The sequence below is a fragment of the Clostridium sp. DJ247 genome, from assembly GCF_014231265.1.
Window position 1 is genome coordinate 1 of sequence record NZ_JABAIW010000006.1, and the last position, 57,671, is coordinate 57,671.

A 57,671-nucleotide genomic window follows, 5' to 3' on the forward strand; every position below is an offset into this window, starting at 1 on the left:
CAAAGCTCCTAAGATTTTCTAAAAACACTTCACTAAGACTGATAAAAAAGTTTTTAAATGTGCCTTCAGTTTTGGCATCATATTCCTACGTATAAGTTAAATTTAAGCTATGGGTATCTATACAGAAATCCTCAATAGAAACTAAGCACGGAAGGGAGAATTACTAATGGTTTATGAGCTAGATAATATGAAGCTAAGTGAATTATTTGAAAAATACCCTTACATAGAAGAGTTTTTTTCTTCCTATGGAGTAAATCTAAATAAGATGAAAGATTTAAACCTTGATGAGTTTATTAATTCATTAGATGAAGATATTTTTCTAAATTTAGGTATAGAAAAAGAGGCTCTGTTACCTCATCTAGAAGATATAATTTGTAACATGGAAAAAATGAAAGAAAGTTTATCTCATAAAATTCAGAGTATTACCATAATAGGGGGACATACCAAAAATGGCATACCTGAAGATATAAATATAACTTTTAAACCCGGAGATATTATTTGTATAGTAGGTCCTACTGGTTCTGGAAAAAGCCGACTTCTTGGAGATATTGAATGGATAGCACAAAAAGATACTCCTACTGGTAGACAAATACTTATCAATAATGAAGTTCCTGATGAATCAATGAGATTCTCTATGGAAAATAAGTTAGTAGCTCAACTTTCACAAAATATGAATTTTATTTTGGACATGACTGTGGAAGAGTTTATAACCATGCATGCAGAAAGTAGAATGATCTCCAATATAAAAGATACTGTAAATTTAATTATTGAACAAGCCAATGAGTTATCTGGTGAAAAATTTGTTAAAGCTACACCAGTTACTGCTCTTAGTGGTGGTCAATCTAGAGCTTTAATGATTGCAGATACTGCTTATTTAAGTTCTTCACCAATTGTGCTAATTGATGAAATTGAAAATGCAGGTATTGATCGTAAGAAAGCATTGGATCTTCTAATTAAGAAAGAAAAAATAGTACTTATGTCCACACATGATCCAATTTTAGCACTAATGGGTAATACACGATTAGTTTTAAAAAATGGTGGCATTAGTAATGTGCTTAATACAACTGATTTAGAGAAAGAAAACCTACGAATTATTCAGCATTTTGATGAAAAGTTTCTTCAACTAAGAGACTTTTTACGTCATGGTAAATCAATAGATTTTGATTTAGATAAATTTTTTACAGATAATTTCTAATAATATCATTTATTATGATAACACTTTATAGGTTAACTTTTACCTTAATTAGCAATTATAAAATTTTCATTAAATATAAAATGAGAACTGTTAGTTCTCATTTTACATTTATTAACTATTTCAATATTCCTAGCCGGTATCCCATAATACCTACTGCATAGCACGGCTGTCTGAAAATAAAATTAATTTCAGTACAAATCCTATTTTTATATGAATTATTACAAGTCTTTTATAAATTTTGATTTTTGAGACATCCTTTTTACTTTTTAAGTTTTAATGAGCTACAAGTATTTTCTCTTCTTTAATAACAACTTGATCATTTCTTAGAATTTGCTTAGTTCTATTTCCAGTACTTAAAGAATCTAAATATACTATTTCATCTGGGTGGATTTTTATTACTTTTATTTTATCCTTCTCCTGAATCATGATGTTTTTGTCTGGACAGTATTCTTTTGCCTCATCAAATAGTGAAGAATTTTCTACACTTGTTGACGCCTTCCCAAAAACTTGCACTCCTTTTATTTGTCTATAGCTTATATACTCGGTATTTACTAATAGACATACATTAGGATTTTCTTTTATGGCATCAAATTTGTCTCCACCAGCAGATATAATGTATATATCCAAATTATTTCCCATGAAATATTGCACCGGACTGCTACGTGGAATACCTTTAATACAAGTAGCAAGTGAGCCACTTTTATACTCCTTTAAAAATTCCACGATATGACGCTTTAATTCAGAAGGTACCATCTTTGTATTCATTCAATTCATCTCCCTATTAATTTTAAAATTTCATAATTAGTATTTTAAATTTTTAGGGATACTATTCATGACTAATTAAGTCATCCTATTGTACCTTTACTATAAGATTTATATCTTTACTTTCTGGTAAGTTTATTTCGTTGATCTTTGCTTTTAATATAATTTGAGATGTATTAATATTAAAGTTACTAAAGCTCGTTTTTACATTTTGTAACGTTGTTTTCGGAGGAATTTTAGATATATCTGTGGAGTTATCTAAATTTACTTTAGTATATTCACCTTTATCATTAACTAAATAAGTACTTTCTTTATTTTTTATTTCAAAGGTCTTACTTGTGCTATTCTCAATAGAACAATATGTGCTTATATTATTCCCCTTAACCTCAATATATTGGAGGGTAACTTTAAAGTTTCCGCTATATATTCCGCACATAGCAAATGGATTTAGTTTATAAGCCACATCCTGCACAACATTGCTTTCTTTTGAATCTTCTTTGTCATCATCTTTATCATCATGCTTGCCATCGTGTTTGCTATTCCCCTTGTTTTTTCCGTTTCCCTTAGTTTTACTTTTATCATTATTATTGTAATTTCCTGATAGTAATATTGGTGAATTTTTATTTAAAATTCCTTCTACAATTATTGCCTTATCCTCAGCTTCATTTTTTAAAATTGTTCCATTCTTATTGATTTCATCACTATTTTTATCTTTATTTACGTTATTTTTTTCACTATCACTGCTTGTATTATTATTTTTACTAGCATTATTCTCAGTGTTAACATTATTACTTACAGGCTGTTCTTTCTTATCATACCCCGTAAAAATATAAGCTGTAATTGCAACAAATAGCATTAGAACTGCCACATATATTAATTTCTTGCTTAAAATTTTTTTATGTTTTTTTTCCTTTAAAGAATCCTTTTTTAATATGTTCTCTTTAATATTACTATTATCAGTTTTATTTATGTTAAACTTAGTCTCAGTCCCACTATCCTCATTGGTTAAGTTATCTATACCTTTTGTACCCGTTAAATCATTCTTAACTGAATTATATAAAGTCTTAGTAGCTCCATTATCTTTTTTACTTTTTAAATTTCTGCTTATGTAATCTATAGAAACTGACTTAAACACATTGGTATTTTCGTTACTATTTATTATTAAAGTTTCTTCCCAATTTTTATTGCTATCTTTATCAGTAACTGTATTAGTATGATTATGAAAAACTTGTTGTAAATTTTGTTGCAGCTGTATTATAGAACTATACCTGTCACTTACATCAATTTGCATACATCTCTGTACTATATTCTTTAAGCTGTTGTCCACACTATATTCATAGCCGTCATCCTTCAAAGGATCTAATAAACTTTTGGGAGCTTTTTTAGTAATCATATAATAAATAACTGCACCTAATCCATATATATCTGTTTGTATACAAGTCTGTCCTCTTCCATACTGTTCTGGTGCAGCATAACCTTTTGATCCCATATAAATAGTATCGCTGTCCTTATTTTGCTTGTATACTCTAGATATACCAAAATCTATTAATACAACTTTACCTAATGGAGTTATCATAATATTAGAAGGCTTCAAATCTCTATATATAATTGGAGGATTAAAACTATGCAAATATGAAACTATATCACAAATATTTAATGCAATGCTGCAAATTTCATCAGGCTCTATAACATCTTTTCTCTTTATAAAATCTTCTAGAGTTTCTCCTTCTATATAATCTTCTACCATATATAAATTATAATTTTCATGAAAAATATCTACTACTCTTGGAATTCCAGTGTGACTCAAATTTTTCAATATATTTGGCTCTGCTAAAAAGTTAATACTATCTTGTACTTCTTTTTTAACTTCCTTTATTGCCCAAAGGTTTTCTAATCTTAAATTTTTGCATAAGTATACAGCACTCATGCCTCCTTGTCCAAGAGTTTTAATTACTTCATACTTTCCATCTAGAATATGTCCACTTTTTAACATCAGTCCACCTCTTATATTACTCCTACTATATTTTATCCGATGACTACCATCTCTGATACTCCTATCTGATTCAAGTTTCACTTTATCTATAAAAAAACACATAAAAAATGTGTTACTATTATATATACGTACCATAATTAATGAGTAAGGGGGTACGATAAGATAGCTTTGAAAATAATAATCCACATATGAATATTTACACTGAATAACATATGTGGATTATTATATAGTTATGTTTACTTTTTATTTCTTATTATATCAACTAGCTCATCTATATATACATTATCAAAATTAATACCCTCTAACTCTAATCTTTCCTCTATAGCTTTCTTTATAACTTGAGATCCTTTAATACTGCCAATTATTACAGCTCCATTAATCTTATTATCTTTTATAAAGATTTTCTTATAGGAATTATTTTCACCGTCATCCTCAACTATTACATTGGATGCATCACTATCCTGAACATTTCCCATAGAAAATAAGGATATATTAAATGCATTCATGGTTGTAACAGGGGTAATAGACTTGTATATACTTTCTTTACCTACTATATTATATCCTGCTGTGTTTCCTTGACTTATTGCTATGTTCCATAAACCATAAACTCTATTTTCATATTCAACTATATCTCCTGCTGCATAAATATCCTTTACACTAGTTTCCATTTTTTCATTTACTAGTATTCCCTTATTAGCTGCTATACTTGTTTCTCTTATTATATCAATATTAGGTTTGATTCCTATGGAATATGTAATCATATCACAGGGAGTAAAATCTCCATTACCATTTAGTATTCCCTCTATTTTATTTTCTGCAGCACATATTCCTTTAATTTCGTTGTTTAATATAATGTCTACACCTTGAGCTTCCACTGACTTTTTTAGTATGCTAGAAGCTCTTTCATCTAACTGTTTTGGCATAAGTCTAGGTAATATTTCTGATATAATTACCTTCTTACCTAATTGACATAAAACCCATGCTAACTCTAATGATAGAATACCTCCTCCAATACTTAGTATGGTATTACCATGTTTAGCTGTATCTACCATTTTTCTTGCATCTTCTAAAGTTCTTAAAGTAAGCATACTTTTTCTATTATCATTATCTATAGGTGGAGCTATGTTGCTAGATCCGTTAGCTAATAATAATTTTGAATAATTTTCTTTATGTCCATTTAAAAATGTTACTTCTTTTTCTTCTGTATTAATAGATATGGCTTTTGCATTTAGATTAATATCTATGTTATTTTCTTCATACCATTGTTTTTTTTGAAGCAGCATTTTATCCTCTTCTAAGGAACCTAAAAGTCCTTTAGATAACTTTAATCTGCTATATGGATAAAACTTTTCTTCTCCAAAAACTTTTATTTCAATTTCTTTGTCCACTTCTCTAATGGCTTTTATAGCACTTATAGCTGCTATTCCGTTTCCTATGATTACAATTTTTTCTCTCATTTTCCCATCTCCTATCAAATAAAAATTGAATGTGGAAGCTTTTTTAGATATCCTCGCCCGAAATTTAAGTTATACGTAGGGATATATTACCAATGTTGAAGTCACATTTAAATATTTTTTTTATTAGTCTTAGTGAAAATTTGAGAAAAAATCTTAGAGCTTTAGATATGTTTGAGCATAGCGAGTTTATCAAAGTTCTTAGATTTTTCTCAAGTTTGAACTTTAGACTAATTAAAAATATTTAACGTGACGAAACATGGTAATATATCCTGGAGTATAACTTAAATTTCAGGCATGGTTATCTATAAAACTAAGTTTATTTTAATAATTATAATACTACTTTACTTTTATTTCCATTATTTTTTATAAAATATAGTTAATTCCTCTTTACACAAGCTCCCACAACCTAAAATAGTTTAAGGATTAAACATGTTACTTACTTGTTCTAGAATAAGAAAATTTGTTAAATCATAGTGTAGTGGAGTTAAAGTTACATATCCTCTCTTTACATAATATATATCTGTATCTTCACAGTCCTGATCTTCTAGTTCAGCTTCTAGCTTAAATCTTTTTTTCCCTATATCTTCACTGTTTTCAATCTTTTCAATAAAACTATTTTTATATACTCTACTTCCAATCTTACAAACTTTAATTCCCTTAATTTCTTCTTGTGGAATTAAGGGTACATTCACATTAAGTACAACATCATCCCCTATCTCTTTATTCTTAACTATTCGCAATACTTCAGCTGCATATTTTGCTGCTGTTTCATATTTCTCTTCCTCTTTTTTAATTTCTACTGATATAGCTAAAGATGGAATTTTGTAAATGGCTGACTCAATAGCTGCTGAAACCGTTCCTGAGTAAATAACATCTGTTCCCAAATTAAATCCACTGTTAATACCCGATACTACCATATCAATTTTCTCTTCTGATAGCTTATCTAGAGCTATTCTCACACAGTCAGCTGGTGTTCCATTTATACTGTAAGCTTTACCATTTATACCTTGAAGTTTTACTTCTTCAACCTCTATAGGTGTTGTAAGAGTTATAGAATGCCCACATGCGCTCCTTTGAGAACATGGAGCTGCTATAATTATATTATGCTCTTTTTCAAGTTCCTTTGCTAATTCATATAATCCTTTAGCATTAATTCCATCATCATTAGTCAATAATAACCTCATATCTTGCCCTCCATATTTCTTATAAATTTTTTATTTATTATTAATCTGGATTAAAAGGTATCTATATATAATTATATTAGCTTTAATTATAATATTTGTAATAATCCTCATAGAATACAAAAATAATTAATGCAAACTATATTTATAGATACCAATACTATAAATATTTTTTTATAACAGAGGAGGTATTCATATTGAGCAGCAAACAAGGTCCAATAATTCCACAAAGCCAAGATAATCTTAGCAAGCTTAAGGAAGAAGTATCTACTGAGCTTGGAGTGGAAGTTCCTCATGCTTCTGGCAATAAGCTCTGGGGATATGTTCCTGCATCAAGATGTGGTACTGTTGGTGGTAATATGGTAAAAAAGATGATTGAAAGCTTTGAAAAAAATCTTATAAAGTAATTTAAACATGCCCGAAATTTAACTTATACTCCGGGGGATATTACCATGTTTCGTCACGTTAAATATTTTTAATTAGTCTAAAGCTCAAACTTAAGCAGAGAGCCAAAATCTGTGATTTTGTGCGAATCGCTTACTCCTCTGACTATAAGGAAGAGGAGTTTCATAAAAATCTAAGAACTTTGATAAACTCGCTACGCTCAAACATATCTAAAGTTCTAAGATTTTTTATCAAGTTTTCGCTAAGACTAATAAAAAAAATATTTAAATGTGACTTCAACATTGGTAATCTCCCCCTACGCATAAGTTAAATTTAAGTTATGCTTATCTAAATAACTATTAAAATTGACTTTTTATATACTTATAAGGAAGGGTGGTAAAAATACATTATGGGAAATAAAGAGATATATACTAATTATGAAAGTAAACTTAAGAATGCAAAAACTAAAACAGAATTGGCTAAAGAATTAGGTATTGATACCCCTAAAGATGGATATTGGGGCAATATGTCTTCTAGAGTATGTGGTACTGTTGGCGGGGCTATAGGTGGAAATTTTGTAAAAGCCGCTGTAGAAAGTTTTGAAAGAGAACTTGCTAATAAATCAAAGTGATATAAAGTTATATCCTACTCTAATTATTTACTAAAATATTTTTCTTTAAATTATAATTTTTATATATAATTTTAATCACACAAAACTATATTTTTCATATACTAAATATATAAGATATTAGTTTATAAACATCTCAAAACTAATATGCATTATAATAACTTTGAATTCTTCAATATAATATAGATTAAATTTACCCCCATTTAACTTTTACAAACTTTCCCTATCACCTCCAAACTTTAAGTACCATTTATGGTTGCTTAAAAAACATTTAAGCAATCTAGCCTGCAGTTCCTTAAGGAGCTACAGGCTAGATTACTTTTTTACTCAGAAACCTTTTCTTGAATTTCTTTCCATATTTCTTCATCTGATTTATCTTTCAGTACTTTATATCTGTTATCCTTCATGGAAGTATCAAACTGACAAATAGATGAATATATGCAGTATTCACATGAATCCTTATTCTTTTTCTTAGAAGGTCTTATATCTATATTACCTTCCAACATTTCCTCACACAATTTTTCCACGGTATCTCTTACATATTTTCTAAGAAGCTGAAATTGTTCTAAGGTTGCCACAGAAGACTGTGCCTCTGACAATGTTCCATCTTTTTTCATGGTTGCAGGAATAATATCAGAACTTTTCTCTATCTCACTATCCATTTCCTTTATTATACTAGGATCATTTAACAGAAGACCATTCATCCTAAGACTTTTTGTTATCCTTTCTTCTATTTCCTTATCAGACATTTCTCCTTTTCCTTTTATAATAGGGTCATCTAATTTAAAATAAAGAATTCCAGCGGGTAAAGCCTCAATATCTATTCTTCCTTCCAATTCATAAAGCATTGCATCTAAGTATATTAATAGCTGTATTTGAAAACCATAGTATACATCTGACAACTTAAATTCTTTAGTTCCTGATTTATAATCTACTATTCTTAAGTAGGAAGTACTTTCTTCATTCAGTCTGTCTACTCTATCTACTCTTCCTATTAAGCTTACATTTTCACCAGAGTGGAGCTGTATTGATATTGGAGGAAAATCCCCTGAATTACCAAAGCTTAATTCATAACCAGATGGATTAAACCCTCCTCTTTTTATATGTTCGGTAATAAGCCAAACAGATCTTGTAAGAACCCTTTTTAAATTTGTGGTAACGTGACCATATTTCTTAGAACTATTAAGTATAGAGCCTGGTACTTTTTCTAAGGTTTTATCAACTATATCTGATACATTTTTCTCACACCATTCTTTATCTATATCTCTCCAACTCAAATTTTTTTCTTTAATACTCATAGAAAAATCCTGTAATATATTATGCATAAAACTTCCTAAATCTGGTGCACTTAAATTATAAATCTTTCTATCTTTAGCCTTAAGACCATATTGAACAAAATATGCAAAAGGACATTCTACAAACTTTTCAAGTCTAGATACACTCATATACATATGTCTTCCGTAAAGCTCTCTAACTTTTTTTGTATCCATAATTTCAGCCTTATTAGTATAATTAAAAGCCCTTAATACAGTATCTAACTTGTCATTCCAGTTTTCATCATTCTTATACCACCTATATACATCAAGCCATAGATCATTTATGCACTGATCTTCTTTATTTCTCTTTATATTGCTAATAAACTCATTAAAGGTGGCTTTAGGTCTAGAAATATCCTCTATATTTTCTTCATATCCATTATTTATAACATTACTTTTTTCAATTATTTCTGGGAAAATCTTTTTAATTCTAGATATTATGATAGATGGTCTTTTAGCTTTTCCTTCTTCATCAGCCATTGGATAACTTATTCTCAAATATTTACTCACAATAGTTAGGGTAGTATACACTAAAAATTGTTCCTCAAAGGCCCTACTTCTTGTATCCTTTGCTATTTCTAGACCTCTTTCTTTCAAGCTTTCTCTATCTCCATCTGTTAAAATTCCTTCTGGTGGAATTACTGCTGGAAAAACACCATCGTTAGCTCCAATGATATATAGTGCACTTACATCATGGCTCTTTAATCTTGTAACGCTGCCTACAAGCACTTGATCTAGAGCTGGAGGAATTACCCCAATTTCATATTCTCCAAAACCTGTAGATAATATCTTAGCAAAGGTATCCATACTTAAATTTTCATTACCTATAGTTTCTACTATTTGATCTAAAGTTTCTACTACAATATCCCATATCTGAGTGTATTCATTAGCTTTGTCAAGTTCACCTGAGGCTTTAAACTTATCTAATAAGCTTTGAATTTTTTCAGGTATTTTTACTTCGCAAAGAAACTTATATAATTCTTCGCACATTTGTAATGCATTTTTTCTTCCTTTAGTAGCTATAGACAAATTTAAAAGGGGCTCCTTTATTTTTTGTCTTACCTGATCTATTCTATCTAAAATACTTTGCTCATCTTCTAATATTTCATCTTCATTGAATTCATAATTTATTCTAAAATTCCACTTTTTATCTTCAATCCACTTTTTGCCTCTTATACCGTTAGCTAACACATAATTTTCTATTATATCTATTTCTTCTCTATGTAAATCTAAAAGCCCAGTCTTTAGATATCTAAACATACACTCATAAGACCAATTCTTAGATAATATTTCTACCGCAGAAACTATTAAAGTTATTATAGGGTTATCTGTTATTTTTCTTTTTTTGTCAATAAAATATGGTATGTCATACTCTGCAAAAACCGCTCTGATTAAATTCTCATAACCCTCTAAATCCCCACTTACTACTGCAATATCTCTAAATCTGAATTCCTTATCTCTGCATATTGTAACTATATCTCTAGCTGTTTGCTCTATTTCCTCATATTTATTAAGTGCTTTAAAAATATGTAAATTATCTATACTTTCCCTATAAGCTTTATATGGATATGCAAATAAATAATGTTGAAGATGCTGCAATTCTTTACTGTCCTTAAATCTATAGCAAGGATCACACTTTAGCCCAATAGGTTTATCATATCCTATGTTATTTGCTTCCATGATTTCTAAAAGTTTTTTTTCTGTATTCTTAACTGGTAAAAATATATCAGTGTTATCTGTGTCGCATTCCCCACTTAAGCAATCTGTGCATAAAGTTACATTTACCTTCTTAGCTTTTTTCATAAGCTTTTCTAAAACTACATATTGTTGAGGAGTGAAATTTGAAAACTCATCCACCCAAATCTCTGCTTCATCAAATACATGACATTTGTCAATTTTCTCAGACAGTATAGCTAAATCATCTTCGGTATCTATATAATTATTATGAAGCTTTTTTTCAAACTCTGAAAAAATTAAAATCACATCTTCAATTTTATTTTTTAAATTTTCATTTTCTATTCTATCCAAAGTACTTTTAAGTGTTTCCACTGTAACATTATAACGCTTTAACTCTGTTATAATATTAGACACTGTGCTTACAAATCCATTCTTTTTCGCTGCTTTTCCAAAAACCTTAAACTTATCTTTATTTTCATCCATTATTTTATAGATAAGCATGCTTCTTCCTGCGTCATTTAAATGAGGTCTTGTAATCCCTCCAACTTCATTACAAACAGTATATGCCATTCTTCTAAAGCTAAAAACCTTAGCCCTAAGCATACTTTCCTCTCCTACAACTTTTATAAGATTCTTTTCAGCCTGGAAAGAAAACTGCTCCGGAACTAATAATATTAAGGGATTGCTGCAATCCTCATCTATTCTCTTTTTTATTGCATTTAAACAATAGTGACTCTTGCCACTACCTGCTCTTCCAAATATAAATCTTAAACTCATAGTTTTCATACCTTCTTTGCAAGTATCTTTATATGTTATAAATGCACACTTGAAATTTAAGTTATACTCCGGAATATGCTGCCAAACTTCGGCGCGTTAAAAACTTTTAATCAGTCTAAAGTTTTTAAATGTGCCATCAGTTTTGGCAGCATATTCCTACGTATAGCTTAAATTTCAAGTGTGGACCCATATATAAAATCAAATCGCGAACTTTACATAATTACTCTATATTCATTTTACAAGTTTCCAACTCTATTTAATATTATAACACTAATAAAACAAAAAGCAGAACACTGTTATCAATGTTCTACTTACTATATATTTTGACTCAAAACTCTATTTATACAAAGGGACATGTCATTATAACTAAAAGTATATTCAAAATTATTTAACGCGCTAAATCAATGAAAATGTACTTCTAAATATATGCCAAGTTTCAGGCTCAAAATTTAACTTATACGTAGTGATATGTTATCCATACTGAAGTCAAATTTAAATACTTTTCTAATGAGTCTTGGTGAGGTATTTGAGAAAAATCTTAGAACTTTAGATATGTTTGAGCATAGCGAGTTTATCAAAGTTCTTAGATTTTTCTCAAATCCGAACCTTAGACTCATTAAAAAGTATTTAACCTGATGAAGTATGGATAACATATCACGGAGTATAAGTTGAATTTTCACCTAAACCCTCTAGTCTTCAACAGTTATAGCTTCAATTCTCTTTAACAAGTCGTCTGTAAGTTTTTTTAAATCATCGGAATCTCTAGATTCTGCATAAACTCTGCAAAGAGGTTCATCTGCATCTGGTAAAACTAGAGCCCATCCATCATTGAAATTTAACTTAACCCCTTCAATTAAATCTACTGATTTAGAGTCATTCTCTTCAATGAGATTTCTCATAACTTTACCCTTCATATTCCATGGGCATTTTATTTCTGTCTTTGTAACATAGTATCTTGGAATTTGAGCCATTATATTTGAAAGCGGCAAGTTACTTGTTGCCATAAGATTAAGAGTTAAAGCACATACACTTACCGCATCTATAGTCATTAGATAAGCGCTAACCATATCTCTCCTACAAAGTGCAGTTTCATTTTTTAAATATGCATCTAAAATAGCATTTTGTGAAGTTTTAGTTCTTATAAATTTAGAACCACACATTTCAGCTATCTTTTCCATTGTGGAAGATGCAGTTACTGGCACAACTAGAGTTTTTATGTTATTCGATTTTAACATAACAAGAGCATTTAAAGCATCATATAATTCATCTTTAATTGCATTTCCTTTTTCATCTATAAATATTGCACCTTCGCACTCATCATCAATTCTAATACCTAAATTTGCGCTATTTTCTATTACTTCCTTTTTCATACCTTGTATATCATTGAACTCATGGTGAATTTTAACACTTATTTTAAGCTCGTGGAACAAAGTCTCTACAATTTTTAATACCATTGGGTTTTTTGCACTTAACACTACTTTATACTTCTGACTTCTTATATTATGAACACCTAGTTCATTTAATAGCTGTCTCACATTATATTCGATACATTTATCCATATGTTCTATCTTTTTAAAGGTATCAGTTTTAACCCTTCTAAAGTCTTCCCTTATGAAACTATTTTCAATTTTACGCTCTAAATTCTTGTCTATGTCAAGTCCATTTTCATCCATAAACAATATGTTAACTTTTTCTGGAATATCTTCATCTATAGATACATGAATACTTCCATGTACTCCAAAGAATAGAGTGGATTGTCTTGCATAAGCTCTTGGTAGTCTTCCCAAATCTAAAACATTTACTCCCATAGATAAAAGCCCTGTAGCAAGAGAATACTTAAACATCTGAGCGGCCCCATTATCGGAACAACTGATAGCAACCTTTGAATCTGGTTTCAAAATCGATCCATATGCTGATCCTAATCTAGAAACAAACTCTGGAGTTATATCTACATTCACTTCTCCTCTTATACCTTTTTTACCAAACAAAGATTTAGAGAATTTTCCCTTCCATATCATGTTTGTTTTTACTACAGAACTAGCATCTATAATTTTACTCGGCCATATTTTAATACCTGGCTTAATTATAGCTCTTTCTCTTACTAGTGTATCGTCACCTACGGCTGCTTCTTCAAATACAGATGCTTTTGATTCTAGCTGCACTTTTTTACACAAAACTGCTCCTCTAACAGCTGCATTATCTCCTATATAGCAGTTATTGAAAAGAACACTTCTTTTTATAGTAGCACCATTAGATATTATGTTATTTCTTCCAAGAACAGAATATGGTCCAATTTCTGCATCATCATATATCTTAGTTCCGCTACCTATATAAACTGGAGCTGCTATATATGCATTTTCACTTATTTCACAATCTTTTCCTACCCATATACCGTCTTTATATTTATCGCCTTTAATATTTACCTTTACTAAGCTTTTCAATATATCAAAATGACATCTTATATATTGTTCAATATTACCAATATCGCACCAGTAGCCCTCTGCTACATAGCCAAACATAGGTTTTTTATCATGTAGGAGCATAGGAAATAAATCATTACTAAAATCAAACTTTTGATTTTTTTCGTAATAGGAGAATATTTCTGGTTCTAACAAATATATTCCTGTATTAACTTTATCACTAAATACTTCGCTCCAACTCGGTTTTTCCAAGAATCCAGAAACTCTTCCATCATTATCTGTTACAACAACTCCAAATTCTAAAGGTACAGGTACTTCCTTTAAAACTAATGTTGCTATAGACTGCTTCTTCTTATGATATGCAATAGCTTTTGATAAATCTATATCTGTTAAAGCATCTCCACTTATAACTATAAAACTGTCATCTAAAAAACCTTCTGCATTTTTCACGCTGCCTGCAGTTCCTAACGGAGATTCTTCTATAAAATATCTTATATTAACCCCAAAATCTTTTCCATCCCCAAAGTAATTTATTATTTCATCTGGTAAGTATTGTAGTGTAACCCCTATATCAGTTATTCCATTCTCTTTTAATAGTTCCACTGCATATTCCATAACCGGTTTATCCATTATGGGCATCATTGGTTTTGGTATATTACATGTTAATGGTCTTAATCTTGTTCCTTCTCCCCCAGCCATTATTATAGCTTTCATAAATTCCATCCCCTTTTCTAAAATTTACTTAATTTTTTTAGCGGTTACTCTTTTTCTTCTTCCTGGCTTTACTTCAATTTTTCCAGTAACATTTATACTAGCACTACCCGCTTCTATAGCTAGAGATTTTACCTTGCTTTTATGTTCTTCATGTACATCTTCCTTTGCGTCTAATACACTGCTATCAGTTTTATCCCCATCTGTAACATTGCACTCTTTTTCATCATTTGTTATTTCTTTAGATTCAATTTCATCACTTGTTATTTCTCTAGATTCAGTTAAAAGTTCAATTTTTACATTTTTTTCTATATCATCTGTTATCAGTTCTTTGTTTTCTAAAATATAATCAGAAGTTTCTATGGTTTTAGCTGCAATATTGTCTACAGTACATTTGTTAACATCTATCTTAGACTTAAATTCTTTAGTTAAATCCTGAATTACTTTATCATTAAGTTCAATTCGCAAATCTTCCTCTACCTTAGATTTCAATTTATCTGCTAACTCGCTTTGAACTTTATCTGTTAATTTTTCCTCTAACTCTTTTTCAACACTATACTTAAGCTCTGATCTGAGATTTTCTATTACTTGCTCTTCAAGTTCATTTCTTAGCTGATTTTTCATCTCTTCTCTAATTTGTCTATGCTCCTTAATCTCCCACTCAGTGCCTTTCGCTTCCGTCTTAACTAGTTCATACATATTGCTGGTGATTTCTGCTACCTTCTCCCAAGTATATTTAGCATAAATGGTATTTATTGCATTTTCTTTTACAGTTCTAGCAAGGTTATCATTAAACAACAATTCGCTTACATTATCTATAATACTTTCAGTAGATCCTGCTACAGCCTTTAAGCCATTGCCTCTATGTTCAATTATTTCATTAAATCCACCTGTGTTAGATACCACTACTGGACACCCTGCTGCCATTGCTTCTAAGGCCACTATGCCAAATGGTTCATACAATGATGGAAACACTGCTACATTAGCTACTCTATATAATTTATCCCTGGTTTCATCATTCATATATCCAGTGAATAAAAACTTAGATTCTAAACTTCTTTCTCTTACTTTGTTCTTCAATTCCTCAGTCATTGGTCCTGTTCCTGCTATAACAAACTTAGTATCATTATATCTATTTACTATTTCCTGTGACGCATCCACAAGAACATGAATTCCCTTTTCAAATACATGTCTTCCGATATAGAAAACAATTTTTTCATTGTCCTTCGCAAAATTTCTTCTAAAGTTTATCCAATCAAATCCAAAAGTAAACTTTTCTGGATCTACTCCATTAGGTATAACCCAAATCTTTTCCCAAGGAGATTCAAATAACTCGTTAACCTGTTGTCTCATATAATTACTGCATGCTACAACTTTCCAAGCCTCATAAGTTAGTACCCATTCTGTTGAGGAAATATATCTTTGTATATCGGTTTTTATACCACGGTTTCTTCCGTGCTCTGTAGCATGTATAGTTGCTACCATAGGAATTTTGAAAGACCACTTTAAACTTTTTGCTGCAAAAGCGGAAAGCCAATCATGGGCATGTATTAGATCAAACTTTTCACTATTTGTAATGATTCTTGTTGCTTCTTCTATCATAGAAAAATTTAGATGCATAACCCATTTTGTAAAGTCATCAGTGTATACTTTATAAGGTGTTACTCTATGTACAATAACCCCGTAATTATTTTCTTCTATCGGTGCTGCACCTTCTTCACACGTAACAACATGTACTTCATGTCCCATCCTACTTAAAGCACGGGACAGATAAAAAACGTGATTTGATAACCCCCCTATATTTTTAGGCGGGTATTCCCATGAAAGCATTAGTATCCTCATTTTTACCTCTCCTTTTATTCCTACTAAGAGTTAGTTAGTATAGGAACTGAAACATACTGAAAAGCTTAGTTTCAATTCCTAACTCTTAATACATGATAAATTTATTAAAATTTAGTAATTATTTAACACCTATTTATATAACTTTTCATAGTATTCTTTTACCATTCTATCAGCAGAATATCTTTCTATAATTCCATTTATAGAAGCAACCATCATCTCATTCCATTTTTTCTTATTATCATAATAGGTTTTTAATACTTTATTAAAGAGAACATCATAAAGACTATCTGCATCATGTCTATCCTGTACTTGTATGTTATCTGTTACAAAGCCTCCTCCTATTTGCCAGCCTGTTACTTCATCCCAACATGCTTCTGGCCACCATCCATCTAATGTACTTAAGTTTAAAACTCCATTTATAGCAGCCTTCATCCCAGAGGTTCCGCAAGCTTCTTTTGTAACTCTTGGATTATTCAACCAAACATCTACTCCTCTTGTAAGAAGTTTGGCTTTTTCCATGTTGTAGTTATCTAAAAACACTACAGATTTCGGGTACTTCTCTTGTATGCTTAATATATGCTTTATTATTTCTTTTCCTGTAAAATCTAAAGGATGGGCCTTTGTAGAGATTATAATTTGAATATCTCCTCTTTCTAAAAATGATCGAATCTTATATTCATCTGTAAATATCAAGTTTCCTCTTTTATATGGAGCAGCTCTTCTGGCAAATCCAATCAGAAGTTTATCTTTATCTAACTTAACATCATTTTGCTCATAAATATAATCTATAAGTTCTTGTTTATTTTTCTCATGAAGCTGCCATAAATCTTGGCCATTTTTATAAGCTTCTATTATACTTTTATCTCCCCAAGTATTTATATGAACTCCATTTGTTATACTTATTATTTCACTTCTTCTATCAATATTTTTCCACATATCGTTAGCGATTTTTCCATGAAGTACAGAAACTGCATTAGATTTTCTTGATAACCTAAGTCCTGCAGCAGTCATATTAAAAGGATCCCCACCTATTTCTCTAATTAAGTTTTTATCTAAATCATTAAAAGCTCCCATGTACTCTAAAATATTTAATCCATGAAACTCATTTCCTTCAAGCACAGGAGTATGAGTAGTAAATACAATTTGGTTTCTAGTTTCGTCCCAGGCATGGTGAAGATTATATCCCCTATATTTCTTTTCTCTTATAAGTTCAAGTCCGGCAAATACCGCATGTCCTTCATTAAAATGGTATACATCTACATTCTTATTTAGAGCTCTTATAGCCCTAATCCCTCCAATGCCGAGTATCATTTCTTGAGCTATTCTTTCTTCTTCAAACCATCCATATAGCTGTCCAGTTATCCATCTATCAGCATTTTCTGGTAAGTCAGTATCTAGAAGGTAGAGGTCAGAATTATTAAAGCAATCGGCTTTCCACACTTTACAAAATACATCTCTACCCCTAATTTTAACACTTACCTTTACACCTGTATCTTGTAGGAAATCGTACTCATTATTATAAAACGAATCTACGATTCTACCCTTTTCATCAATTTGTTGCTCTACATATCCTTGTTTCCATTTGATTCCTATGCCTATAACTGGTAAATTGTTATCTTTAGCAGCCTTTAGAAAATCTCCTGCCAGTATTCCCAGCCCTCCAGCATAAGTTTTAAAGCTTGAATCTAGCCCAAATTCCATACTAAAATATGCAACCTTAGGTTCATTATTCTGCATATTTACAACCTCTCCTTCTCCTACTAAAAAGCATTAATCTTTACCATTTTTTTCTAGCCCCATAAACTATTATAATTAATATATTTATAAAATCAACCTTTTTTACGATAATTTTATTAAAATTTATTAAATTTAATTGTTACACTAAAATAAGCTTATATTATGCTGTATATCTCTATTTTTCTCTAAATTCCTTCGCATAATATTCCATTTTATTTAAAATTAATTATTCTAAGTTATTTTATTTTGTTATTTCTGGTCGTATATTAATATTTTTTGACATGTATATTTTATAAATTAAATTGTATGTCATTTTTTTTAATTATTTTCATTCATTTTTCAGAACAATTACTATTAATTAAAAATTTATATTTTATCTTAAAATTATTATTTATTTTCCTTTAGTTTACCTTACTAGTTAGCATTGCTTTAATTATATGCTCATAATTAAGGTTATATTCCTTAGTATTATACTTATTAAAGTTTTTATTGATATTAGAATTTTATAATCAGTAAAAATAAAGGGCAGAAAACCCATATAGAGGATTTTCTGCCCTGAAAACTAAAAATATTTGTAACATAATAAAATATATTCAAAAATAAATTTTACTTGGATCCTTTAAGCATTTCTGCTACCGCTGCAATGCTTCCCAATGATGATAAAGTTTCATTTGGAAGTATAAGTTTATTAGCTGGATTTTTAGCCATTTCTTGTAGAGCTTCTACTTGTTTTAATGCTATGACAGTCTCATTAGTACCAGATTCTATTATAGCCTTGTTAACTTTATCTATAGCTCTTGCTTGAGCTTCTGCAATAGCTTCGATGGCATTAGCTTTACCTTCAGCCTCAAGTAATTGTGATTGTTTTAACCCTTCTGCACGTCTTATATTTGCTTCTTTCTCAGCTTCAGCTTGTAATATTTTAGCTTGTCTTTCACCTTCAGCTCTTGCAATTTCACTTTGTTTTTGTCCTTCTGCTTGAAGAATAACTGCTCTCTTATCTCTTTCTGCTTTCATTTGTTTTTCCATAGCTTGTTGTATTTCTGCTGGTGGAATTATGTTTTTAATTTCAACAGAAAGAATTTTAAGTCCATAAGCATCAGTAATATCATCTACTAACTTTAAAAGTTCCCCGTTAATCTTGTCTCTGCCTGATAAAACTTCATCCAAAGTCATATTACCTACAATGTTTCTCATGTTAGTAATTGTAGAATAAATTATACCTGATTGATAACTTTCTATATTATAAATAGCATCCTTTGGATTCATAACTCTATAAAATATTACGTTATCTATGGATATTTTAACATTGTCACTGGTTATAACACTTTGAGGCTCTATGTCTAATATTTGTTGTTTTGTAGAAACCTTTTGTCTAACAAAATCAGCAAAAGGAATTAAGAAATGCCAACCTGGTTGCAATGTTCTATGAAACTGCCCTAACCTCTCCACTATGCTTACATACCCAGTATTAACTACCTTTATAGATGACATAACTCCAACTATTAAAATAACAAATATAAATAAAATTAAAATTGTACCAATCATAATATATTTCTCCTTCTAAACTTTTTTAATAATTATTTTGTTTCCCTTAATATTTATAATCCTAATTTTATCTCCTTTTTGTATCATAGGTCCTTCGTTTATTAACTTCCAATATACTCCATCAACTTTAATAGAATTTGTTTCTAAGATTTCTTCTGTTATTGTAAATTCCTTACCAATGTATGTTTTTTCTCTAGTTGGTATAGGGTTTACAGACTTTTTTATAGTTTTCTTTACTATAGGATATCCTAAAGCCATACATATTGCACTGATACCAATAAAACTTACAGTCTGTACTACAAAGGACATACCTAGTATTTCAGCAACTATAGCTCCTATAGCTCCTACAGTAAACCATACAAATAAAAATGAACTTGTAATAATATCGACAACTAATGCAATAACGCCTATAATCAACCATAAAATAAGAGAACTTGACATATACCCTCTCCCCCTCTCAAATAAATAATAATCCTATAATATTATTCATATGCTTAATAAAATACTCTGTGAAACCATGTTATAATAATACAGCATGTACTGAAATATATAAAGGTTGATTTTTGTTTATATACGGTATTTGATATCATTTTAAGCAATTCTAGATAACTCTAAAGGTGCTATCTAACCTTTTCTTTGTTTTTAACATTATTTCTAAATAATTTACTAAATGTATTGGTAATCTAATAAAAAAATTATCAAATACTTATTTGACAATTTTTTATTATACATCGATAATTATAAATAAAATAATAGCTTTATATAAATTTTTGATACAATATAATATATATTAAAAAATATTGTCTATTATCGAAGTTTTACTTTGTTTTATTAATGTATAGATACCCACAACTTAAATTTAACTTATACGTAGGAATATGATGCCAAAACTGATGGCACTTTTAAAAAGTTTTTAATGTGCCGAAGTTTGGCAGCATATTCGGTCGTATAAGTTAAATTTCGGGCATGGTTATCTATAAAGTTCAACTTATGCTTAATGAAGGGAATGGTAAAATGTCCAATAATAATTTTATTAGAGTATCAGCTGCCTGCCCTGTAACTAACGTAGCTGACATAGAATTTAACTTAAAAAATATAAAAGAATGCATCAATAAAGCTATAGAACAAGATTCAAAATTTGTAGTTTTTCCTGAACTCTGCATAACTTCATACACTTGTGGTGACCTTTTTGAACAGCAGCTTTTGCTTGAACGTTCTGAGGAAGCTCTGGAGAGTTTGTGTGAGTTTTCTAAGAATAAAGATATTCTTATAGCTGTAGGTTCACCACTTACATATAATTATTGCTTATATAACTGTGCATATATAATTTTTGATGGTAGCATTCTTGGAATAGTTCCAAAAAGCTACATTCCTAACTACACTGAGTTTTATGAAAAAAGATGGTTTACGGAAGGTATTGGAATAATAAATAAGAAGATAGATTTGTATTTTCAGAAGGAAATTCCCTTTGGAACTAACTTATTATTTACCAGTGGTGATTTTAGATTTGCTTTTGAAGTGTGCGAGGATCTTTGGACCGTAATACCTCCAAGCAGTTATTTGACATTGATGGGAGCTAATATTATAGGGAATCTATCTGCATCCAATGAAATTGTTAGTAAATCGGATTACAGAAAAAGTCTAGTTTCTACACAAAGTGCTAGATGTATATGTTCATATGTATATTCCTCCTGTGGAGTCTTTGAGTCATCAACAGATTTAGTATTTAGTGGTGATTTAATTATAGGAGAAAACGGTACTTTATTAAACTATAATAAGAGATTTCAAAGAGAGAATGAAGTCATAACCTCTGTTGTAGATGTTGGAAAATTAAATAATGAACGATTAAAAAATCTAAGCTTTAGAGATATGGTAAAACTTTTACCCTTTGAAGCTTATGAACTAAAGTTCCAATTTAAAGATTCTAGCTTAACTATCTTTGATAGATATGTAGATAAACATCCTTTTGTTCCTTCTGACGAAAATCAAAGAGAGCTTCGCTGCAAAGAAATCTTTAATATACAGACTGCTGCTCTTGCTAAAAGAATAACTCACACTGGTATAAAAAAGGCAGTGGTGGGTATATCCGGTGGATTAGATTCTACACTAGCTCTTTTAGTTATGATAAAAACTTTTCATATGCTTGGTATTTCTAGTAAAAATATAATTACTGTAACTATGCCTGGTTTCGGAACTACAGATAGGACCTATAATAATGCAGTTAACCTTTGTAAAAACCTAAATACAGATCTTAGAGAAATAGATATCGTTCCTGCTTGCCTTCAACATTTTAAGGATATAGGTCATGATGTAGAAAAACATGATGTGACTTATGAAAATGTTCAAGCAAGAGAAAGAACTCAAATTCTTATGGATATATCTAACAAAGAAGGCGGATTGTTAATTGGTACCGGTGATTTATCAGAATTAGCTTTAGGTTGGGCTACATATAATGGAGATCATATGTCTATGTATTCCGTTAACTGTTCTATTCCTAAAACTTTAGTAAGATATCTAGTAAAATATGTAGCACAAAAAGAGGTTGAAAATGAAATATCCAATATATTAATGGATATTCTTGATACTCCTGTAAGCCCTGAACTTTTACCAAAGGATAAAGAAGGAAACATTACACAAAAAACTGAGGATATAGTTGGACCATATGAACTACATGATTTCTTCTTATATAACTTTGTAAGAAATGGATCTAAACCTGAAAAAATATTATTTTTAGCAAAACATGCTTTTAAAGATGATTATGATGAGGAAACTATAAAAAAATGGCTTAATATATTTATAAAAAGATTTTTCTCTCAACAATTTAAGCGATCTGCTTTGCCTGACGGACCTAAAGTTGGTACTATAAGTCTTTCTCCTAGAGGTGACTGGAGAATGCCATCTGACGCTAGCTGGAATCTTTGGCAGGATATATAGTGCTTGGCCTAGAACTTCATCTACCCCCAAGGATATATTAGCATTTCTTCGGCACCATAAATACTTTTTTATGAGTCTAAAGCTCAGATTTTAGAAAAAACTAAGAACCTAGATAAACTCGCTCCGCTCAAACATATCTTGGTTCTAAGTTTTTTCTAAAATACTTCGCTAAGACTCATTAACAAAGTATTTAAATGTGCCTTCAGAACTGCTAATATATCCCTAGCTTTATACAAAGATAAGAGGTTGCAACCATGTAAGATTTCGCAGTAAAAATTTAACTTATACGCAGGAACATGCTGCCAAAACTGATGGCACATTTAAAAACCTTTTTATCAGTCTTAGTGAAGTGTTTTTTGAAAATCTTAGAAACTTTGATATGTTTGAGGTACGAGTTTATCAAAGATTCTTAGATTTTCAAAAACACGAACTTTAGACTGATTAAAATGTTTTTAACGTGCCGAAGTTTGGCAGCATATTCCGGAGTATAAGTTAAATTTTTACTGCAGGTATTTAAGTAAATAAAAAGCCTAGATTATCTCTAAGCTCTAAAATATTTTCATACTATTAAAAGGAAAAACTCTAACGATAGCATGACCTTTTAAATTTTTTACATCAATAGGTCCTAACATTCTACTATCTTTACTGTTAGTTCTGTTATCTCCTAGCACAAATACATGTCCTTTAGGAACCACATATTTATTTTTATTTGATAATGCTTCGGTAACAGTATTAGGTGCTAAATAAGTTTCTTCTAAGACATTGCCGTTTAAGTAAACGTGGCTATTCTTTATCTCTACTGTATCACCTTCTACACCTATAACTCTCTTTATATAATAATCTCCATTAACATTTTTAGAGTCAAATACAACTATTTGGCCTCTTTTAATGTTATTTGTTTCTGTACTAATTTTCTCAATAAAAAGTACATCATTATTATGTAATGTAGGTTGCATAGATGGACCGTCTACATTTGCTCTAGCTAATACATAAGTATGAAAAACTAATGCTATTATAACAGCTACAATTATAGATACTCCATACTCTCTTATTTCTTTAAGTATATTAGTATTTATACTATTTTTACTGTTATCCATATAATCACCTCATAAAATTTAACTTAGAAAAATTAATAGCACTGGTATTCCACCAATAACTCGTTAAAAAAGAAACTTTATATAAGTTTAAGTTTAAGTTTATTTACAATATTATATATTTTTATATTACTACAAAAATGTAGATTAAATATTTAGTTTCTAAGAACATTTTGTAAACTTATTGTTTAATTTTTTCTTTTTTACTTTTGCTTCTAATGTTATACATTGTAAATACTATTACTGGTATTATTATAAATCCTACTATGCTGATGTAAGCATAATAGTTTAGAAACCTAAACAACTCAATCAAGTTATTATTTAAGCTGTATGCTATTAAATAAACTACTAAACTTACACAAACTGGTAAGTAATTAGGGTTAAAAAGCTTAGTTACATTGAGTTCTTTTAATATAATCAACAATGCAAAAAATGTTGCTATATATTTTGCAAACAAAGCAGATATTACCTGATATATTACATAAAATTCTCCACTAGCTATAAATCCAAAATAGGTTATAAGCTGTGTTTGAATCAATTTAGGATATACTATCACGTTGGCTCTTTCCACAGTGAAAGTTGCAAATATTCCAACTATGGCAACAATAATCATCTGAGCTACGAATAGATTGGTCACTAGTGCCACAATTCGCATTTTCTTATTTTTTTCTATAAGATATAGAAATGGTAATGTTATGGATATAGATCCATATAACCCCAGAGATTTAACTATTCCAATAATAAAGTCCTTATCTAGACCTTTTTCAAATACAGGAAAAAGTAATCTATAATCTTTATAAGGGCGTGTTAAGATATATAAATTAATTCCATTAATTGTTGAACCAATTATACATAATATAAGTACAATCATTAATGCATTCTTACCTTTCATTACAGTATATAATCCAGGTACCACTACGAATATTAGTATATACCAAACTGGAGTTTCAATAAATAAATTGGTATGTATTACATTAGTTTCAACTGAAGCACTTACTATCAATGATAAAAATAACATGAATGCAAACAAACATAGAAAAAACTTACCTAAAAATTCTCCTAAAGCTATTCTAAAAATATCTTCTAATGTTTTATATTTATTATTTACATATATTCTTATTATATAGTCAAAATAGATAATAAATATTAAAGATGCTATTGAAACACAAATCCAGCTATCTCTTCCTGAAATATGTGTAAATATTTCAGGATAAGTTTTTAGTGAAGCTATTGACACTGAACATATTACAAAAAATAAATATTTAAAATTAAATTTATCCATGTAAAATTCTCCATTCTCTATTGTAAGTTTTTCCATATTAATATTATTTACTAAAGAATGAATGTTATCCTAAAAAAAACAAATAATAAGAACGGTGATTAAATTATGAATGAATATATAAAGTATATAAAAGAACGTCTCAAAGGCAATTCAGATTTTAAACATAGAAAGGTGTATTCTGACAAAGGTAACATACATATTATGTATATTGATAATCTTTGTGACTCAAAATTCATTAGTCAATTTATAATTATGCCTTTTATGGAAAAAGAAATTACAAAATTCCATATAGAAAATATAAAGCAAGAAATACTATATGGTGCTAATGTTGGTGATATAACTACAACTGATGATGCATTACTACATATTTTATCCGGTGATGTAGTTATCGCCTTCGATTTTATGACCTCATTAATATTTTGTGAAGCTAAAGGTTTCAATAAGCGCAGCATAACTACCCCTATAACAGAACAAATTATAAAAGGTCCTAGAGAAGGTTTTAATGAAGTAATAGTTGATAACATATCCTTAATAAGAAGAAAAATAAAAAACTCTAATCTTGAGGTAGAAATAAAAACTATAGGAAAAAAGTCTAACACCGCAGTTGCTATACTATATATTAAAGGTGTTGCTCCTGACAGTTTAGTAGGCTTTATAAGAGATAAAATTAATCAGACTGATTTAGATTTTCTGTTAGATACTAATTATATAGAAGAACAAATTAAATCCAAACGAACTTTTTTTGACACTATAGGTTATACAGAAAAGCCAGATATAGCTGCTGCTAAGATATTAGAAGGAAGAGTTTCTATACTAGTTGATGGCTCTCCCTTTGCAATAACAGCTCCGTTTTTCTTTTTGGAATGCTTCCAAATGGGAGATGATTACTATTTAAATAAATATTATACTAGCTTTACAAGAATAGTGAGAATACTAGCATTTTCAATATCAGCATTGGGCCCTGGTCTATATCTAGCACTAACCACCTATCATTTTACATTAATTCCTCTAGAGTTTGTATTTAGATTGTCCTCCTCTAGAGCTGACGTGCCCTTCCCCACATCACTAGAGATACTGCTAATGCTTTTCTTCTTTCAGCTACTAAGAGAAGCGGGGGTAAGATTGCCTCAGCCCGTAGGTCAGGCTATGAGTATAGTTGGTGCTTTGATTCTAGGTCAGTCTGCTGTAGGAGCAGGTCTTGCCTCCCAAAGTACAGTAGTGATTATAGCTCTTTCATCTATATCATCATTTTTAGTTCCTAGACTATACAGTGCTTTAACATTTTGGACAGCGATAATTTTGCTGTTAGCATCACTACTAGGACTCATTGGTTTTTTTATGGGATTATATGCAATGGCAGCTCATTTAGGAGCTTTAGATAGTTGTGGTTATCCATATATATTTCCTGTTAGTACAAAAAATACTTTTGATTATAGAGATACCGCACTTAGAGATGATCTAAAGGATGTATCAAAAAATATTTTTATTGAGGATAAAAAGAAATGAAGAAGTTATGTTTATGTTTTGTTATTTTAAGTTCAATTCTTTTTAATGGTTGTTTTAACTATATAGATATAGATAAGGTTATTTTTGCTACTGCTGTTGTAGTAGATATAGATGAACAAAACTTTCCTATTGTATATGTGGAAGCTTATAAGGCTGCCCGCGGAGGTCAAGGATCTTCTGGAAAAGGAGTGCGAGTATTATTTAAAGGTACAGGTAAAACCCTATTTGAAATCTTAAGAGATTTAAATTTATCTTCAAGTTACAGAATTAATTATACTCAAGTCAAAGGAGTTATTTTTACTCAAAAAGCAGCTGAAAAAGGTCTTGATAGATTCATAGATATATTTGATAGAGATCAAGAATTTGTACTAAGATCTCAGGTTGTAGTCTACAGAGGAGATCCTTCCGCTTTGCTGGGTGTAAAGCTAAAGGGACAAGATTACATAGGATTATTTATACATGATCTTATTTATAATATTAGTTCTTCATCAAGAGGCGTAATAACAACTTTAAATGATTTTTTAAATAAAAACTACACTAAGTACAACGCTATTGCTGTTCCTATGGTAGTAATAAAAAAAGAACAGGTAGAGAATAAAATAGAACTAGATAGCGCCGCTATAATAAAAGATTATAAAATGGTAGGACAGCTAGAACGTGCTGACGAAGAAGCTTATAATTTCCTAGTGAATAAAGTATACGGAGGGTCTATGGAAGTATCTAATCCTATTTCTATAGATGATTTTATAAGTCTTGAAATATTAAAAAACAGAACAGAAACAAGGGTATACTATGATGGTAAGACTATACATATAAAAAAAATTATAAATACCAAAACTAGCATAACTGAAGTTCAAAAAAAGCTTAAGTTAAGTAAGCAAAGCTTAGAGTCCCTTCAACGGAATGCAGAATCAAATATAGTAAAACTTTGTTCTATGCTATATGATGAGTATAAAAGCCAAGGAATAGATGCATTTAATTTAACTGAGGATTTCCATAGAAAATATCCTAAAGAAAATATTGATAATGTTATTGCTAGATCTGAACTTGAAATAGAAGCTCATGTAATTATTGAGACCTCCACAGATATATCAGATTTCAGATAAGAAATATATAAGAAAGTATGTAAAAATATCTAACATTTATTACATACTTTTCTGATTTTTAATTACTTATATGTAAGAAATTTTACAATCTTGCTTACGGTAATATATAACTGTTTATAAATTTACTTTTCAACTATTTATATATATCTACTAACAATCCCGATATATCATCGATAGTAGCAGCTACATTCAGATTGTCCTTTTGTTCACTTAGTAATACTTGTGTAAGTTCTTCTAGTTTTCCATCAATAGTGTCTACAGTTATAAAATATTGAGTCTGCCAAAAGCTTATATCTTTCTTTACACTGTACATATAGCTTAGAACAGATTCTAAATATTCTTTTATCATCTTTTTATACGCTCTTACATCAGCATAACATTTAGTTATTGCAAGTCTATTCCCTTTTTTCTTTATGTTATCAAACATTTCCTTAAGCTCTTGCTCTGATTTTTTATGCATATGTGAATTAAAACTCTGTGAAAAATCCTTTTTAACAGTTACAGACTCCTTCTTTTCAGAAGCTGCAGTAGGAGTCCTTCCAACTCTAGATATCTCCATTAGTTTACCTCCATAAGATTATATTTGTAATTTATACATTGAACTACCAGCCCTGAGACTCCAGTTTCTACAACCAGTTTAATAATATTATAACTAAAATTTTATAAAAAAAATATATGAATAATAACATATTTCTTGTAAAATATAAGAGAAGGTACTCCTAAAATTTAAAAATTTACTTTTATTTTCCTATCTATTCAAACATAAAAAGGTTTTTCTTTAATAATCCTTTTTATATATGTAAATACTATAATTGAGGTGATATTTATGTGGTATAACAAAAGCGTTGAAGAAACTCTAAATAATATAGGCTCAACTTCTGTTAATGGCCTGACTTCTGAAGAAGTATCACAAAGGCTACAAAAATTTGGACCTAATATGTTAGCTGAACAAAAAACAAAATCTATAATAAGTCGTATATTTGATCAACTAAACGATGTAATGATTTATATACTATTAGCAGCTGCTGTAATATCAGGATTTTTAGGTGAAATTAGTGATGCCGTAATTATAGCAAGCATAGTTGTTATAAATGCTGTTATAGGTGTAATACAAGAATCTAAAGCTGAAAAAGCTTTAGAAGCATTAAAAAAGCTCTCTACCCCTAAAGCTGTAGTACGTAGAGATGGTGATTTAAAGGAAATTTCATCACAGGAATTAGTGCCTGGAGATATTGTAATTATCGATACTGGCCGTTATATTCCCTGTGACCTTCGTCTCATAGAAACAGCCAATTTAAAAATTGAAGAATCAGCACTAACTGGAGAATCCCTACCAGTGGAAAAGGATGCTGATACCATTCTTAGGGGTGATGATACTCCACTAGGTGATCAAAAAAACATGTGTTTTATGTCTACACTATCCATTTATGGTAGAGGTGTAGGAGTCGTAGTTGCTACAGGCATGAATACTGAAATAGGGAAAATAGCAAAGATGTTAGAAAATAATGAAAAAGATCTAACACCTCTTCAAAAAAAACTAACTGAACTTGGAAAAATGCTTGGAATCGGAGCTCTTATCCTATGTGCTCTTATGTTTATAGTAGCTATCTTTCAGAAAAGGGATATTTTCGAAATGTTTTTAACCGCTATAAGTCTAGCTGTAGCCGCTATACCTGAAGGACTTCCTGCTATAGTAACTATAGTCTTAGCTATGGGTGTTCAAAGAATGATCAAAGAAAATGCTATTATTAGAAAACTACCTGCAGTTGAAACCCTAGGCGCTGTAAATATAATATGTTCCGACAAAACAGGTACATTAACTCAGAATAAAATGACAGTAACTAAATTTTACACTGATAACACCTTAGATTTAATATCCTCATTAGATATTAATAACTCTACACATAAATTGCTTTTAGAGGCTATGGTTTTATGTAACGATGCTACTTACTCCGAAAATTCTAAGACTGGTGACCCAACTGAAATAGCTTTACTGGAGGCAGGATCTAAATTTAACATATTTAAAAACACTATAGGCGAAACTCATAAGAGAATAAATGAATTACCTTTCGATTCAGATAGAAAACTTATGACCACAGTAAATAAGTATGATAATGGATACTGCGTTTTTACTAAAGGGGCTACAGATAACCTTATTAAACTATGTAATAAAGTATACATAAATGGTGACATAGTTCCTATAAATGATGAACTAAGAACTAATATAATAAATGCCTCAAATTCTATGTCAAATGATGCACTAAGAGTTTTAGGTGCTGCTTTTAAGTCAGTAACTACACCCCATATAGAAATTGATTCACTTGAAAAAGATTTAATCTTTTTAGGCCTTATGGGTATGATAGATCCTCCTCGTGATAGTGTTAAAGATTCTATAGCTCAATGTAAAAAATCTGGAATAAGAACTGTTATGATTACTGGAGATCACAAAATTACAGCTTTGGCTATAGCAAAAGAGTTAGGAATTGCAGAAAACGAATCTCAGGCTTTGTCCGGGGCTGAACTAGATAAGTTATCAGAAGAAGATTTTTTAAATAGAATAGAAAATATTAGAGTATTTGCTCGTGTATCTCCAGAACATAAGGTTAGAATAGTTAAGGCTCTAAAATCAAAAGGAAATATAGTTTCTATGACTGGAGACGGAGTAAACGATGCTCCTTCATTAAAAATAGCGGATATAGGAGTAGCCATGGGCATTACTGGTACAGATGTAGCTAAGGGAGCTTCTGATATGATTTTAACCGATGATAACTTTTCTACCATTGTATCAGCTATTAAGGAAGGTAGAAACATATTTAACAATATAAAAAAATCCATAGTATTCTTAGTATCTTGTAACATAGGTGAAATAGTAGCCTTATTTATTGCTATACTTTTAGGTTGGCCTACTCCACTAAGACCAATACATTTACTTTGGGTTAACCTAATCACAGATAGTTTCCCAGCATTGGCCTTGGGTTCTGATCCAGGTGATCCTGATGTTATAAAAGAAAAACCTCGAAATCCTAATGAAGGTTTATTTTCTGGGAGAACAGGGGTACTGCTAATACTAAATGGAAGTCTTATAGGTATTCTAACTCTTATTGCTTTTTATATAGGAAATAGAGTTTATTCTAACTCTCTAATTCATGCTCAAACCATGGCTTTCGTAGTTTTAAGCGTATCCCAATTATTTTATTCACTAAGTATGAGGAGCTCTCGAAAAACTATATTTGAACTAGGTATTTTTTCAAATAAATTTTTAATAATATCCATAATAATCGGAATAATACTCCAAAATATAGTAATTTCGGTTCCATTATTTTCATCCATATTTAAAGTTTACTACTTAACTTCTAGAGATTGGATTTTTGTAATACTTTTATCACTAGTTCCTTTAGTTATTAATGAGGGTATTAAAGCTTTTACTAGAAAAGGTAAGTAGGCTTATAATATGAATCCATATATAGATAAACAACCTAGGAACTTGACTTAAACCCCGGGATATATTACCATGTTTCGTCACGTTAAATATTTTTAATTAGTCTAAATCACAGATTTAAGCAGGGAGCGAAAATCTGTGATTTTGTGCGAATCACTTACTACTCTGACGAAGGGAAGAGCAGTTTTATAATAATATAAAAGAACTTTGATAAACTCGTACCTCAAACATATAAAATTCACTGAACATTAATTCGTATATTAGTGTTATCACCTTTACTTCTTACAAAACCCTCTTTAATCTTTAACATTCCTTCATAATGATCATCATGATAATGTGTGAGTATAAGCATATCAATGGTATTTATACCGTTAGAATTCAAGTAACTTATAATTTTATCAGAATAATATGCTGCACCAGTATCTATTAAATAATTTTTATTGTCTCCTCTAATTAGCATGCAGTCACTTTGACCAGTATCTAATATATCCTTCATAAAATTTTCCTTATATCTAAGACTAATTTTAATTTTGAAAAATAAAAAACTTGTATGATTTAAATAAATCCATACAAGTTTAGTGCTTAGAAACTTATTTTAACCTTGTTCCATTTTCATCCTGTTCAATAAGTCCTTTTTTCATCAATCCACCTAAAGCATTTTTAAAGTAATTTTTGCTTTGTTTAAATACTTTTTTTATATCTTCTGGAGAACTTTTATCATTAAAAGGCATAAATCCATTGTTTTCTTTTATATACTCTAATATTTGATTTTCTAACTCGGTTCTTTCATCCACTGCCTTTTTACGTGGAGTAAGACCAAGCTTTCCATCTTCATATATCTTCTTTATTCTTAAGCTTAGTTCATGTCCTTCTTTCAACTCTACAAAATATTCGTTTTTTAATATAACTCCTCTATATAAATTATCTACTGCTATCATGGCACTTCCATTAGTCTGAAATCCATATACAGTACCTGTTACTTCATCTCCCACTCTATACTTTGAACTGATTATTTCCTCTGAGTCTTCAAAGTTTATACTTTGAAGATACCTATCAATTTTTGTAGTTGCTGCAATTCTTTCTGTTTTATCTAAATATATATAAAATAAATACTTATTCCCCTCATATAATCTATACTCTTGCTCTTTTAAAGGTACCAAAACATCTCTATCTAATCCTATATCTATAAAGTTCCCAAACTTAGTACCTCCAACCACTTCAAGATAAGCTATATCCCCAACAGAAGCTAAAGGTTCTTTTAGAGTTGCTATTACTCTATCTTCTGAATCTCTATATATAAAAGCCTCTACTTCATCTCCCACAGAAAATTCCTTTCCTAAAGCACTGTTATTAGGAAGAAGCACGTCATCTGTAGTCCTACCTGTTTCAGCACCTAAATAATATCCAAAGTCGGCTTTTCTTACCACCTTTAAATTATTAAACTCACCTATATTTATCATATGTTAAATCCACTCCTTTAAATGATTTTTGAAAGTATCACGCATTTTATTATATAGTATTCCCAATATAGTTCCTACTAATATTATCTATATAAACAAATTAAATTTAAAAATTTACCTATACGCCTTTCCTTCCTCTACATAATACTTAGCTGATTTTATAATTGATTCTTTTTCTTCTTCTGTTAACTCACGTATTACCTTTGCTGGTGATCCAAGACACAAAACTCCTGAAGGTATTTTTTTATTTTGAGTAACAACGCTTCCTGCGCCTATAATAGTTTGTTCTCCTATTTCCGCACCGTTCAAAATAATAGATCCCATACCAATAAGTGATCTATCACCTATTTTACAGCCGTGCAAAATAACATTATGCCCTACAGTAACTTGTTCTCCCACAAATACGGCCATTCCACTAGTATCTACATGAACAGTACAGTTATCTTGAATGTTTGACTTTTTTCCTATATGAATCGAGTTAATGTCACCTCTAAGTACTGCCCCAAACCAAATTGTAGCATCTTCTTCTATAGTCACATTTCCTATAACATCAGCACTATCAGCTATAAAACAACTTTCATGTATATCAGGTACTTTATCTTTATACTTATGAATCACTTTAATCCTCTCCTTTTGTTCTTAAATCCATTAAAAGTTCTTCTAAAATAAATTATATATAATTGCTATACAGAGTTAAATATAAATATAATATATTTTTTTAATTAATACTAAAAATTAAGTAATTATGTGTATTTTTATATTATGTATTAAAAACTATCTATGGGCAAGATTATTAAAAATATGCTATGAATTTTGTCCGATTATGTGTCATTGTTCTCCTTGAATTTAGTTCATATGTACTCTATAATTAAATCCAGTACTACATGTAGTAGTCATTTCTTTCATGCACTACTATATATAGTAAAATATTCTTAACAGCTATAAGGTGAAACTTTTAAATTCATATATATATATTTTATCCTTAGTTTTAATAAATTTCACCCTGTAATTACGCAAAATATAAGGAGGTAACTTCATTGGAGTCTATAAAAAATTTACTACAAAGGTATTATACAAAGGCATTGGAAAAAGCAGAAACTAAAACAGTTTTTGACTTATTTAAATGGAATAAAGTAGATGTATTTTTAAAAGATCATAAAACCGGAAAAGTACTAGTGGATATGAAAGACTTAGAATTTCCAGAACACTATTCCCAAACAGCTTGTGATATTGTAGCTTCAAAATACTTTAGAAAAGCTGGAGTGCCTAACGAAATAGGTTATGAAAACAGCATGAAGGACGTAGCACATAGAATGGTAAGCTTTTGGCGTGATGCTTTAAAAGACGAAGGAATTATAAAAACTGAGGATGAAGCTTCTATTTTTTATGATGAATGTGTATATGGTTTATTAAATCAAATGTATGCGCCTAACTCTCCTCAATGGTTTAACACTGGTCTAGCCCAGGTGTATGGTATAAAAGGAAGCAAACAAGGACTTTATTATTTTGATGAGAAAGAAAATAAAGTTGTAGAAAGTCCTGATAACTATACAAGAACTCAAGCTTCTGCATGCTTCATACTTTCTATAGAAGATAAATTGCTAGGACCTCATTCCATATCAGAACAATTTGTTACAGAAACAAAGCTTTTTAAAGGTGGTTCTGGTACCGGCACTAATTTTTCATCTATAAGAGCAAAAGGTGAAAAGCTTTCGGGAGGTGGAGTTTCCTCTGGATTAATGAGTTTTCTAAAAGGATTGGATAGAAATGCAGGTGCTATAAAATCCGGTGGAACTACTAGAAGAGCTGCCAAAATGGTATGTCTTGATATTGATCATCCTGAAATTATGGATTTCATAACCTGGAAAGCACAAGAAGAAGATAAAGTAAGAGCTCTTGGGAAAATGGGCTATGATATTGATATAGATGGAGAAGCTTACGAAACAGTGTCTGGACAAAATAGTAACAATTCTCTTAGACTTTCTGATCACTTTATGAAAAAAGTTGATAACCTACATAAGAATCCAGATGAAGTTTTAGAACTTAATGGAAGAATTGATGCTAAAGTAAATAAAACTATTAAGGTTGCAGAGCTTTGGAATGCTTTTACTTCCTCTGCTTGGCAGTGTGCAGATCCTGCACCACAGTTTAACGATACCTTTAATGCATGGCATACTTGTCCTACTGGAGAAGATGGAGTTTTGAATGCACCTTATAATAGAATTAATTCTACTAATCCTTGTGGTGAATATGCCTTCTTAGATGATACTTCTTGTAATTTAGCTTCTATAAATGTATATAAATTTTATAGTGTTGACAACAATAAATTTGATTTAGATGGATATGTACACATAGTAGGCTTAACTCAATTAATATTAGAAGCTTCAATACATTGGGGACAATTTCCTACAGAGGATATAGCCCGTAAAACCTATATGTTCAGAAGTACAGGTCTTGGTGTAGCCAATATAGCTTCATTGTTTATGGTTATGGGTTATCCTTACGATTCAAAGGAAGCCAGAGCTTTAGCTGCAGCTTTAATAGGTACTCTTACAGGGCATTCCTATTATATATCTTCATTAATAGCTAAGGAAATAGGTGCTTTTAAGAAGTTTGATATAAATAAACCTTATATGATGAAAGTTATTAGAAATCATGCTAGAGTTGCTGGAGTTACTAAAAATTTATTAAATAAAACAACTGAATCAGCTATTTATGATTTTAAAGATGACTTTGAGGGATTAAATTATGAACCATTAAAAGTTAACCATAAAATCCTAGAGGAACAGGGTCTAAAAGATATAAGCAAGTATCTAAAAGATTCCTGGATTAAGGCCTTATGCTCTGGCACAAAATACGGTTATAGAAATGCACAGGTTTCTGTTATAGCACCTACAGGAACTATATCTTTTGCAATGGATTGTGGTGCTACTTCCATAGAGCCATTTTTTAGCCATATAGTGTATAAAAAGTTATCTGGTGGTGGATTCCTAACAATAATGAATCCTGTAATTACTGTAGCATTAAAGAAGCTTGGATATACTAAGGAACAAATAGATGATATATTAAACTACGTGCTTGAAAAAGAAACTGTAACAGAAAATGGAGTAACTTATGAAAAAATTCTAGATGGTAAAATTGAAGGTGCTCCTCATTTAAAAGAAGAACATCTTTCTATATTTGATACTGCCAATCGCTGTGGAAGTGGCCAGCGATATATCCTTCCTATGGGACACGTACTAATGGTAGCATCTATAACACCACTTATTTCTGGCGCTATATCCAAAACTGTAAACTTACCAAAAAGTGCTACTATTGATGACTTTAAAAATGTTATTTTATCCTCATGGAAGCTTGGAGTTAAAGGAATTACCCTATATAGAGATTCATCAAAGGCTTCACAACCATTAAACACAAGTTTAACAGATTCAACTGATAGTAAACTTGAAAACTTAACCTATAATCAACTTCTATCTAAGGTTAAGGATTTACAAAAGGGTGTAAAACAGTTTAGACGTGATAAACCTATAGGAATACGTCATGGCACTACTCATCCTGCTCAAATTGATGATGTTAAAATCTATACCACTGTTAACAGACGTGAAAATGGTGAAATATCTGAAATATATATAACTACTGATAGAGAAGGTACAATTATTACAGGACTTTTAAATTCTCTATCTAAGTCAATATCTGTAATGCTTCAATATCATGTACCGCCTCAAGATATAGCAAGAATGTTGAGAGGTCAAAAATATGAACCTTATGGTTTTGTACAAAAACATCCATATATAAAATATGTAAGTTCTATTTCGGATTTAATAAGTAAAGTTATTGATATAGAAACTGGGGATTTTTCTAGATGTCAAGTTAAGCCTGAAAACTATAATGATAACTCTTTTGCTACAAATACCGAAGCCGCAGTGGATTCTTCCCTAATGAAGGACAGCAGCATTAAAAATGAAAAAATTGATGGTGAAAGAGTCTATGGTTCTACTTGCCCTAATTGTGCCAGCACGAGGATGGTTAGAAATGGAACTTGTATGGTGTGCTTAGATTGCGGTTCTACTACTGGTTGTAGTTAACAATATCTATTAAGTTAAAAATTATAGTAGAAATACAACTTTAACCTTTACTAGTACAACTTTCAGGTTTACTGACACAACTTTGACATTTGCCGATACAACTTTGGTGTTTACTATAAAATGAATATTTATTCATTAATATTCAAATAGAAATAAGCTTTAGGTACTTAGAAACGAGTATTTAAAGCTTATTTTTCTGCTAAAATAAATCTTATTGTAGATAATAATTTTAAAATACATTTTCGGCAGTCTATGCTATGATTGAAAAATTAAACATTTATTCAGTAAAAGAGAAGAAATAACGTTATAATATTACCGTATGGTATAATATGGTACAACTTAGAGTAAAGCATTTAGTTCACAGTTGTAATTAATGCGAACTAAATATCTACATAGAAGCCGCAGAATATTACTTCTTCAAAGACGGCGAGTTATCTCACGAGAGCAAGCAACATATTATCCGTTCTATTGTAAGAGAAATACAAATATTTGAATGAAATCAAGGTGTTCGGCTTATAAATTCCTGGAAAAATAAACAAACGAGGGAGCACGATTGCTCTCTCTTGTTTGTTTTATATTTCGATTCAATAAATCCAAGAAAGGGATTTATCTGGTATTAAGTAGGATTTTATAGTTATGAATCATGGAACAATTTCAAAAACAGTACCTTGGTTAAAATCAGTCACATTCATAGAGCCATAAACCCCTAAATATAGTCTGGTTTGATTCAGATTCGTTCCCAAACTAGTATAATAAGCTGATTGAGACCCAAAATTATAATCCGTTTCAATAACACTAAAATCATTTAGTTTACAATCTGCTCTTACCCTGGTATAAGCTAAAGCCCCTCCAACGGTCGGTTGAGATCCTTCATCCCGGGCAAAATCGGTAAACACAACGCTTCCAGCTAAATCGGGAATTCCATTCCCCATATATGACTGGACTCCCGTAAGTACAGTTCCTCCAAACTTATCCGGTCGGGGATCTTTATGAAAATAACTAGTTAGAGGCTGAAGACGCTGCACTGAAGTTTTTACTGCATCATTGTAATAAGCTATTGTTTTCTCATCCAAAGTTGGATTTGCAGAGCAGCTCCTTATAATCGAAGTAGGAAAAGCACCTTCCCACCCTCGCCAGCCAAAGTTAATAAATCCTTCTTGGTCAGGTTCAGATTTCATTAAAGAAGCTTGAATAAGCTGAGTAACCGGTATTGGTTTATAATGAACGAATGAAAAAATTGACTCTACCAGATCCTGTCCGACAATTCCTACATATTTGATATACTGGTTATAAAACCTTTGAAATGAAATACCAGTTATATTGCGAACCCCTTTGGCAATTACCGTAAGCGTTTCCTGAATAGGTGCGGGAAGTTCATTAAAACGTGTGACTACGAGTGGATTATTGATAAATGTATTCTTAGCTACATCAATTTCAATTATTTTACCGGCGATTTCCATATCATCCTGGCTTAAATTAAATGGATCATAGCCTGATCCACCATCTCCGGTTGTTAAAACAAGCTTTCCTGATTCAGGTGAAAAGTTTAAGCTATTGACACCATTATGATTAAAAAATGGTCTTCTTAAATTAAGTAATGTCCGCCGTTTTTGAGGTTGACCATTCGATTGTAAAATCCATTCTTCAACTGTATCAATATGATCATATTGAATTTCTCTATTTATCCACTTTAGGTTTAAGGTTCTGGGATCACACGGGTTAGGCTTAAAAAATTCAGGAAGACCTTGTCTTGAAACTTCTGAACTAGGAAGAGCACCTGGACCTTGCGTTCCAGCTACTGAATAATGAAGATAAAACAGACTGTTATAATAAAATTGGGGATGAAACGCTAGCCCTACCAATCCCCGTTCATCATATCTACCACCAGAAAAACCTAGTTTTATGATTCGCGGGCGAATATCTAAAAAAGTTCTTATAACTCCGTTTCCAATGTAAAAGATTTCTCCTACCTGGTTTGCAATAAATAATCTTTCCATTGAGTCACCCGGAAGTATAGCTGTTTTCAAAACAGTAGGTAAATTTACCTTACTAACAATGGGCCGTAAACTAACTTTAACTTTTTTAACAACTAACTTTACGCTCCTTCATATTCTATTCTTTTATAAGAATATGACTAGAAATGTTCTATTAGTACCAATTATTTTCTTTTATAAGAATATCTAGATCATAAAAGAATAAGAATTGATAGTATAAATGAATATTTGTAACAGACAATAGTTTGAAGTCATATAATAATACTACATTATGTAGACTAAATTATTGGAGGAATGCTATGATAAATACAAAGACTATGGCAATTGGAGCATTATTTGCAGTGATAGCAGCTTTATTTCAATTAATACCTGCTCTATTTTCTGAAGTATTTGTATTTCTAACTGTATTTAGTGCGGTACCTATTTATATTGTTTCAAGGATAAATCCCAAAGCAGGTGTTTTATCATATTTTGTATCCAGTATGCTTATTATGTTTTTAAGTGTACATGAAGGACTATTTTTTTTATTAACTAATGGAATTGTTGGTGTTTCACTAGGTGTATGCAGCTATTATACAAAAATGAAGTCTATTACTTGGTTTTTAAGTTCTATCATGCTAACAATTACCTTAAGCATAATGAACTATGGTATAGGTATACCTGTTTTTGGCAGCAACATTCCAGGTGCAATAATAACTCAGATAGCAATAATATTTTTATTTTCAATGGTTTATAATATTTTCTATTATTATTTTTCAAGTTTCATTTTTAATTTTCTTAAAAGAACAAAGTTCTATTAAGTAGTACTAAAAACAAGCATATAGTTGTGTGAAAAATTCAGCTTAGCAATAGAAAATAGGATGCGCTGATGTTCATCCTATTTTCTATTAATATAAATTTGAAAAGTAACTCCAAATCTAGCAGTCACCAAACCATATTCAGGAGTGAATATGAAAGATAGTTATAGAGGTTGGTCATAACATTCAATATCTCTAACTTGTTCTGACAGAGCAAGTAGGTCATTCGTTAAGAAATAGCCTCCTATATATTTTTCACTAAAGTGATTTAGATAAAATGATAAAATAATATTATTCGGAAGTTTTATTTGAATCCACTTTTCGAGACAATCTTTACTTTGAGGAATAGTTTCAATTGGTGTACCTTGACAAAGTAAAGTAATATCTTTTCTACTGATAAACCCTGATGTTATATCAGGACCTAAATAGTCAATACGTGCAACAAAGGATAACCCATCTGCAAAATTTATCTTTACCCAGTTTTTATTTTGGAATAAACATTGTATTTAATAAAAAAACACCTGTAGTTTCAGTACAGGTGAAATTGTATTTTTAAAATTTATTAGGTTACCAAGTTCCAACGTTTATAAAAACTTTCAGTAAAGGTCATAATTGTATTTCTACTATTATTACTGAACTTTATCAACGCCAGTAGTTCAATAAGAAAAAATTTTATCTAGTGTGGATATGAAGTAAAAAATCAGATGGAGTTTTAACCCCACCTGATTTTTTGCTGCCCCATTATCTAATGTCATAGTAAAAGCATGCCTTGTATTAAATATTAAACCTATTTCACCATCAACAGGAGCAACTATAACATCATCTTCTGACATTATTGCCACTCCTTCTCCAGCCATTTTTTGAGCAAAAACAGGATCTGGAACCTTTGATAATGATATTGTTTTACCATTAACCGGAGAAACAAATTTTAATATATTATTTGTTAATATAATTTACATATTACTTATTTATTTTAATCAGGAATTGTAACTTCTTTCGGTACTGCGAATATACTTGCAAGTATAAATGCTAATGCCACTGTACTTAATGATATTATTGTATAGAATAATATCTGTTTTGCATTATATATATACATTAAATATGATGGCACAACTGCTAGTCCATAAGAATTTGATTTAACATTAAATATTGATAAAAATGCTGCTCCTAAACCTGAAGTAAATAATGTTACATATAGTGGTCTAAATTTATATCTAATTAATATACCAAATAGCGTTGGTTCACTGATACCAAATAGTTGTGAAAGCATTGCACCTATACTTGTGGCTCTAACCTTTTCCTGTTTTGATCTCAACGCAAAAGCTAAACAAACACCAACATTAGCAAATCCATACATTGCACATAATGTAATAAGTGGATTAAAACCTGTATTAGCAAGAAGTGACGTTTCTATCATTATAAAGGTATGATGCAATCCTGTTAAAACGCTTAATGGATATATAACACCTATAGCAAATCCCCCAATACCAAAAGGTAACTGAATCAATTTTTGTATAAGTCCAACCATTCCAAGTTCTATTGTATGCATAACAGGTCCAATTCCAAGGAAAATTACAAGCATCATAATTAACATTACAAAAAACGGAGTAAATATGAAATCTAAAATATTAGGCATTATTTTTCTCAATTTTTTCTCAAGGTTTGCCCCTAAAAAACCTGTAACAATTGCAGTAAGAACGCTACCTTGACAACCTACTATTGGAATAAATCCAAAAGCTTTTAAAGCTTTTACTCCACTTGTTGGATCTGCAACTGCATATGCATTAGGTAATATTGGTGATACTAACATTAGTCCTAAAACAATTCCAATTACAGGTGTACCATTAAAAACTCTAAATGTTGACCAACAAATTATAGCTGGTAAAAATGCGAATGCTGTATCTGTAAGCACTGATACCAAAGCTTGTACATAATTAGGAATACCCGCTGTGGATGCTCCAAATAGTGCAAGTACAGAATTATTAAATATAACTCCCTTAAGTCCCAAAAATAGACCCGTAGCAGCTATGATTGGGATTATTGGAACAAAAATATCACTTAATATTCTCATTAACCTTTTTATCCCTCTTTCATTTTCTTTAATCAGTTCCTCTTGTTCTTGTTTTGTTCTAGTGTTTAATCCCATCTTCTCTATTTCTGCATAAACTTTATTAACTGTTCCAGTTCCTAAAATAATCTGATATTGTCCTCCATTAAAAAAGACACCTTTTACTTCATTAATCTTTTCAACTTCTTTATCATCAATGCTATCGCGATCATTTACTATTATACGTAATCTTGTTGCACAATGAGTTATAGATACAATGTTATCTTGTCCAACTATATTTATAATTTCCTTTGCAATATTTGAATACTTGTTATCCATTTTATAATTTTCCCCTTTTCTTCTATTTTTTTACTTTATAAGTTATAAGTAATGCTTGATAAGGCTTTAACATAACCCCATCTTCTCTAATATCTGCGTCTTTAAGATTATTAAATATTACTTCTATATCTTTTATATTTAAAGCTTCAAAAACGTTATTTTGACTAAAATTAAAGTAGCAATATATAATTTGGTTATGATTTTGTCTTGTATAAGCAATGATTTCATTACTTTTTGTATCTATCGGCTTAATATCCCCATAAGTTAAACATTCTGAATAAACACTATTTTGCCTAAAATCTATCATATTTTTATAAAATTCAAATATACTATCTTCTTTCCCCACTTGAGCTTCTGCATTAATTTCTTTATAGTTATCGATCATACCAAGCCATGGCTTCTCAGTGGAGAATCCACCATATTCAGAAGAGTTCCATGGAAATGGAGTTCTTGAATTATCACGGCTTCTAAGATTTATAATTCTTAATGCTTCTTCTTCTGTAAATCCTTCTTGAATTGATCTATAATATTGATCTATACTGGATATATCATTAAATTCATCAATTGATTTTCTTTCAAAATTAGTCATACCAAGTTCCTGACCTTGATATATAAACGGGGTTCCTCTTAACAAAAAGTACATAGCACCAAGCATTTTAACTGCATCTTTATTATTTTCCTGATCTAATAAATATTTAGAGGTTGATCTTGGTTGGTCATGATTTTCAATAAAATTTGCACCCCATCCAAATTTTTGAATGTTTATTTGACTGGTCATAATTTTCTCTCTTAAATCCTTTACACTCCAAGGCATTCTTTTAAACCATTCACTACCTGAAGCAATATCAAGATCTGCATACTTAAAATCAAATATCATTGAAAAATATCCATTTTCCCCAATAAAGTCATCAAGCTCCTCATATAATACCCCAGGTGCTTCAGCTACTGTTACACAATTATGCTTGTCAAAAGTTTTACTCTTAAGCTCATGTAAAAATACTTCTATACCAGGTTGATTTCTAGAGGTTTTAGTACATTTAACTAACCCATCAACTCCATCACTTTCAAGACTTTTAAAGGTTAAATCTTTCTTAATGAATGTAATTGCATCAATTCTAAATCCTGCAATCCCTTTTTCCAACCAGTAATTTACCATGTTGTACAAATCATTTCGTACCTCTTCATTTTCCCAATTTAAATCTGGCTGTTTCTTACCAAAAGCATGAAAATAGTATTCATCTCTTCCATTTACTTTTTCCCACACACTGCCGCCAAATACTGATCTCCAGTTGTTAGGTACTTCTTTTCCTTCTTTAAAAATATAATAATCATGATATTTACTATTAGGATTATTAATTGCTTCTTTAAACCACTCATGCTCATCAGATGTATGATTTATAACTAAATCTAATATTATCTTAATACCATATTCTTTAGCTTTTTCTATAAGTTCATCTAAATCTTCCATGGTTCCAAACTCAGGTGCTAAATTAAAATAATCTGATATATCATATCCATTATCATCCATAGGTGATTTATATATTGGACATATCCAAAGCATGGTAATACCTAATTCACTTAAATATTCCAGCTTTTGAGTAATTCCTTTTATGTCACCAACTCCATCACCATTACTATCATAAAAACTTTTTGGATAAATTTGATAAACAATTTCTTTCTGCCACCATTGTTTCTTCATAATTCCACTCCTCTTATCATATAATATTTCTTCTTTTTAATTCTAAATAAATGCCATGATTAATAGGCTCTTCACAAATAGAATCTACATATTTAAATATTTCTTTGCTACCACACCTCATCCCAATAGCAGTACCTGCTTTTTTTAGCATATCTATATCGTTTCTTCCATCTCCAAAAGCCATAGTATTCTTTATTGGTATATTTAAGTATTTGCACATTTCTATTATTCCATCACCTTTACTGCAGTCTTTCTGAATTATTTCATAATAGTTGCGTGTATCAAATTTAAAACATTGAGCTAGTCCAATTTTTTCTGCTGAAAAAATATCCGAGATTCTTTCAAATATTTCTTCATTTGACCATAGACAAATTTTATTAACTTTATGAATATTACTATTGAATTTGTGCATATTATCTTCATAAATTATTTTTTCATTGTCTCTAACATATTTTTTTTCTTCACTTGTCAATAATTTAACCTTTTTTTCATTTAAACACTTTAGTATCTTAACTGCTTCTTTATTCATGAAGACGATATCATTAGTTTCAAAAATAAAAGCAGTTTGTTTATTTATACCTTTTAAATAAAACAAAACTTCTTCTACTTTATTTTCCTGAAAGAATTTTTCTCTTATAACTTCATTTTCAAACTCAATATAAGCTCCTCCACTTGCTATAGTTCCATTCATTTTTAACTCTAATACATCATCATAAATAGCTCCAATGTTTCTTCCTGTACATAAACATATATAATATCCTTTTTCTTTGCACATTTTTATTGCAGTTTTAGCAGTGTCAGGTATTCCATAAGATTCATCTCTTAAAGTACCATCAATATCGAAAAATATTATTTGATACACTTTTTACTCCCCCCCTCACTTCTAGTGTAATAATATCAGACATAAAAGAGGCAATCAATACGATTGCCTCTTTTAAAAAATATGTACTCACTTAGAGCAAATTTTCACTTTTTGAAAATATGTTCACATTACAAATTATTCAGATATTCTTGATATTTTAAAAATAATAGCTCAATTAAAATAAAATATGGCGTAGAAAGTTCATAATTAATACAATCTACTTGTAGTTGTATTGAATTAATATATAAATTTTCATCACATAAAGATGCTAAAGTATTATTTTTCATCCTTGTTATAGATAACGTTGGTATTCCACTTACTCTTAGTTTCTCCGCTAATTTAATGACATCTTCTGATTCTCCCAAAAGAGAAATAATTATAAAAAAATCATCACTTTTTACTAAATTATTAATTGAATCGACCATATCATACCCATGTATATGATAAATTATCTTTTGTGTTGGCAGGAATATTCGCTTAAATTCACTAGCAACTCTAGCTTGAGCATACCCACTTCCATATACAATAATTCTTTTGGAATTATATATTTTATCAAATATACTTTTGCAATTACGTTTTTTTATAACTTCAATCATTTTATGATAACTATCAGTAACATTTAATAAAAAGTTTGTGTCTTCATTTTTAATATCTTCTGCTTCAAGACGCAGTATTGCTTTTAATTCACTAAATCCTTGTAATGAAATTTTCTTCGCAAAACGAAATAGTGTTGTTGTTGATACATTACATTTACGAGCAAACTCTTCTATAGAAAATTTATAGCAGCTATTTTTATTATTCATAATAAATTTGCAAATATGCTTTTCATTTTCATTTAACTTATCATAATATCTATTTATCAATTCATCGATTTTCATACTTTAAACCTCTTGCATATTCCAAATAATTTACAAATAATATATCTAAAAGTATATAAAATGCTGCTGTAATTTCATAATCTAAATTTTTATACCCGTGTAGCATTTTGGTTTCTACATAGAGATTATACTTGCACATTCTTGCAATTGTATTATTATCAAAACGTGTAATAGATAGTGTATTTATATTAGTACTCTCTATTGATTTTAATATATCAATTCCTACTGGTGTTTCACCTGAAAGTGAAATAATTATAAATAAGTCTCTTGATGCGAATTTGTTTTGCATAAATTGAACTTCACCTAAATCAAATAAATGAATTACACATTTTCCTGTTGATAAAAATATGTGTTTAAACTCTTCTGCTTCTGTTTTTTGTGAATTCCCAGTACCATAAATGTAGATTGTTTCTGCATTATAAATTAAGGAGCAAATATCATCATATTTATGTTTTTTCATTTCATCAATTATCTTATGATAACTTCTGCATGCCTCTTCAATATCAATATGTAAATTTTTACAATTGCTGTGTTCTTGAGATTTTAACAAATACTTAAATTCTGCAAAAGACTTCAAATTTAGTTTATGACAAAATCTAAGTAATGTTGTTCTTGAAACATGACAATTTTTAGCTAATTGTTCACAGGTCAGTTCAGTAACTTCACTTTTATTTTTAGAAATATATTTGAAAATCTTATGATCATTTTCCGTTAACTTATCATAATTTGCATTTACTAATTCATCTATTTTCATTTTACTTACCTCTATCTACATGTTTCTTTTAAGCAAAATATTACACTTTTATTACTGCTTCTGGAGTTTGGAAGGTTTCACCAGGATCTAAAAGCCAACTGAAATCAAATGGATTTATTCCTATTTGAACTCTAGAATTTTTGTACTGATCTACCTCTACATTTGCCAGAAAGTTACCACTATAAACTAAGCTCAATCCATAGACATCACCATGATGCTCATCAGCATTCTTTCTCATAAGAGCAATAAATGGATTTTGGTAATGACTGCTTGCCCCTCTTCTACTTTCTACTAATTGACTCCCCATTGCCAAAGGCCTTCTTATAACATGTCTCTCTCTCTTGCCCATGCACCAGATAGTTGAAGCAGATCAAATCGATCATCATTAAAATCAACGTTTGCACTTAAAGCTCTTAGTACTTTAACTTTGTCGTTACCTTCATTAATAAAGCGAATTGATCTAGTTATGGCATCATAATTATTAAACGCTGTATAACTAACAATAGCTTTTAAGCCTATAAACTTATCAACTAACACAATTTCTAATGTATCTGCCTCTTCCTCATTTTCTACATAAGTAGCCGGCAATCCTGATAACTTAGTTTTACCCTTAAATATTCTGTGGGAATCATATACTAAGTCAGTAATTGTAGTTCCATTACTAAGCTGTATTTGATATGCTGGAAATCTTAAATCTGTGTTTCCGTAAGATGGATATTCCTGTGGAATAGCCTCTAAACAGATATTTTTATCTTTATCAGTAGTAGCAATGAAGCTTCTCCACTGTTCTAATCTTACAATATAGTCCAGATCAGAGCTTCTAAGCTTTTTTCCCCAATACAAATGAGCTAAATGTCCAGTTTCTATAACCTTAAGTATATAACTAGTATCCTTTGCTCTTAGGTGAAATGTCTTATTGTTTTCTTGATAAATAATACTTATAGTACCTCTCCTTATAGTATACATTAAGCTTTGCTTTATAACTTAATTATACAAAATGTTTTGAAGCAGTAGAATTTTTTCGATAAAAAATAGGAATTTTAGTTGTGTACTAAAAAAGGAGATTGCTCATGTCGCATATTTATGCATTATGATACATCCCCTTTATCTTTTTATCCGATGACTATCCGCTCTAATACTCGTATTTTTATAGGAAACTCCTCTTCTGAGGAGTAAGCAATTCGCACAAAATCATAGATTTTGACTCTCTGCTTAACTGGGAGTAAAGAGCGGCTACGTCCCTGGATTCGTTCAACTAAGAATCAGTTGGGGCAAAACCCAATCTGATTCAAGTTTCACTTTATTTAGTTAACACTGAATTGACTTAATTGAATTTTGTTACCATTTAGATATATTTCACCTTCATAATTACCTGAATCTAATGTGGTTTCGAATTTACCTGTACCATTAGTGAATTTTAGTTGGTTTATATATTTGTAAGTAGAAGTATTCTGTAAATTAATTTTTATTGTAATATCTGTATCTTGTACATCAGCGTCTGTATAAGTTATAGTAACCTTGCTACCTTTTACTTGTATCAATGGATTCGTTCCGTATGTTTTAGTAGTATCTACTGTTGAACCACCACCGCCACCACGGCTTGAATTTCCAGGATTTGTAGGTTTCTGTGTGTCTTGCTTGTCTGCAACATAGTTTTTTACACTTTCTACTACATTATCGGGTAATACTGATTGCCCACCAAGGCCAATACTTGCTGTAGTACTTTTTACCTTATCTTTAATATAGTTTGCTATTGCTTTAGGTAATGTTTTGTAAGTTAACAATAATGGTGCTCCTTTCTGAGCTGCTAAGGCTGACCCTGAAAGTGCATCCGCAAACTCATCGCCTGTAGGGCCATCTCCAGCTGCTAAAAAAATGTTATCATATTTAATATCACTATCAAATTGTTTTAAAACAGCCACATTGGTTTCATATCTGTCACTACCTCCAAGTCTTATAGAAGGTTGAGCTGCTATGTTATTTATAGAACTTTCAACATTTGATCCTATAACCCCTTGAAGACCTATTATATATGCATTTGATGTTTTTCCTTCAGACATGAATTTACTTACACTATCTGGTAAAGCATCTTTGTCTGTTAACAATATTGGCATACCTTTAATACCAGCTATAGAAGATATAGATAAAGCATCTGCATAATTATATCCATAGGTTATAAACACAGATTCACTATTTCCTAATTCCTCTGCAACCTTAGCAGAGGTTTCAAATCTATCCTTACCCCATATTCTTTTAACCTCTGGCTTTACACTTAAGGAATTAGAAATAGCATTTGCTACTTCATCAGTAACTACTGCATTACCTCCTACTATTACTACATGTTTAACTTTTAATCTTTCAATTTCAGCTTTGGCAGCGTCAGATAACTTATTACTTTCCGTTAAAATTACAGGAGCATTATATTTTTTAGCTAGTGGTACTGAACATAATGCATCTGCAAATACAGCACCATTAGCTATAACTACATAATCTGATCCTTCCTTCCATCCACTTTTTGAAATATTAGCTGAGGTTTCATATCTATTAGTTCCACTTAATCTTTCACTTGCAGGAGTGACATTTCCATCTGCTGATACTATACTACTGCTTCCCATAATAGCTAAAAGAGCACATAAAGCAACTAATTTTTTTATTTTCATGTTTTTTCACTACCTCCTTCTTTTTTCTTTAAACTAGTTCATAGTTACAATTAAGGATGTAGTATAATGTATTTTTTAATATACTACATCCATCTAAAACTATTACTTTGTTACAGGGATTTCGATATAATTTGAAAGAGGTTTTCCATATTCTAACGTATCCCATACCATAGCCTTAACTGTATAGTTATCGCCTAATGGTATTGTAAAGCCTCCATCCATTTCTACACTCTTTCCTGCTTCTATAAGCTGGCTGCAGGTTACATAGTTTATAAACTTATCACCTTGGAAAAGAACTACTATTAGTGTAGCAGTTTTAGTTTCATTTGCAGTATTTGTAACTTTTATTTTTACATCTGCGTCACTTCCCGCCTTAAAGGAAGACATATTTGTTTCATTTTCTACCTTGAATTCCGAACCAGTAGGTTCACCTTTCTTCTGCACTTTTACTTTAATTTCTGCTTTTAAATTACTATTATTTTGATATTCTACTCCGTCTACTGTAGTATCTAGTGTTCCTTCTAATGAGTATTCTCCTGCTGTATTGCCATCATATTTGCTTGTATCCCATTGTACATCCATGGCTACTTCTTTTCCATTGTCAAGTGTTACCTTTACTGTACCTGGAAGTCCTATTGAGGATGCTTTTGTTCCATTTGCCACTGTGATTTTCTGTAATGGAGCCACATTTTTTACAGTTTGTGTACTGCTAATAGCGCTCTGAATGCTAATGTTTTGGGCTGTGTCTGTAGATACTTTGCTAGTTCTTAAATATACTGTCTTAGCATTGCTATCATAGTACCACACGTCACTTCCAGCATTAAGTTCATCAATAGAGGTAACTTTTGTTAAAATTACATCATTACGTTTTACTTTTGTAATAGCTTGATCCATTGAGTCTACTTTAACCTGTGCTGCCCACACTCTATCTGTTACTTTTCCTACATAACTACCTTTTATAGTTCCAATATTTAAATTGATAGTTCCATTATCTTTCTTCGTTGTAATATCTGTAGTTGCTGATTGATCTTTTTCATAGCTATAAGTATTTCCATCATCTTCGTATAGTGAGAATTTAGTTTCTTCTCCTGATGCCTTTGGATATACTTTTAAGTTAATATAATCATCTGCTTTCTCTCCTACATAGTTCATGTCTTGTGCCATAGGGATAATAGAACCTTCTTTTACGAATACAGGGATTTTGTCTAATGGCGCAGCGTAGTTCTCTACTGTTTTATTTCCTTGATATTGAGTTCCGTCATTCCAATCATACCATGTGCCTTCTGGTAAATATACATTTCTGCTGGTAGCTCCTTCAGTGTGTACAGGTGCCACCATCATAGAATCTCCAAACATCCATTGATCTTGTAATTTTGCTACTTGTGCATCATTTGCATAATCCATGATTAATGGTCTCATAATTGGTTTATTTGTTTCGTAAGTATCTTTTGCTGTAGTATAGATGTATGGTAATAATCTATATCTTTGTTTGATAAGATCAGTTGTTATGCCTTCTGCCTGTTCTCCAAAGACCCATGGCTCTCTTTCTCCTTTTCCTTGGTTTGCACTATCGTCACCATGTGCTCTAAAGATTGGCATAAATGCAGATGCTTGCATCCAACGTGTATAAAGCTCTGCACTTGGTGGTCCTTGTCTGAATCCGCCTGTATCATTTGTAAAGTATGGTATACCAGACATTCCTGTACTTAAACCAAGCTCTAAATTCTGTGTAAATGCATCCCAGGTAGCGTTAACGTCTCCAGACCAAACTGTAGTACCGTATTCTTGAATTCCAGAGAATCCAGATCTTGCTAAAGACCATACTCTTTCATCTGTATAACTTCTTTGTCCATCATAGAAAGCCTTAGCTTCATTTAGTGCGTATACATTACGAATTTCCGCTGCATTTCCTTCCTTAAATTGATCTCTTAAAGAGTCAGTAGCATTCTCTGGTTCATTTAAGTCAATCCATGAGCCTTTAACACCTGCATCGTGTAATTGTTTTACTTTAGATGTATACCATTTTCCTGCTTCTGGATTAGTATAATCTATTAAACCAGACTTTCCATACCATGCATCATAAATAACAGTTTTACCAGAGCTATCTTTTACAAAATATCCATTTTTATCTCCTTCTGCAAATATATCAGAAGTTACCATTACATATGGGTCAATAATGTTAGTTATTTTAATTCCTTTGGCAGCAAGTGCATCCATTGCTTCCTTTGGATTAGCAAATTCTTTAGACCAAGACATATCAAAATAGTGGTTTATTGATGCCCAGAATACATCTAGTACCATTCCATCTACTGGAATTCCTTTTTCTCTGAATTTGTCTACCACTTGATTTACTTCATCCCAACTCTTGTATCCAAACTTAGATTGAATATAGCCTAAGGCCCATTTTGGAGGCAATGGTGCTTTTCCTGAAAGTTGTGCATAATTTTCCATTATTTTATCTAAGCTTGAGCCATTCATAAAGTAATAAACCATTTCTCCATTTGGTGCACTAAAGGAATACTGATCTTTGTTAGTCGCTCCCATATCAAAGGTTGTGTTTTCATAAGTATTATCAAAGAAGATACCATACCCTTTTGTACTTGCAAAGAAAGTTCCTGATTGATCAGATACATTTCCAGAGGTATCTCCACCTACCATATTATTTTTCATTACTATTTTTTGGCCTGCTCTATCAAGTGTCTTTGAATCACGATCCATTCCTAACCCATAGAAATGTTCATCTTGACCCATGTTCATTGTCTCATATACTCCAGTATCCCCATCGTATTTCAATCCGCCATTTTCTGGTTCCCCTGTGATTAATTTTGTATTTGTTGCATCATAATATTCAATTCTAAATGGCGCTTTATACGCTCTTATGGTCAAAGCACTGGTGCTTACTTTAATGTAATCCCCTTCATCTGTAACTTTAGGAGTAACTTTTGCACTTTCGTTGTTAACTACAAAAGATTTGTCCTTATTGAATATTCCTGTAGGCTCCATCCATACTCTTGCAATTTCATCGTTCATAAAATCTACTTTTACTTTATGAGCCTGTTCAAAGTTGAAGATTACTCCAGTTCCTTCTAATGTCACTGTATAAGGATTTTCTGTGCTTAAATTTCCAAGAGAGGATGCAGTTTGATAGTCTGCTGGATTAGATTTTACAAGTTGTACATCATCAATATCTAAATTACTTCCAGCTTTTCCATCCACTAAAGTTCCTAGTTTAATAACTTCACCATTTTGCACTGTAACATTTGGTAATGCAATTGTTGTCCATTCACTAGATTTAGGAATTGCTACTTTTTTTGTTCCCCCTGCATAATTCACATATAATGAAGATTCGTTGAAATCACCCTTGCTTCTTACCTTTGCTTTTAATGTATAGGTACCCGCTCCTGGCGCAGCATATTGCCATAAATCTGAATTATATGCAGCATCTCCTGCCATTCGCACATAACTGCTACCATTTTCCTGTTGAATGGATTGATTTACCATGTTGTTACGGCTCCAGTTTTCAAATCCAGCTTCAAAATCTGCATTATGGATTGGTACTCCCGTATCCTCTACTTGTTCACCGATTTTCTCAATCTTTACATTATCAATTTGTAAAGATGTATCCCCCTTCGGCACTATTGTATGGAATTCTATATTCATTTCTCCGGCAGTTACATCTGCTTCTACAGTAAATTGTTTATAGTCAAATTGATCTGAATCAAGCTTACCTGTATCCTTATTTGCATCTTTTACTGTTGGATTTATCACATTTGGCGTAATATTAGTAACTGCATCTTGCAATCCTGGTTGTGTTATTTTAAATTCACAGGTTCCACCCTCAAAGTTTGGATAAGTATGTGGCATTAATTTTGCCATAACAGTTACTTTGTAATGTCCATCTGCCACATTGGTTATTTTTTGACTTATTGTGGCTTCTCCTGCTTCTGGGAAATAGTTATATAATTTATTTCCTTCGTAAGCATCGTTGCTATCTGCTCCCCACCAACCATCTCCGACTTTATTCCATCCTGTTGTACCATTTTCAAATCCTCCATTGATAATAGTAGCTTCACTAGCCCCTGTAATCATTTCAATGGAATCTAGGTTAATGGATCCTGTTTTTCCTTGTATAGTTATTAAGTTAATTCCTTTTTTAAGAGTAAGAGATTGTTTTGCAGTTCCCCATTTATCTAAAGTATCCGTAGTTGGTAACTCAACTTCTTTTGTATCAATGGTATCTCCGCTTACCTTATCTCTTCCATAAAAGTTAACTACAGCAGCACCGTCACCATTGGCATAATTAATATTAAATTTGTAATCTCCGTCTTTTGGTGCGTCTACAGCAAAGGTCACTTTGTCATCAGCTGTAGAAATGCTTTCTATATATCCAGAACCTGTATACCCGGTATGATTATTGTTAAATTGTGCTCCGCTTATATAGTCTGCACCGTTAAATTTAGCACCTTCATAAGAAGCAGTTTCTGCCTGATACTTTTTAATCTGTGCTGTTGGAACTACTTTGATTATCGCACAATCATGTGGATCTAACACAACCGTATGGGATTTTTTGGTTCCTAAGTCCTGATGTGCCCATAAATCTCTTACAAAACCTTGGTTGATTCCCAATTCCTTATGGAAATCAAAAGTGAAAGCTTTTTGCTCATCTGATCGATTGAATAATCCAACTACATAGGTTCCGTCTGGCAGCTGTCCTACCCATCTTTCACTATCACGACTCTTATTATCTTTGTAATGTGCACTGGTATTAAAAATAGGCTTACCTGAAAGACCCATTTTATTCAGTTCTATTAACTCTGGATTTTGATAAAAGCTTGCTAAATCTCCAATGGTATCATATTGGTCTGCAATAGTGATTGGAGAACCCGCCATAGTGAATAAGGAAATCTCAGATTTTCTTTCGTTATCCGCATATTGTCCACTGAAGGTATTCAATCTTGTAAAGTCACCGTCATTGATTAAGCTTCCTATACCATTAATATCTGCAAATCCAGTGAACCCTTGGAATGCACCAGCCCATTGTGACCATAACTCGCCCTGCCAGTTTTGTCTTCGTCCACTTGTATGATCCCATCCACCAGCAAAAACATCCTCATCAATTCTAATCATATCTCCATATTTACGTTCGATGTCACCGTGATCCTTAAGGTGCGGCATAACTAAGCTTAAAACCATATCAGTGCCAGCTGCTTCACTCATCCATTTTATGGCTTTATCATATTGCTCCCTTGTATGTGCTTCTCCAAGTTTACCTAAATTTATGTCTGTTCCTGTTTCATACCAGGATAAAAAATCTACTCTTAGGAAACTTGCGCCTTGATCTTTAAAGAACTTTACATATCCTTTTATGAAGTCTTCTGCACCCGGAGCATCTACATTTAGCCAATATAAGGCTCTGTCATTTCCTTGTCCACCATTAAATCTATCTCCTCCTGCTGGATTACCATTTGGGTCTTTAATTATAATATCTGAAACTTTTATTTCTGGATGTCCTACTACTGTATATTTATCTGGATTTTTTACTACTTCAGGACTGACCCATAGAGGATTATAATAAACACCGTATTTTAATCCTTTACTCTTAGCATAATCTGCCCAGAACTTCCAGGTGTGTCCGTTTGGATATTTCTCTGTTGGATACTGCCATGCTGGTTCTTGTCCTTCTGGTATAACAGCCTCTACTTTTACATCATCTAAGTCAAGACCTCCATTTGCTCCTTTTGCATCATAAGCAAACTGTAAATTTAATTTTCCAGCTGTAACTTGCACTTCTATTTCGTAATTTTTCCAATCATAACTATCTATGTTTATTACCTGTTTAATGGTATTATTAGTTGTATTATTACTATCTACGTTTATCGCCTGCCCAGTGGTATTATCGGTTGTGTTATTACTATCTACGTTTATCGCCTGTCCAGTGGTATTATTGGTTGTGTTATTACTATCTGCGTTTATTGTCTGTCCAGTAATATTACTGGTTGTATCATGACCACTGATAACCATTTGTGCAGTACTGCCATCTGTTAACATATCTCCTTTCACCTTGGCTTTTGCACTTATTTTATAAGTTCCATTTGGCAAATTTAATATGTCTTGACTAATGGTTTCACTATGAGGAGCATCAGCCCATGTCCAAAGAGAGTGCTGTCCTTCTGCTTCAACATTTCGTCCATGCAATGCGTTTCCTACAAAATTCCACCCCGTAGTTTCATCTTCTTCAAAATCACCATTTACTGCCTGATTTCCTACAGGCATAGTTGTGGTAGCTCCTCCAACTGACTCCAAGGTAATGTCATCAATTTGAAATGATGTGTTATCACCTTTAGCATCTAAATAAAATTCTACTTGAAGTTCTCCATTAGTAATATCTGCCTCTACTTCATATTGAGCATATCTCCATTCCGTTTTATATTCATTCTGTGCTGGTTCTATAGCTTTAATTACTGGATTCTTGCCTGGTTCACCTACTCTTATTTCAGCTTTGCTTCCATCCGTTGTAAAGTTTTCATCTCCACTTAATTTCACCCAAGCAGTGAGCTTATAAGTACCATTTTCTAAACCTGATACAGTTTGTTTTAAGCTATCCTTATGAGCTCCATCGTTATATATATAATATTTACTGCCATTATGAGCATCGTTCGCATCTACCCCATGCATACCATTACCATTAAATTCCCAGCCTGTTTCTCCATCTTCAAAATCTCCGTTAACTAACTTTCCACTTGAGGTATTACTTCCTCCATTTCCAGACATATCAAGAGGATTTGTCATCCAATGGTCATTATGTGAGACAACATAACCATTTGGATTTAACATAGTGGCTCCCTCAATCCAACCATCTGTAGAAACCATATCATATCCATATGGTAGGAAATTGTTAGCCATCCAATCAATATTATCCTTAAATCGCTGCTCTGGCATATATGTATTTTTTGTCCATTGATGTTCGTAGCTCATCCAATACATCGGACCTGCACCTTGTCTTGTGAATTGACTATCCCTGGCATATACCTTTTGTGCCGATGATAAAACTGCAGCTAATGCAGCCACACATAAAATTCTTTTTACCTGTTTTTTTATCATATTTTTCCCCCCAAATCTATTATAATAACAAGCAACCTTATTTTACAGTTAACTCCTTTTTCTTATTCATACATACTCTCCTTTCTTTAAAAAACAAAGTATATGTTTTAATTGTATATGTTTTCATTGTAATAATTAATAGAATATTTAATGATTTTGTGTGATTTTTTTATACATTAAATAAAAATATCGCTGGTGTTATAAAATTTTATTAAACACCAACGACATTTTTAAATTAATATTTAAAGCATTTTAGTTACCTATTCCTCATCTAATAAATCAGCTGCAATTATATTTCTATAATTTGTAGGAGACGTTCCTACAATTTTTTTAAAACAGCTGCTAAAATATTGTGCATCATTATAACCAACCTGAAATGCAACCTCATAAGTTTTAAGATTAGTTTCTTTTAAGAGCTTTTTCCCATAGTTAATTCTTACTTTTGTTAAATATTCAATAAAAGACTCTCCCATCACATGTTTAAAAATCTGACTAAGATAGGCAGGACTAATATGAACACTTTCCGCAACCATACTTAAACTTAATTCCTCCTTGCAATAGTTAACATCAATGAAATTCTTTGCTTTTTGAATAAAGTTTTTATTGGCTGTTTTTTGTCTTAAGTTAATGAATTCAATAGTACTTTTAATAATACCCTTAAGTTTTCCTTTTATATCTTCAATAATATCAAAATTTAGAATACTTAACTGTATAAATCTGTCTCCATATACCCTTTCAGCATCACCATCAAATTCCATTACAATTCTTATTAGTTTACTAATAATTTCAATTAAGAACAGATGAATATCGTCCCTTTTCAATAAGTGATTTTTAGTCATTATATCAAATAAGTTATCAGTAACCTTCATAGCTGATTCTAAATCTACACTTTTTACTGACTTTACTAACTCATTTACTTTTTTAAAAACATCTGAGGATAAGGATACCTTTGAAGTGGGCTTGATATCTTCAATATAAAGAATGCTGTTTTTCCCAAAAGCAGTTCTATACTCTAAAGCCTCTTCTGCTTCCTCATAGGATTTATGTACATCATTTATATTTTCACAGCTTCTTCCTATTCCTATACTAATGCTTGTCTTGAAAAATCTTCGTATATATTCTTGAATATGCTGTACTAAAGGGAATAGAGTAGACAAATAATTTGATAACTGGGTTCCATTATAACAAAATAGAATTCCAATTTCATTTGACTTATCTTCAAACATAAAGAATGTCCCTTCTATTGATGAAAGGATTTCCTTAGTTATATGCTGAATTGCAAACTTAATTATGTTAATGTCCTCTTGTTTTCGTTCTTCTATTAAATTAAAATAATCATCTAAGCTAATAATTATACAAAAAAACTTCTCTGCTTTGATGGAAATATTCAAATAGTCTAATCTGCTCCAAATTTCATTTTCTTTACAATTGCCTTTTATTAGACTGAGAAAAAATCGCTCTTTTAAAAGAGGTAAACTCTCATGAATTAATTTGGAAAATTTTTTAATTTTCGTCCTTTCTAATTCTGCATTTTCTAGTTCTTCACTTACTTCTTTAAGTACAGATAATAATTCTTCAACTTTTAAGGGCTTAATCAAATATCTAAACACACCAATTTCAATTGCCTTTTGTGCATACATAAATTCATTATATCCACTTAGAAAAATAAAAATAGTTTCTGGGAGAATTCCTTTTACCTTTTGAGCGAACTCTATTCCATCCATTATTGGCATATATATATCCGTCAATATAACCTGTGGCTTTATGTCTTTTGCAATTTCAAAGGCTTGTTTACCATTCACAGCCTCTGCTACAATGTTATATCCATACTTATTCCAATCAATGTACTGAATAACGCCTTTTCTAATTATTTCCTCATCATCTACAATCATAATATCATACATGTAATTCCCTCCCGTATAAATAATTCATACTATGAAAAACCAGATATTCTTCTATGATTTATCCAAATTATAACATATTTTTAGAATATAATACCATTTATG

The 57,671-nt window shown here is 30.9% G+C and carries 33 protein-coding genes and 3 pseudogenes; 9 read left to right on the forward strand and 27 right to left on the reverse strand.

The features are described from left to right. Positions 1 to 520: 520 nt before the first annotated feature. Positions 521 to 1,195, forward strand: a pseudogene (locus HGI79_RS03910) (ATP-binding cassette domain-containing protein); the annotation flags it as partial. A 273-nt stretch (positions 1,196 to 1,468) separates the two neighbouring features. On the opposite strand, the gene HGI79_RS03915 reads toward HGI79_RS03910, so the two are convergent. The 4 genes from HGI79_RS03915 to surE form a co-directional block, all read right to left on the reverse strand. Continuing rightward, positions 1,469 to 1,960 (reverse strand): pyridoxamine 5'-phosphate oxidase family protein, encoded by a 492-nt coding sequence (locus HGI79_RS03915; RefSeq protein WP_185649357.1) that lies wholly within the window; start codon positions 1,958 to 1,960, stop codon positions 1,469 to 1,471. A gap of 85 nt (positions 1,961 to 2,045) precedes the next feature. Then, positions 2,046 to 3,950 (reverse strand): serine/threonine-protein kinase, encoded by a 1,905-nt coding sequence (locus tag HGI79_RS03920; protein WP_185649358.1) that lies wholly within the window; start codon positions 3,948 to 3,950, stop codon positions 2,046 to 2,048. Between the two features lie 236 nt (positions 3,951 to 4,186). Then, entirely contained in the window at positions 4,187 to 5,407 is a 1,221-nt protein-coding gene (locus HGI79_RS03925; protein WP_185649359.1) for an NAD(P)/FAD-dependent oxidoreductase, read from the reverse strand. 416 nt (positions 5,408 to 5,823) lie between these two features. Next, positions 5,824 to 6,591 (reverse strand): 5'/3'-nucleotidase SurE, encoded by a 768-nt coding sequence (surE, locus tag HGI79_RS03930; RefSeq protein WP_185649360.1) that lies wholly within the window; start codon positions 6,589 to 6,591, stop codon positions 5,824 to 5,826. 194 nt (positions 6,592 to 6,785) lie between these two features. Here surE and HGI79_RS03935 point away from each other — a divergent pair, with 194 nt between their 5' ends. Together HGI79_RS03935 and HGI79_RS03940 are read left to right on the forward strand one after the other, a co-directional pair. Further along, on the forward strand, positions 6,786 to 6,995 hold the full coding sequence (locus tag HGI79_RS03935; RefSeq protein ID WP_207725701.1) for an alpha/beta-type small acid-soluble spore protein: 210 nt from the start codon (positions 6,786 to 6,788) through the stop codon (positions 6,993 to 6,995). 386 nt (positions 6,996 to 7,381) lie between these two features. After that, positions 7,382 to 7,603, forward strand: coding sequence for an alpha/beta-type small acid-soluble spore protein (locus HGI79_RS03940; protein ID WP_185649361.1), 222 nt, complete (start codon positions 7,382 to 7,384; stop codon positions 7,601 to 7,603). A gap of 320 nt (positions 7,604 to 7,923) precedes the next feature. Here HGI79_RS03940 and addB read toward each other — a convergent pair whose 3' ends face one another. The 6 genes from addB to HGI79_RS03970 all read right to left on the reverse strand — a co-directional run bounded on the left by addB (position 7,924) and on the right by HGI79_RS03970 (position 20,069). Continuing rightward, positions 7,924 to 11,370: a helicase-exonuclease AddAB subunit AddB gene (addB, locus tag HGI79_RS03945; RefSeq protein WP_185649362.1), complete on the reverse strand. Its 3,447-nt coding sequence runs from the start codon at positions 11,368 to 11,370 to the stop codon at positions 7,924 to 7,926. A gap of 689 nt (positions 11,371 to 12,059) precedes the next feature. After that, positions 12,060 to 14,504: a sugar phosphate nucleotidyltransferase gene (locus HGI79_RS03950; RefSeq protein WP_185649363.1), complete on the reverse strand. Its 2,445-nt coding sequence runs from the start codon at positions 14,502 to 14,504 to the stop codon at positions 12,060 to 12,062. A 24-nt stretch (positions 14,505 to 14,528) separates the two neighbouring features. Then, complete coding sequence (locus tag HGI79_RS03955; protein WP_185649364.1) at positions 14,529 to 16,343, reverse strand: glycosyltransferase family 4 protein; 1,815 nt, start codon at positions 16,341 to 16,343, stop codon at positions 14,529 to 14,531. 129 nt (positions 16,344 to 16,472) lie between these two features. Next, the gene (gene glgP / locus HGI79_RS03960; RefSeq protein WP_185649365.1) at positions 16,473 to 18,080 is read right to left on the reverse strand and encodes an alpha-glucan family phosphorylase; all 1,608 of its coding nucleotides are present in this window, start codon (positions 18,078 to 18,080) and stop codon (positions 16,473 to 16,475) included. Between the two features lie 606 nt (positions 18,081 to 18,686). Continuing rightward, the gene (locus HGI79_RS03965) at positions 18,687 to 19,628 is read right to left on the reverse strand and encodes an SPFH domain-containing protein (protein WP_185649366.1); all 942 of its coding nucleotides are present in this window, start codon (positions 19,626 to 19,628) and stop codon (positions 18,687 to 18,689) included. 15 nt (positions 19,629 to 19,643) lie between these two features. Next, positions 19,644 to 20,069, reverse strand: coding sequence for an NfeD family protein (locus HGI79_RS03970; RefSeq protein WP_185649367.1), 426 nt, complete (start codon positions 20,067 to 20,069; stop codon positions 19,644 to 19,646). 573 nt (positions 20,070 to 20,642) lie between these two features. Between HGI79_RS03970 and HGI79_RS03975 the strand changes: the two genes are divergently transcribed. Continuing rightward, complete coding sequence (locus HGI79_RS03975) at positions 20,643 to 22,562, forward strand: NAD(+) synthase (protein ID WP_185649368.1); 1,920 nt, start codon at positions 20,643 to 20,645, stop codon at positions 22,560 to 22,562. A 548-nt stretch (positions 22,563 to 23,110) separates the two neighbouring features. Here HGI79_RS03975 and lepB read toward each other — a convergent pair. Both lepB and HGI79_RS03985 read right to left on the reverse strand, forming a co-directional pair. Then, the gene (gene lepB / locus HGI79_RS03980; protein WP_185649369.1) at positions 23,111 to 23,659 is read right to left on the reverse strand and encodes a signal peptidase I; all 549 of its coding nucleotides are present in this window, start codon (positions 23,657 to 23,659) and stop codon (positions 23,111 to 23,113) included. A gap of 178 nt (positions 23,660 to 23,837) precedes the next feature. After that, complete coding sequence (locus HGI79_RS03985; RefSeq protein WP_185649370.1) at positions 23,838 to 24,938, reverse strand: endospore germination permease; 1,101 nt, start codon at positions 24,936 to 24,938, stop codon at positions 23,838 to 23,840. 105 nt (positions 24,939 to 25,043) lie between these two features. Between HGI79_RS03985 and HGI79_RS03990 the strand changes: the two genes are divergently transcribed. Beyond that, positions 25,044 to 26,444 (forward strand): spore germination protein, encoded by a 1,401-nt coding sequence (locus tag HGI79_RS03990; RefSeq protein WP_185649371.1) that lies wholly within the window; start codon positions 25,044 to 25,046, stop codon positions 26,442 to 26,444. Further along, a complete protein-coding gene (locus HGI79_RS03995) occupies positions 26,441 to 27,550 on the forward strand; it encodes a Ger(x)C family spore germination protein (protein ID WP_185649372.1) in 1,110 nt (369 codons plus the stop codon). Before HGI79_RS03990 ends, HGI79_RS03995 begins: the two co-directional genes overlap by 4 nt. 133 nt (positions 27,551 to 27,683) lie before the next feature. Here HGI79_RS03995 and HGI79_RS04000 read toward each other — a convergent pair whose 3' ends face one another. Then, complete coding sequence (locus HGI79_RS04000; RefSeq protein WP_185649373.1) at positions 27,684 to 28,109, reverse strand: YaaR family protein; 426 nt, start codon at positions 28,107 to 28,109, stop codon at positions 27,684 to 27,686. A gap of 267 nt (positions 28,110 to 28,376) precedes the next feature. Here HGI79_RS04000 and HGI79_RS04005 point away from each other — a divergent pair, with 267 nt between their 5' ends. Continuing rightward, on the forward strand, positions 28,377 to 30,992 hold the full coding sequence (locus HGI79_RS04005) for a calcium-transporting P-type ATPase, PMR1-type (protein WP_185649374.1): 2,616 nt from the start codon (positions 28,377 to 28,379) through the stop codon (positions 30,990 to 30,992). Positions 30,993 to 31,227: 235 nt separating this feature from the next. Here HGI79_RS04005 and HGI79_RS04010 read toward each other — a convergent pair whose 3' ends face one another. The 3 genes from HGI79_RS04010 to HGI79_RS04020 all read right to left on the reverse strand — a co-directional run bounded on the left by HGI79_RS04010 (position 31,228) and on the right by HGI79_RS04020 (position 33,067). Beyond that, entirely contained in the window at positions 31,228 to 31,485 is a 258-nt protein-coding gene (locus HGI79_RS04010) for an MBL fold metallo-hydrolase (RefSeq protein WP_185649375.1), read from the reverse strand. A 94-nt stretch (positions 31,486 to 31,579) separates the two neighbouring features. After that, complete coding sequence (locus HGI79_RS04015; protein WP_185649376.1) at positions 31,580 to 32,449, reverse strand: S1 RNA-binding domain-containing protein; 870 nt, start codon at positions 32,447 to 32,449, stop codon at positions 31,580 to 31,582. Between the two features lie 114 nt (positions 32,450 to 32,563). Continuing rightward, complete coding sequence (locus HGI79_RS04020) at positions 32,564 to 33,067, reverse strand: gamma carbonic anhydrase family protein (RefSeq protein WP_185649377.1); 504 nt, start codon at positions 33,065 to 33,067, stop codon at positions 32,564 to 32,566. A 419-nt stretch (positions 33,068 to 33,486) separates the two neighbouring features. On the opposite strand from HGI79_RS04020, the gene HGI79_RS04025 reads away from it, so the two are divergent. Then, complete coding sequence (locus HGI79_RS04025) at positions 33,487 to 36,534, forward strand: vitamin B12-dependent ribonucleotide reductase (protein WP_185649378.1); 3,048 nt, start codon at positions 33,487 to 33,489, stop codon at positions 36,532 to 36,534. Between the two features lie 641 nt (positions 36,535 to 37,175). Here HGI79_RS04025 and HGI79_RS04030 read toward each other — a convergent pair. Beyond that, positions 37,176 to 38,531 carry a PQQ-dependent sugar dehydrogenase gene (locus HGI79_RS04030; protein ID WP_241428138.1) on the reverse strand — a complete coding sequence of 452 codons (1,356 nt, stop codon included), beginning with the start codon at positions 38,529 to 38,531 and terminating at the stop codon, positions 37,176 to 37,178. A gap of 296 nt (positions 38,532 to 38,827) precedes the next feature. Here HGI79_RS04030 and HGI79_RS04035 point away from each other — a divergent pair, with 296 nt between their 5' ends. Beyond that, positions 38,828 to 39,328, forward strand: a complete 501-nt coding sequence (locus HGI79_RS04035; RefSeq protein ID WP_185649379.1) for a hypothetical protein — start codon at positions 38,828 to 38,830, stop codon at positions 39,326 to 39,328. Positions 39,329 to 40,062: 734 nt separating this feature from the next. On the opposite strand, the pseudogene HGI79_RS04040 reads toward HGI79_RS04035, so the two are convergent. The 10 genes and pseudogenes from HGI79_RS04040 to HGI79_RS04085 all read right to left on the reverse strand — a co-directional run. Next, positions 40,063 to 40,278 (reverse strand): annotated as a pseudogene (locus HGI79_RS04040) (PTS glucose transporter subunit IIA); the annotation flags it as partial. A gap of 20 nt (positions 40,279 to 40,298) precedes the next feature. Further along, positions 40,299 to 41,711 carry a PTS transporter subunit EIIC gene (locus tag HGI79_RS04045; RefSeq protein WP_185649380.1) on the reverse strand — a complete coding sequence of 471 codons (1,413 nt, stop codon included), beginning with the start codon at positions 41,709 to 41,711 and terminating at the stop codon, positions 40,299 to 40,301. Positions 41,712 to 41,733: 22 nt separating this feature from the next. After that, positions 41,734 to 43,410 (reverse strand): alpha-glucosidase, encoded by a 1,677-nt coding sequence (locus HGI79_RS04050; RefSeq protein ID WP_185649381.1) that lies wholly within the window; start codon positions 43,408 to 43,410, stop codon positions 41,734 to 41,736. 16 nt (positions 43,411 to 43,426) lie between these two features. Continuing rightward, positions 43,427 to 44,272, reverse strand: a complete 846-nt coding sequence (locus HGI79_RS04055) for a Cof-type HAD-IIB family hydrolase (RefSeq protein ID WP_185649382.1) — start codon at positions 44,270 to 44,272, stop codon at positions 43,427 to 43,429. 128 nt (positions 44,273 to 44,400) lie between these two features. Continuing rightward, complete coding sequence (locus HGI79_RS04060) at positions 44,401 to 45,150, reverse strand: MurR/RpiR family transcriptional regulator (RefSeq protein WP_185649383.1); 750 nt, start codon at positions 45,148 to 45,150, stop codon at positions 44,401 to 44,403. Beyond that, positions 45,137 to 45,904: a MurR/RpiR family transcriptional regulator gene (locus HGI79_RS04065; protein WP_185649384.1), complete on the reverse strand. Its 768-nt coding sequence runs from the start codon at positions 45,902 to 45,904 to the stop codon at positions 45,137 to 45,139. Before HGI79_RS04065 ends, HGI79_RS04060 begins: the two co-directional genes overlap by 14 nt. Positions 45,905 to 45,953: 49 nt before the next feature. Then, a pseudogene (locus tag HGI79_RS04070) lies at positions 45,954 to 46,870 on the reverse strand (glycoside hydrolase family 36 N-terminal domain-containing protein); the annotation flags it as partial. A gap of 338 nt (positions 46,871 to 47,208) precedes the next feature. Beyond that, positions 47,209 to 48,564, reverse strand: coding sequence for a cell wall-binding repeat-containing protein (locus HGI79_RS04075; RefSeq protein WP_185649385.1), 1,356 nt, complete (start codon positions 48,562 to 48,564; stop codon positions 47,209 to 47,211). Between the two features lie 102 nt (positions 48,565 to 48,666). Further along, positions 48,667 to 55,665 carry a TIM-barrel domain-containing protein gene (locus HGI79_RS04080; protein ID WP_185649386.1) on the reverse strand — a complete coding sequence of 2,333 codons (6,999 nt, stop codon included), beginning with the start codon at positions 55,663 to 55,665 and terminating at the stop codon, positions 48,667 to 48,669. 260 nt (positions 55,666 to 55,925) lie between these two features. Further along, the gene (locus tag HGI79_RS04085) at positions 55,926 to 57,569 is read right to left on the reverse strand and encodes a response regulator (RefSeq protein ID WP_185649387.1); all 1,644 of its coding nucleotides are present in this window, start codon (positions 57,567 to 57,569) and stop codon (positions 55,926 to 55,928) included. Positions 57,570 to 57,671 lie beyond the last annotated feature (102 nt).

What these genes read in the sequence shown, in the direction of transcription:
- HGI79_RS04000 (WP_185649373.1), bottom strand. Translation starts at nt 28,109, where the DNA reads ATGGAGATATCTAGAGTTGGAAGGACTCCTACTGCAGCTTCTGAAAAG.
- HGI79_RS03970 (WP_185649367.1), bottom strand. Translation starts at nt 20,069, where the DNA reads ATGTCAAGTTCTCTTATTTTATGGTTGATTATAGGCGTTATTGCATTA.
- HGI79_RS04015 (WP_185649376.1), bottom strand. Translation starts at nt 32,449, where the DNA reads ATGATAAATATAGGTGAGTTTAATAATTTAAAGGTGGTAAGAAAAGCC.
- HGI79_RS03950 (WP_185649363.1), bottom strand. Translation starts at nt 14,504, where the DNA reads ATGAAAGCTATAATAATGGCTGGGGGAGAAGGAACAAGATTAAGACCA.
- HGI79_RS03975 (WP_185649368.1), top strand. Translation starts at nt 20,643, where the DNA reads ATGTCCAATAATAATTTTATTAGAGTATCAGCTGCCTGCCCTGTAACT.
- HGI79_RS03920 (WP_185649358.1), bottom strand. Translation starts at nt 3,950, where the DNA reads ATGTTAAAAAGTGGACATATTCTAGATGGAAAGTATGAAGTAATTAAA.
- HGI79_RS03990 (WP_185649371.1), top strand. Translation starts at nt 25,044, where the DNA reads ATGAATGAATATATAAAGTATATAAAAGAACGTCTCAAAGGCAATTCA.
- HGI79_RS03915 (WP_185649357.1), bottom strand. Translation starts at nt 1,960, where the DNA reads ATGAATACAAAGATGGTACCTTCTGAATTAAAGCGTCATATCGTGGAA.
- HGI79_RS04065 (WP_185649384.1), bottom strand. Translation starts at nt 45,904, where the DNA reads ATGAAAATAGATGAATTAGTAAATGCAAATTATGATAAGTTAACGGAA.
- surE (WP_185649360.1), bottom strand. Translation starts at nt 6,591, where the DNA reads ATGAGGTTATTATTGACTAATGATGATGGAATTAATGCTAAAGGATTA.
- HGI79_RS03995 (WP_185649372.1), top strand. Translation starts at nt 26,441, where the DNA reads ATGAAGAAGTTATGTTTATGTTTTGTTATTTTAAGTTCAATTCTTTTT.
- HGI79_RS04035 (WP_185649379.1), top strand. Translation starts at nt 38,828, where the DNA reads ATGATAAATACAAAGACTATGGCAATTGGAGCATTATTTGCAGTGATA.
- HGI79_RS04060 (WP_185649383.1), bottom strand. Translation starts at nt 45,150, where the DNA reads ATGAAAATCGATGAATTGATAAATAGATATTATGATAAGTTAAATGAA.
- addB (WP_185649362.1), bottom strand. Translation starts at nt 11,370, where the DNA reads ATGAGTTTAAGATTTATATTTGGAAGAGCAGGTAGTGGCAAGAGTCAC.
- HGI79_RS04080 (WP_185649386.1), bottom strand. Translation starts at nt 55,665, where the DNA reads ATGATAAAAAAACAGGTAAAAAGAATTTTATGTGTGGCTGCATTAGCT.
- HGI79_RS03965 (WP_185649366.1), bottom strand. Translation starts at nt 19,628, where the DNA reads ATGATTGGTACAATTTTAATTTTATTTATATTTGTTATTTTAATAGTT.
- HGI79_RS04030 (WP_241428138.1), bottom strand. Translation starts at nt 38,531, where the DNA reads ATGGAAAGATTATTTATTGCAAACCAGGTAGGAGAAATCTTTTACATT.
- HGI79_RS04010 (WP_185649375.1), bottom strand. Translation starts at nt 31,485, where the DNA reads ATGAAGGATATATTAGATACTGGTCAAAGTGACTGCATGCTAATTAGA.
- HGI79_RS03925 (WP_185649359.1), bottom strand. Translation starts at nt 5,407, where the DNA reads ATGAGAGAAAAAATTGTAATCATAGGAAACGGAATAGCAGCTATAAGT.
- HGI79_RS04050 (WP_185649381.1), bottom strand. Translation starts at nt 43,410, where the DNA reads ATGAAGAAACAATGGTGGCAGAAAGAAATTGTTTATCAAATTTATCCA.
- lepB (WP_185649369.1), bottom strand. Translation starts at nt 23,659, where the DNA reads ATGGATAACAGTAAAAATAGTATAAATACTAATATACTTAAAGAAATA.
- HGI79_RS03955 (WP_185649364.1), bottom strand. Translation starts at nt 16,343, where the DNA reads ATGAGGATACTAATGCTTTCATGGGAATACCCGCCTAAAAATATAGGG.
- HGI79_RS04075 (WP_185649385.1), bottom strand. Translation starts at nt 48,564, where the DNA reads ATGAAAATAAAAAAATTAGTTGCTTTATGTGCTCTTTTAGCTATTATG.
- glgP (WP_185649365.1), bottom strand. Translation starts at nt 18,080, where the DNA reads ATGCAGAATAATGAACCTAAGGTTGCATATTTTAGTATGGAATTTGGG.
- HGI79_RS04005 (WP_185649374.1), top strand. Translation starts at nt 28,377, where the DNA reads ATGTGGTATAACAAAAGCGTTGAAGAAACTCTAAATAATATAGGCTCA.
- HGI79_RS04045 (WP_185649380.1), bottom strand. Translation starts at nt 41,711, where the DNA reads ATGGATAACAAGTATTCAAATATTGCAAAGGAAATTATAAATATAGTT.
- HGI79_RS03985 (WP_185649370.1), bottom strand. Translation starts at nt 24,938, where the DNA reads ATGGATAAATTTAATTTTAAATATTTATTTTTTGTAATATGTTCAGTG.
- HGI79_RS04085 (WP_185649387.1), bottom strand. Translation starts at nt 57,569, where the DNA reads ATGTATGATATTATGATTGTAGATGATGAGGAAATAATTAGAAAAGGC.
- HGI79_RS03940 (WP_185649361.1), top strand. Translation starts at nt 7,382, where the DNA reads ATGGGAAATAAAGAGATATATACTAATTATGAAAGTAAACTTAAGAAT.